The sequence below is a fragment of the Nocardia sp. NPDC041819 genome, assembly GCF_055590505.1.
Window position 1 is genome coordinate 1 of the sequence record NZ_JBVJAP010000017.1, and the last position, 57,671, is coordinate 57,671.

Annotated in this window: 19 protein-coding genes and 1 pseudogene (1 of these 20 running past the window's edge); 14 read left to right on the plus strand and 6 right to left on the minus strand. The window is 70.0% G+C overall.

Going from position 1 to position 57,671, the window contains the following annotated elements:
• The 4 genes from ACZ6DL_RS32295 to ACZ6DL_RS32310 form a co-directional block, all read right to left on the minus strand.
• Nucleotides 1-2,765 (minus strand): amino acid adenylation domain-containing protein (locus ACZ6DL_RS32295; protein ID WP_466056781.1); only part of this gene is annotated, 2,765 nt, incomplete at its 3' end.
• 455 nt (nucleotides 2,766-3,220) lie between these two features.
• Nucleotides 3,221-3,436: a hypothetical protein gene (locus ACZ6DL_RS32300; protein WP_466056783.1), complete on the minus strand. Its 216-nt coding sequence runs from the start codon at nucleotides 3,434-3,436 to the stop codon at nucleotides 3,221-3,223.
• Nucleotides 3,437-3,534: 98 nt separating this feature from the next.
• The gene (locus ACZ6DL_RS32305; RefSeq protein WP_466056784.1) at nucleotides 3,535-4,269 is read right to left on the minus strand and encodes a cache domain-containing protein; all 735 of its coding nucleotides are present in this window, start codon (nucleotides 4,267-4,269) and stop codon (nucleotides 3,535-3,537) included.
• Nucleotides 4,270-4,272: 3 nt separating this feature from the next.
• Nucleotides 4,273-5,019 (minus strand): FadR/GntR family transcriptional regulator, encoded by a 747-nt coding sequence (locus ACZ6DL_RS32310; RefSeq protein WP_466056786.1) that lies wholly within the window; start codon nucleotides 5,017-5,019, stop codon nucleotides 4,273-4,275.
• Nucleotides 5,020-5,405: 386 nt separating this feature from the next.
• Here ACZ6DL_RS32310 and ACZ6DL_RS32315 point away from each other — a divergent pair, with 386 nt between their 5' ends.
• Complete coding sequence (locus tag ACZ6DL_RS32315) at nucleotides 5,406-5,672, plus strand: hypothetical protein (RefSeq protein WP_466056788.1); 267 nt, start codon at nucleotides 5,406-5,408, stop codon at nucleotides 5,670-5,672.
• Between the two features lie 86 nt (nucleotides 5,673-5,758).
• Here the strand turns inward: ACZ6DL_RS32315 and ACZ6DL_RS32320 are convergent, their stop codons facing one another.
• Nucleotides 5,759-7,360 (minus strand): aldehyde dehydrogenase (NADP(+)), encoded by a 1,602-nt coding sequence (locus tag ACZ6DL_RS32320; protein WP_466056790.1) that lies wholly within the window; start codon nucleotides 7,358-7,360, stop codon nucleotides 5,759-5,761.
• Nucleotides 7,360-8,274 carry a 5-dehydro-4-deoxyglucarate dehydratase gene (gene kdgD / locus ACZ6DL_RS32325; protein WP_466056792.1) on the minus strand — a complete coding sequence of 305 codons (915 nt, stop codon included), beginning with the start codon at nucleotides 8,272-8,274 and terminating at the stop codon, nucleotides 7,360-7,362. The genes ACZ6DL_RS32320 and kdgD overlap by 1 nt, the downstream gene beginning before the upstream one ends.
• 103 nt (nucleotides 8,275-8,377) lie before the next feature.
• Between kdgD and ACZ6DL_RS32330 the strand changes: the two genes are divergently transcribed.
• The 13 genes and pseudogenes from ACZ6DL_RS32330 to ACZ6DL_RS32390 all read left to right on the plus strand — a co-directional run.
• The gene (locus tag ACZ6DL_RS32330) at nucleotides 8,378-9,301 is read left to right on the plus strand and encodes a LysR substrate-binding domain-containing protein (RefSeq protein ID WP_466056793.1); all 924 of its coding nucleotides are present in this window, start codon (nucleotides 8,378-8,380) and stop codon (nucleotides 9,299-9,301) included.
• 126 nt (nucleotides 9,302-9,427) lie between these two features.
• On the plus strand, nucleotides 9,428-10,831 hold the full coding sequence (locus ACZ6DL_RS32335) for an MFS transporter (protein WP_466056794.1): 1,404 nt from the start codon (nucleotides 9,428-9,430) through the stop codon (nucleotides 10,829-10,831).
• Nucleotides 10,828-12,174: a glucarate dehydratase gene (gene gudD, locus ACZ6DL_RS32340; protein WP_466056796.1), complete on the plus strand. Its 1,347-nt coding sequence runs from the start codon at nucleotides 10,828-10,830 to the stop codon at nucleotides 12,172-12,174. The genes ACZ6DL_RS32335 and gudD overlap by 4 nt, the downstream gene beginning before the upstream one ends.
• 146 nt (nucleotides 12,175-12,320) lie before the next feature.
• Nucleotides 12,321-12,881 carry a hypothetical protein gene (locus tag ACZ6DL_RS32345; protein ID WP_466056798.1) on the plus strand — a complete coding sequence of 187 codons (561 nt, stop codon included), beginning with the start codon at nucleotides 12,321-12,323 and terminating at the stop codon, nucleotides 12,879-12,881.
• Nucleotides 12,881-13,591 carry a hypothetical protein gene (locus tag ACZ6DL_RS32350; protein ID WP_466056799.1) on the plus strand — a complete coding sequence of 237 codons (711 nt, stop codon included), beginning with the start codon at nucleotides 12,881-12,883 and terminating at the stop codon, nucleotides 13,589-13,591. The genes ACZ6DL_RS32345 and ACZ6DL_RS32350 overlap by 1 nt, the downstream gene beginning before the upstream one ends.
• An 18-nt stretch (nucleotides 13,592-13,609) precedes the next feature.
• On the plus strand, nucleotides 13,610-14,485 hold the full coding sequence (locus tag ACZ6DL_RS32355) for a lysophospholipid acyltransferase family protein (protein WP_466056801.1): 876 nt from the start codon (nucleotides 13,610-13,612) through the stop codon (nucleotides 14,483-14,485).
• A 177-nt stretch (nucleotides 14,486-14,662) separates the two neighbouring features.
• Nucleotides 14,663-16,438 (plus strand): hypothetical protein, encoded by a 1,776-nt coding sequence (locus ACZ6DL_RS32360; RefSeq protein ID WP_466056890.1) that lies wholly within the window; start codon nucleotides 14,663-14,665, stop codon nucleotides 16,436-16,438.
• Nucleotides 16,435-16,623, plus strand: a complete 189-nt coding sequence (locus tag ACZ6DL_RS32365) for a hypothetical protein (protein ID WP_466056803.1) — start codon at nucleotides 16,435-16,437, stop codon at nucleotides 16,621-16,623. The genes ACZ6DL_RS32360 and ACZ6DL_RS32365 overlap by 4 nt, the downstream gene beginning before the upstream one ends.
• The gene (locus tag ACZ6DL_RS32370; protein ID WP_466056805.1) at nucleotides 16,623-17,009 is read left to right on the plus strand and encodes a hypothetical protein; all 387 of its coding nucleotides are present in this window, start codon (nucleotides 16,623-16,625) and stop codon (nucleotides 17,007-17,009) included. Before ACZ6DL_RS32365 ends, ACZ6DL_RS32370 begins: the two co-directional genes overlap by 1 nt.
• Entirely contained in the window at nucleotides 17,006-18,379 is a 1,374-nt protein-coding gene (locus ACZ6DL_RS32375; protein ID WP_466056807.1) for a hypothetical protein, read from the plus strand. The genes ACZ6DL_RS32370 and ACZ6DL_RS32375 overlap by 4 nt, the downstream gene beginning before the upstream one ends.
• Nucleotides 18,380-19,957: 1,578 nt before the next feature.
• Nucleotides 19,958-36,583: pseudogene (locus ACZ6DL_RS32380) on the plus strand (type I polyketide synthase); the annotation flags it as partial.
• Nucleotides 36,584-36,720: 137 nt separating this feature from the next.
• Nucleotides 36,721-53,178, plus strand: a complete 16,458-nt coding sequence (locus tag ACZ6DL_RS32385; RefSeq protein WP_466056808.1) for a type I polyketide synthase — start codon at nucleotides 36,721-36,723, stop codon at nucleotides 53,176-53,178.
• Nucleotides 53,179-53,202: 24 nt separating this feature from the next.
• A protein-coding gene (locus ACZ6DL_RS32390) for an SDR family NAD(P)-dependent oxidoreductase (RefSeq protein ID WP_466056810.1) crosses the window boundary here: on the plus strand, nucleotides 53,203-57,671 show its beginning. Its footprint extends 6,346 nt past the window's final position; the window shows 4,469 of its 10,815 coding nt (coding positions 1-4,469); its start codon is at nucleotides 53,203-53,205; its stop codon lies beyond the right edge, outside the window.

Here is a 57,671-nt window from a genome sequence, read left to right on the forward strand (position 1 = left end):
AGATCATCCAGCGCCGCCTCACCACGACCGGCCACCGGCGTACCGATCGCGATATCGCGCGTATTCGACAACCGCGCCAGCAACACCGCCAACGCGGCGTGCACCACCATGAACAACGTCGAGTTATGTTTCTGCGCGACCTGGTTCAACGCGGCGTGCACATCGGCATCGATTTCGAAACCGAGCGTGGCGCCGTGATGGGAAGCCACCGCCGGACGCGCCCGATCCGCGGGCAGTTCCAACTGGTCGGGTAGCCCCGCCAACGATTCCCGCCAGAACCCGATCTGTTGTGCGAGCACGGATTCCGGATCGTCCTCTTCGCCCAGGATCTCCCGCTGCCACAGTGTGAAATCGGCGTACTGCACTTCCAACGCCGACCACTCCGGTGCGCCACCACCCATCCGCTCGACGTAAGCGCTCATCAGATCCCGCGTCAACGGGCCCATCGAGAACCCGTCCCCCGCGATGTGATGCACCACGCACACCAGCACGTGCTCGGTCCGGCTCAACTCGATCAACCGCACCCGCACCGGCGGGGCCGCCGTCACGTCGAAACCCTCACCGACCGCCGCGGCCACCAGCGCGGGCACCTCGGACTCTTCGGCCCGCTCCACCACCAGCTCCGGCATTGCGCGCGCATCCCCCACCGGCAACACCAACTGGAAACCCTCACCATCCACATCCGGATACACCGTGCGCAGCACCTCGTGCCGCTCGGCCAGATCCCCCACCGCCGCCCGCAACGCCGCCACATCCAACCGTCCCGACAACCGCACAGCGACCGGGATATTGTTCACCCCGCTCGCGGGATCGAACCGGTTCAAAAACCACATCCGCTGCTGGGCATACGACAACGGCACCCGCTCCGGACGCGGCCACGCCCGCAACGCCTGCCCCGCCACCGACCCCGCATGCTGCTCGACCCGCGCCGCCAACCCCGCCACCGTCGTGGCCTCGAACAACAACTGCACCGGCACCCGCACATCCAGCGCGGAACCGATCCGCGCGGCCGCCTGCGCCGCCAGCAGCGAATTACCACCCAACTCGAAGAAATCGTCGTCCGCACCCACGCGCCCGTCCTCCTCGGGCACCAGCAACGCCGCGAACACCCCCGCGACGATCTCCTCCACCGGCGTCGAAGGCGCACGGAACGCCCGCGCGGCGAACACCGGCTCCGGCAACGCCGCCCGATCCAACTTCCCCACCGGCGTCAACGGAATCTCTTCCAACACCATGATCGACGCCGGAATCATGTAGGCGGGCAACGACTGAGAGATGAAGTCGACGAGTTCGGTGGTGTCGAAGTCGATCCCGATACCCGCCGCGTCGACCGTGGCCGCTTCGGGCAGCACGTAGGACACCAACATGGTGGTCCCGTTCGGTTGCCGTTTGCCCAAGGTCACCGCGAACTCGACATCCGGATGGCGGCTCAGCGCGTCATCGATCTCGCCCAGTTCGACGCGGAAGCCACGAACCTTCACCTGGAAGTCCGAACGCCCCAAGACCTCGATGCCACCCGAGCTCAGACGACGCGCCAGATCGCCGGTCAGGTACATGCGCGACCCAGGACTACCGGCCTCACCGCCGAACGGGTTGGCCACGAAGCGTGCCGCGGTGAGACCTCGCCGGTCCAGATAACCCTGCGCCAGCGCGGGACCCGACAGATACAGCTCGCCGATCACGCCGGCCGGAGCCGGGCGCAAGCGGGAATCCAGCACGAACAAGCCGAAGCCGGGTATCGCGCTGCCGATGGTGACCGTCTCACCCGGCACGAGCGGCGCGCTGCTGGTCGCGATGACGGTGGCCTCGGTGGGGCCGTAACCGTTGATCATCGCGCGGCCGTCACCGGCCCACCGGTTCACCAGGTGGGGGCCGAACCTGTCGCCGATGACCATGACGACGCGCAGGTCCGTCAGGCCCGCGGGGTCCACCGATTCCAGCGCACCGGGAGTGATGAGCATGTGCGTGACGCGTTCGCGCCGAAGCAGATCGGCGAGTTCGAACCCGCCGAACACCGTCGGCGGGGCGATGACCAGGGTTGATCCGGTGGCGAAGGCGAGCAGCAGTTCCAGCACCGACACGTCGAAGTTCGGCGAGCAGATGTGCATCACCCGCGAGCCTTCCGTGACGTCGTAGCGCTCGCGTTCGGACGCCACCATCGCGCCCAGTCCGGAATGGGTGACCACGACACCCTTGGGTCGGCCGGTCGAACCGGAGGTGAAGATGACATAGGCGGGGTGCTGCTCGGTGAGCAGCCGCACCCGATCGGTGTACGAGACCGGGTGCGCCGGCCACCGCCCGATCCGCTCCTGGTCTTGCGGATCGTCGAGTTCGATCCAGGGGAGGGAGGTGCCGAGCGCCTCGCGGTAGGCGGAAGTGGTCAGGCCGAGCGCTGCTCCGGAATCGGACACCATGTAGGCGATCCGGTCGGGCGGATAGGTGGGATCGATCGGCACATAGGCGGCGCCCGTCTTGGCGATCGCCCATACCGACAGCACCGACTCGAGCGAGCGCCGTATGCCGATGGCCACCACGTCGCCGGGGCCCAGTCCTCGGTCGATCAACTCCCGCGCCAGCCGAGACGACGATTCGTCGAGCTGCCGGTAGGTCAGCTGCACGGTGTCGGCGGGATCACCGGTCGGAGAGAACCGGATCGCCACCGTGTCAGCGGCGGATTCGACCGCGGCGGTGAGCAGTTGCCCGAAGAGGGGAGCGCCGGAGCGGCGACGGCGATTTCCACGCGCAGAACGGCGATCCATCTTCATTCCCGTACTCTCTCCTTCAGGCGGCGCCGGTTCTCACACCGAACACCCTCGATCCGACCCACAACCTCGCTACTTGCTCGCAATGGTGTCGCAGACACACTGGTAGCCCTCTCGCGAGAAGCCCAGAGTGCCTGCCCCCGCCCGGACAGTACACAGCCGGTGACCTGCCTACGGCACGGCATACGGCAGCGCCGGGCGAATTATGCTGCGTCTCACATCTTTCGCCGACCAGGCGCTCCAGTCCAGTGCCGCCGCACCCCCGCGGCCCTCGGCCTGCTTGCTCTCCAGCTCGCGAGGCCCGGTCTCGGCGGCGCGGGTCCGCCTAGCTTGCCATTCCGAGAAGGCAAGCGCAGCAAGCGATCTCAGTGACATCGATGGCGCATGGGCGGGTCGGCGGTCGTGTCAGGGACGCGGTGATCCCTCGGCTGTATCGAGAGCGGTTGCCGTCCGCGGCGTCAGGGGAATGTGCAAGCGGGACCGCCGCCGGAACTGTCGACGTACCCGGCGCGCAGCATGCGCAGCAATCGGCACAGCGCCTGGGTGGCGGATCCGGTGGACGCCGACCCGGTCTCCGCGATGGGCGCCTGCTGTTCGAGCGGCGCGGCGGACGCGGTCGACAGCGGAGCGAGGAGTGTGGCCGTCACGAGGAGGCTCGTGGTGATCGCCTTCATGGGCACGAGTATTCGGCGAACTCCTGCGCGTCGCACGACCCCATTCATCGGGGCGCACCACACGCCGTCCACGCGATCCCGCTGCGCGGGTGGCGCCGTTACCGCCGTCCCAGCGGATACAACGACCAGTCCGTCGCCTCGATCGGCACCGCCGCGGCGGGTCGGTCCATCCGGCTCGTCTTGGATCCTGTGGTGAATTCGGGATCGGTCCCCATGATGACGCGCCCTTCGTTGTTGACCAGCACCACCCGCCGGTCATATGCCCGGAAGCGTGGCAGCAGAATCTCCTCGATCGAGGCGACCGGGACGTCCGCACCGGCGATTCCGAGGAAAGTTCCCGAGGTGATCGTGACCGGTACCGCGAAGGTGCAGACGTACTGATCGGTGCACGCGTAATCGAGACACGGCCCATGCGCCCAGCGGCGGCCCTGCTCACGCGGTATCGCGAACCATTCCATTCCGGTGTAGTCGTAGAAGTATTCGCTGTGGGGATTCAATTCCAGCACCAGGCGTTGCGGCCTGCGCTGTGCGTCCAGCAACCACCACTCCAAGTACCGCGGGCGGTCGGAGAGAATGCCGTCGGCCATCACTACGCCCGCGCTTTCGAGCAGCTTCCCGCGCCGCTCGAGTTCGCCGACGATGGTCTCGCGCAGAAGTGCCAAGTCGGCCGATCGGGGGGCGAGCTGTCGCTCTCCGAGCAAGGCTTCCCACAGTGTGGCCAGCTCGGACCCGATGATTCCCAGCGACTGGTATATCTCCTCGGCCAGCTCCGTGACCGCCGAAGCGAGCGACTCGACGGTCACCGGGGCGGCATCTTCATCGGTGTCCCTCATGGATCAACTGAGCTCCAAGCGAAGGGCGACGAGGCGGCGGATACGTGATTCGGTCTGTGATTCTGCCAGTTCTCTCGCCCGGATATCGTCTTCTCTTTCGATCGCGTCCACCAAGTCGCGGTGAGCGGTGGCCTCGGCCGCCGGATCCAGTTCCAGCCCGGGCAGCCAGAGCAGTGCGGAGAGTTCGGCTTGCAGAGCGACCTGGGCACGCGTCAATCGGGTGGATTGTGCGCACACCGCCATTTCGATATGAAAGCGGCTGTCGGCCCGGCGCGCCGAAATGGGTTCGCTGCTGCCCTCCAGTCGGTCGGCCAAGGACCGGAGCCGGGCGATATCGGCCCGCAGTCCGCGGCGTGCCGCGAATACGGCGGCCGCGCCGGTGACGGCGAAGTGTTCGTCCCCCAGATCGCGCAATTCCTGGATGCTCATCTGCTGCAACTTCGCCAGGGACGTGCTCTCCAAGGCCTCCGCGGCGCCTTGGATGAAACTGCCACCGCCGCGTCCGCGCTTGGTGTGCACGATGCCGCGTTGCCGGAGAACGGCCAGCGCCTCCCGCAGGGTCATCGTCGACACGCCCAATTGGCTGGCCAGTTCGGTCTCACTCGGTAACTGCTGGCCGTCGACCATCAGGCCGAGGCCGATGGCGGCACACAGTCGCTGCACCACGGCCTCGGTTTTCGGACCGCCACCCTCGAGCGGTGACAGCACGGCGCCGAGAGCGGACAACCCGGCGCTCTCCCGCTTGGACAACGCGACTCCTCGATGGGATGTAGATCGATCCTAGTCAACGAACACTTGAAACATGAAGTCTGAGATTAGAGGTACCGGCCGCCGAATGCCCGGCTCGACACGGGAGCGGACGTACGCGAGCAGCGGCAGTTGCGCCCCGGCATTGAACTATGACCTCTAATGTCTTATGTTAATCGACAGTGGAACTGGCCGCAGAGGCGCCCGGACCCACGGGCGTCGCGATCGGAGTGGGATTTTCTTCATGTCGGAGAGCCGGAGCAGTCATAGCGAGCGACCACGGTGGCGTGTCCGCTGCCGTGGCGGGTCGGCGGCCGAGACGACGGTGTCACCGCTGGCAGACCATGCGGGCGAGCACCAACGCGGTGCGCGGCGTCAGGGTGTCGGCGATGGATGACGTGCGCCATACGGAAGTCGACGGTGTACGGGTGACCTGGCGTTTCGTGCGGCACCATCTGATCGCGATCGTCGCCGTGGACAACACCTGCGATGCTTCGCCCGTCGTCTCCTTCAGTCCCGAGAATTACCCCGACCTCGCGGGGGCACGAGAACTTCTCCCGGAGCTGGCGAGGCTGTGGGACGCGGTGCGCCGGGAGTTCTGGGCGAAACTCATCCCGCCGCTGCCCATGGCGACCGGGCAGCAGGCGTGGGCATGACGCCCGCCGAGCGGCCATGACCCGATGCGGCGGCACGCCCGGCGGTGTCGCCGGGCGTGCCGCTCGGTACCTACGCGGACCGGATCTCAGTCCCGCGTGATGGCCCCGTCCACGCGCCGCCAGATGCCGAGCGGGTTGTCCGCGCGGATCTCGTCGGCGAGAAGGTCATCGGGGACGTTCTGGTAGGCGACCGGGCGCAGGAAGCGTTCGATGGCGCGGCTGCCGACGGAGGTGGTCGCGGGCGCGCTGGTCGCGGGGAACGGGCCGCCGTGGACCACCGCGTGGCCGACCTCCACTCCGGTGGGCCAGCCGTCGAAGAGCACCCGGCCCGCGATCAGTTCGAGCTTGCCGAGCAGGGCTCCGGCGAGTTCGCGATCGGACGGCGCGGCGTGCACCGTCGCGGTGAGCTGGCCCTCTAGCCCGTCGACCAGGGCGGCGAACTGCTCCTCGCCGGTCACCCGGACGACGATCGAGGCGGGCCCGAACACTTCCTCTTGAAGGTCCCGGTCGGCCAGAAACCGCTCACCGGTGGTGACGAACAGCTGGGGCACGCCGGTGCACACGGCCCCGGCGTCGGTGCCCGTCGCGACCGTGCGTACGGCTTCGGTGGCGGCCAAGCGGCGTACCCCGGTGGCGAACGCGGACGCGATGCCCGGGTTCAGCATCGGTGCACCGGAGGCGGCGGTGACCGCCGCGCTCGCCACATCGACGAAGTCGTCGGCGCCGGGGCCATCGGCCAGGAAGACCAGGCCGGGGCTGGTGCACAGCTGCCCGACGCCGGTGGTGAGCGAGGCGACGAATTCGGCGCCCAGTCGCGCGCCGCGCTCGGCCAGGGCTCCTGGCAGCACGAACACCGGATTGACGCTCGACATCTCGGCGAAGACCGGGATGGGCACCGGCCGCGCCGCGGCGGCCGCGACGAGCGCGAGCCCGGCGCGCCGCGAGCCGGTGAAGCCGACCGCCCGGATCCGTGGGTCGCGCACCAGCGCCAAGCCGGCGTCCACGCCGCCGTGGATCAGCGAGAAGGTGCCCTCGGGTAGGTCGTGTGCGCGTACGGCCGCGCGCACCGCCCGGCCCACCAGTTCGGAGGTGCCCGGATGCGCGGGGTGCGCCTTGACCACCACGGGCGCGCCCGCCGCAAGGGCGGAGGCGGTGTCGCCACCGGCCACCGAGAAGGCGAGGGGAAAGTTGCTCGCCGCGAACACCGCGACCGGTCCGAGCGGGATCCGGCGTTGCCGCAGATCGGGTTTCGGCAGCGGACTGCGCCGCGGGTCGGGCCGGTCCCAGCGGGCGCCGGTCCAGCTGCCCTCGCGCACCACTTCGGCGAAGAGCCGCAACTGGCCGGTGGTGCGCCCGATCTCGGAGCGCACCCGGGTCTCGGGCAGCCCGGTCTCGGCGATCACCCGGTCGACGAGGACATCGCCCAGTGCCTCGATCTCCCGCGCGATGCTGTCCAGGAACGCCGCGCGCGGGCCGAAGCCGGTGTGCCGGTAGGACTCGAAGGCAGCCGCGGCCAGTCCGGCGGCACGGGCGACCGTCGCGTCGTCGGCTTCGCGGTACACCGGGCCGAGGTCGGCGCCGGTCGCCGGGTCGGTCGCGTGGAACGGCCCGGTGGCGCCCGGGACGTCCGTGGCGCCCACCAGGTTGGCGCCCGTCAAAGGCGCGGCATCGGTGCGTGCGGCGGTCATCAGCTCACCTTCTTCACGAGGTCGGCCAGCTCGGCGAGTTCGACGTCGTCGAGGTCGGTCAACGGGCTGCGCACCGGGCCTGCCGGACGCCCGATCACCTTCATGCCCGCTTTGATGATGCTGACCGCATAGCCCGGCTTGCGATTGCGCAGGTCACAATAGGGGATCACGAAGTCGTTGAGCGCGGTGCGCACGAACTCGGTGTCGCCGCCGCGCAGCGCCCGGTAGAAGGCGAGCGCGAATTCCGGCACGAAGTTGTAGATCGCCGAGGAGTAGGTCGTCACGCCGAGGGCCAGGTACGGCAGGGCGAACATCTCCGCGGTCGGCAGGCCGCCCACGTAGGTGAGCCGGTCGCCCAGGGCGGCGTAGATGCGGGTCATCTGCTCGATGTTCCCGATGCCGTCCTTGAATCCGATCAGGTTCGGGCACCGGTCGGCGAGTTCGGCGACGGCGCTCTCGGTGTAGGCGGCATTGGCCCGCGAGTAGATGATCACGCCGAGGTCGGTGGCCGCGCACACCTGCCGGACATGGGCGACCAGTCCTTCCTGGCTCGCCTCGGTGAGATAGGGCGGCAGCAGCAGGATTCCGTGCGCACCCGCCCGTTGCGCCGCCCGCGCCATCTCCACCGCGGTGGCGGTGCCGTACCCGGCGGGTGCGATGACCGGCAGTCCCTCCGGCGCTTCGGCTACCGCGGCGGAGACCACCTGCTCCACCTCGGCGGGGGTGAGCGAGAAGAACTCGCCGGTGCCGCCCGCGGCGAAGAGGCCGGACGCGTCGTAGCCGCCGAGCCAGGCGATGTTCTCCCGATAGGCGGCCTCGTCGAACGAGCCGTCGGCGCGCAGATGGGTGACCGGAAAGGACAACAGTCCGGAGCCGAGCTTCCGGGCGATGTCCTGCGGTGCGGCAGTGGTCATGGGGGCTCTCCTGTTCGATGGGCCGGCTGAGCCCACCCTAGGAACGATTTATGATTCACGTCCAACACTGTTTGCATATCTTTCAATACAAGGTCGGTATCGAATGTTCACCTTCGTGCAGCTCACCCACTTCGTGGCCGTCGCCGAGGAACTGCACTTCGGGCGCGCGGCGGAACGGCTCCGGATGACGCAGCCGCCGCTGAGCAGGCAGATCCAGCTGCTGGAGAAGGAGGTGGGCGCGGAACTCTTCGATCGTGCCAATCGCACCGTCCGCCTCACCCGCGCCGGTCAGGCCTTCCTGGTGGACGCACGCCGCCTGTTGCAGCAGGCCGAGCGCGCGGCGCTGGCGGTGCGCCGGGTGTCGGCGGGCACCGGCGGTGTGCTGCGGGTGGGTTTCACCGGCGCCAGCGTGCACTCCGGCCTGCCCCTGGTGCTGTCGACCGCGCGTTCGCTGCTGCCGGATGTCGATGTGGAACTGCGCGAGCTGGTGACGATGGACCAGGTGGAGGCGCTCTCGGAGGGATCGCTGGATCTGGGCATGGTGCGCCCGCCGATCACCCGGCCCGATCTGGCCACCCGCACCTTCGTGCGCGAGGGCTTGATCGCCGCGTTGCCCGGTGGTCATCCGCTCGCCGGCTCGGCCGAGCCCTTGCCGGTCACGGCATTGCACGGCGCGGACATGGTCATGCACGCCCCCGTCGAAGCACGCTACTTCCACCAACTGGTGACCAGCGTGCTGCACGCCGCGGCGGTGGTGCCGGTGGTGACCCAGTACATGACCCAGGTGCACAGCATCCTTGCCCTGGTCGACCTGGGTTGGGGCGTGGCGCTCGTGCCCGAGTCGGCGGCGGGCATGCGGTTCGACAATGTCCGGTATCGGCCACTGTCCGGCGTCGCCAAGGTGGTCGAGCTCGATCTCGTGTGGCCGCGGGACCACGAGAACCCGGCGCTGGCCCGCCTGCTCGCGGGGCTGGCGCAACAGCACGAGACGCCGTCCGATACCTTTCCTGTATCGATTCATCCGTAAATGGTGTTGGACGGGAATCGTGCCTGCTCTCTAAGTTCGGTGCTGTGAGGCGAGTCACTCGCCCCGATGATCTCTTTCCCACAGCACCGTGGAGCGCGGTGGTGGTTCGACCGAAAGGAGTGGACGATGTCGTTCACTCGGCAGCCGACTGCGGAACTGGATGCGGCCGTATCGAAATTCTTTCGACGCGTCGTCCCGCTGTTCATCGTCATGTTGATCTGCAACCAGATAAACCGATCCAATATCGGCTACGCCCGCGAGTATCTCGAAGCGGACGTCGGCATCGGCGCCGCCGCGTACGGGTTCGGCGCGGGCGTGTTCTTCATCGCCTACGCGCTGTTCGAATTGCCGAGCAACGTGATGATGGAAAAGTTCGGGGCGCGGATCTGGCTCACTCGGATCATGGTCAGCTGGGGGCTGATCTCCGCGGCGATGATGGTCGTGCAGAACGCCACGATGTTCTACGTCCTGCGCTTCCTGCTCGGTGCCGCGGAGGCGGGATTCTTCCCCGCGGTGATCTTCTACCTGGCCAAATGGCTGCCCAATAGCCACCGCGGCCGCGCCACCGCACTGTTCGTCGCCGGGTCGTCGATCGCGGCCGCGATCTCCGGGCCGCTGTCCGGTCCGCTGCTCTCGCTCGACGGCGGCGCGGGCCTGCACGGCTGGCAATGGATGTTCGGCCTCGAGGGAATGGTCTCGGTGATCGTCGGCTGTATCGCCTTCTTCTTTCTCGATTCCCGGATCGAAGACGCGAAATGGCTGACCGCGGGGGAGCGGAAAGCGCTGAGCGAAACCATCGCCGACGAGGAGATCGACAAGGCGGTCAATTCGGGTGTCGCGCACAAAGCGTCGCGCTGGCGCATGCTGGCCGATCCGAAGCTGCTGCTCTTCTGCTGGATCTACTTCGCCATCCAGCTCTCCATTTACGCCAACACCTTCTGGCTGCCCTCGATCGTCCGCCGCATCGACGGCGTGAACGACATCACCGTCGGCCTGCTCGCCTCCCTGCCGTGGATCTGCGCCGTGGTCGCCATGTACGTCTCGGCCCGGATCGGTGACCGCACCGGCAACCGGCGGCCGCTGCTGATCATCGCGCTGCTCACCGCGGCGGTCGGCACCTATCTGGCCGCGATCACCTCGCCGTGGCTCGCCCTGGTGTTCCTGTGCGTGGCGGCGATGGGCTTCAAGAGCGCGAGCCCGCTGTTCTGGTCCATCCCGCAGTCGGGACTGCACCCGCTGGTCCTGGCGCCGGCCATCGCCATCATCAACTCCCTGGGAAACCTCGGCGGGTTCGTCGCGCCCTACGGCTTCGGTCTGGTGAAGTCGGCCACCGGCGAGGTGACCTGGGGTCTGTACGCGCTGGCCGCCGCCTCCGTGCTCGCCGCGGCCTCGGTGCTGCTGTTGCGTGGTGCGCGCCCCACCGCCGACGACGCCGGTTCCCCCGCCGATACCACCGGCGACGCCGCCGATCGCGCACCGGTCGCCTTCCCGAACGCCCTCGCCGCTACCATCTCGGAGAATCGGTCATGACATCCTCGCCGCGTACTCCGCGCGTCACCGGCATGCGCGTCGTGCCGATCGCGGGCCACGACAGCATGCTGCTCAATCTCAGCGGCGCGCACGCGCCCTACTTCACCCGCAACCTGGTGATCCTCACCGATTCCGAGGGGCGCACCGGGGTGGGCGAGGTGCCCGGCGGTGAACGCATCCGCGCCACACTGACCGACGCCAGGGAATTGGTGCTCGGCCGCTCCGTCGGCGACTACCACGCGGTGCTCGGCGACATCCGCCGCACCTTCGCCGGTCGCGACGCGGGTGGGCGCGGCGGTCAGACGTTCGATTTGCGGGTCACCGTGCACGCCGTCACCGCCGTGGAATCCGCGCTGCTGGACCTGCTCGGACAGCACCTGGAGGTGCCGGTGGCCGCGCTGCTCGGCGACGGCGTGCAGCGCACCGCGGTGCCGGTGCTCGGTTACCTGTTCTTCGTCGGCGACCGCACCCGCACCGACCTGCCCTATCGATCCGGCGCCGACGAGCCCGCCGACGCCGATACCTGGCAGCGGCTGCGGCACGAGGCGGCGCTCACTCCGGACGCGGTGGTCGCGCTCGCCCGCGCCGCCCGCGAGCGTTACGGCTTCCGGGACTTCAAACTCAAGGGCGGGGTGCTGGCCGGGCGGGAGGAAGCCGCCGCCGTCCGCGCGCTCGCCGAGGAGTTCCCGGACGCGCGGATCACCCTGGACCCCAATGGCGGGTGGCTGCTGAGCGAGGCCGTGGAACTGTGCCGCGGACTCACCGATGTTCTCGCCTACGCCGAAGACCCGGTGGGCCCGGAGGGCTCCTACTCCGGTCGGGAGGTGATGGCGGAATTCAAGCGGGCGACCGGTCTGCCCACCGCCACCAACATGATCGCCACCGACTGGCGCGAACTCGGCCACACCGTGCGCGCGGGCGCGGTCGACATCCCGCTCGCCGACCCGCATTTCTGGACCATGGCGGGCTCGGTCCGCGTCGCCCAGTTGTGCGACGCGTGGGGGCTGACCTGGGGCTCGCACTCCAACAACCACTTCGATGTCTCCCTGGCGATGTTCACTCAGGTCGCCGCGGCCGCCCCCGGCGCCATCACCGCCATCGACACCCATTGGATCTGGCAGGACGGCCAGCGCATCACCCGCGACCCCTACCGCATCGCCGACGGCATGCTCACCTTGCCCGCGCGCCCGGGACTCGGCGTCGACCTCGATGACGAGCGGATCGACGCCGCCAACGAGCTCTACCACCGGGCCGGTCTCGGCGATCGCGACGACGCCGCGACCATGCAGTACCTCGTGCCGGGCTGGCGCTTCGACAGCAAGCGACCGGCGCTGGTGCGCTGAATTCGTCGCAGGGCCGCTCGGACACCGGATGTGAGGGGGTGTCCGAGCGGCCCTGCCGCGTCCGTCGAATTCCCTTGACGAACATGTGTTTCAAACCACGGCGAGGAGGCATTACCCCAGCGGACAAGCTCGACAAGGAGGTTCGGATGTCGGCTGGAGTATGGGCGATCATTGTCGTCATCGCCATTGTCGTCGTCGTGGCCATCATCGCCTTGCTGGTGTGGCCCGCGCTGCGCAGGCAGCGACTACGGCGCCGGTTCGGCCCGGAATACGACCGGACGGTCCAGGAACTCGAGGACCGCAAGACCGCCGAGCGGGAACTCGCCGAGCGCGAGCGCAGGCACTCGCAGTTGCGGTTACGCGATCTCTCGGACGACGAGAAACGGGTCTATTCCACCCGCTGGGTAGAGGTGCAGGAACGATTCATCGACGACCCCGCCGGGGCGCTGACCGAAGCCGACCGCCTCGTCACCACGATCATGTCAGAGCGCGGCTACCCCACGGAGAACTACGAGCAGCAGCTGGCGGATCTCTCCGTGGAGCACGCCGAGCCGCTGGGCCATTATCGCTCCGCGCACGATATCGCGACTCGGCCCGCGGGCGCCGCGGTGTCCACCGAGGATCGTCGCACGGCCATCGTGCACTACCGGGAACTGTTCGAAGACCTGGTCGGAGTGACCGATCAGGGGAAGAAGGACGTGAAATGATGAGTACCGAGTCCGAACGGCGGCCGTACAGCGTTGAGGCGGAAGGGGAGTCGGCGACGGCAGGGGAGACCCGCGACGAGTCGCAGTACGACAGGTCCGGCGAGGCCGAGCGTCGTCACGAAGCAGGCGCGGCGGGCGAATCCGCGGCAACGCGCCAGGATACCGGGCAGGCGGCGAACCCTGATCTGATCGACGAGGCCGGACGCGCACGGACCACCGACGCCGCGTCCGAGCCGAATCGGCCCGGTCCCGTGGCCCAGGAAGCGGAGTCGGCCCGCGGGAACGCTCCGGCAGGACAGCACGCCACCCGCGCCGAACACACCGAACTCGGCGACGATGCCGAGCGCGGCGGCATCGGGACGGCCGAACAAACCGCTTCACACGACTCGGGTACCGGCTCGGGCGTCACGCCGACCGCTGCCCCCGCGGCCGAAGAGCAGCCCGCGCCGCTGTTCGCCGACACCGACCTGGATCGCCTGCGCACCCAGTGGCGGGAGGCTCAGGTGACCTTCGTCGACGATCCGAGCGACGCCGTCGCCCGTGCGGACACACTGCTCAGCGACATCATCGACCAGATCACCGCCACCTACCAGCAGCGCAAACGCGAACTGGACGAGCGGCGCGGCGACACGTCCGACACCGAGGGGCTGCGGCAGGCGCTGCGCGGGTACCGGGCGTTCTTCGACCAGCTGCTCTCGATCGGCGGCTAGTCACGGAAGTCGTTGCCCATGAGTGTCTTCCGACTGGCCGGCGGAACGGTCGATCACGCGACGAACTGGGTCGCCCGGCAAGTGAAAGCGCGGGTTCCCACCGCGGACCCCTCCGATCGTGACCCGAAGTTCATCGCGGACACCATGGGCCTCGGCTGGCTCTTGGTGCGCCTCTACTTCCGGGCGGAGGTGCGCGGCCTGGAGCGGATTCCCGAGCAGGGGCCGGTGTTGCTGGTGAGCAACCACTCGGGCGGGAACGTCTCCCCGGAGGTGCTGGTGACGACCCTGGCCTTCGTCCGGCGTTTCGGCCCGCACCGGCCCTTCTTCCAGCTCGCCCATGACATGGTGATGGCCTACCCGGTGATCGGCTCGTTGCTGCGCCGCTTCGGCACTGTGAACGCCGACCCGGGCAACGCCGAACAGGCGCTGCGCGACGGCGCCGCCGTGCTGGTCTACCCAGGGGGCGACTGGGAGGTGCACCGCCCGACCTGGGAGGAGGACCGCGTCGACTTCGCCGGTCGCACCGGTTTTCTCCGCCTGGCCTGGAACGAGCGGGTTCCGATCGTGCCGGTGGTCAACATCGGTGCGCAGCAGACCCAGCTGGTGCTCACCCGCGGGGACCGGATCGCGCGCCTGTTGCGGCTGGACCGCATGCTGCGGCTGAAGGTGTTCCCCATTTCGATCGCTCTTCCGTGGGGGCTCGACGTCGGTGACCTCGCCGGGCATCTGCCGTTGCCCAGCAAGATCACCGTCGAGTTCCTGGACCCGATCGATCTGCGGGCGGTGTCGGGTCCCGAGCTCGATCCGAAGGCGGCCTACCAGCACGTCACCGGGATCATGCAAGAGGCGCTGACCAGGCTGGACGAGGAACGCAACTTGCCGATCGTCGGCTGAACGGATCCGTCCGCGCTATTCGCGGCCCCCGGCGATGCCTTTTATGATACCGTTCGTAACATATATTCCTGCGTGTGATGGAGGTCTCCCGTGCGCGACATCGCGCATGAACAGGTCGGATGGTTCGCCGCACCCGGCGCCGAGGGCGGCGGAGCGGCGCTCGACCAGGTAGCGATCATGACCGGCGCCGCCGGAGTGGTGGCCCTCGTCCTGCTGTGGGTCGGGTACCTGCACCGCACCCGCCGGATCAGTTGGCTGCAGCGGGTCGCCGATCGTCTCGGCCGACTGTTCAATCGCCCCGGATGGGTCGCCCTTCCGCTCGCGATGTTCCTCGCGACGATTCTGACCGCCTTGCTGGGGTTCATCTGGGATGTCAGCTTGCACGTGGGCAACGGCCGCGACAGCGGACCGCTGGCGAATCCGGCGCACTACTTCATCCTGGCGGGGTTGTTCTTCCTGTTCACCGCCGGGATGTCGGCGATCGTGCTGCCCCTCGACGAGAAGCCCGGCGCCGCGGCGGTACGAATCACCCGCACCTGGTACGCGCCCGTCGGCGGCATCCTCCTCGCGGGCGCCGGTCTCTACGCCTTGATCGGCTTCCCCCTCGACGACATCTGGCACCGGATCTTCGGGCAGGACGTCACGCTGTGGGGGCCGACGCATCTGATGCTCATCGGCGGCGCCGGTTTGTCGCTGGTCGGTGTGTTGCTGCTCGAATTCGAGGGCAGGCACAGCAGGCCCGAACCCGACCGAGCCGACGGCCGGTTGATGTGGCTGCTGCGGTCGTTCGCCTTCGGTGGCCTGCTCATCGGGCTCTCGGTGTTCCAGGTGGAATTCGACTTCGGCGTGCAGCAATTCCGGCTCGTGCTGCAACCGATGCTCATCGCCGCCGCGGCGGCCATCTCCCTGGTCGCCGCGCGCGCGAGCCTGGGGCCGTTCAGCACGCTGGTGGTGGTCGGCTTCGCCGCTCTGGTGCGGACCGTGGTGGCCGTGCTGGTCGGCGGTCCGATCATCGACGCGCCACGCAATGTCTTCCCGCTCTATCTGGGCTGTGCGGTCGTCGTGGAACTGCTCGCGCTGCTGCCGCTCACCCGGCGGCCGATCTGGTGGGGCGCGCTCTGCGGTCTGGGGATCGCGACCGTCGGGCTGTGGCTCGAATCGCTGTGGGTCGGTGCGATGTTCGTCAACCCCTGGCCGACCGCCATGTGGCCGGAACTGCTGGTGATGGCAGTGCCCACCGGCATCGCGGGCGGTGTCGTCGGCGCGCTGCTGGCGATGACGTTGCGGGGCGAGCCGCTGCCACGCCCGCCGGTGCGCCGCGGGTTGATGGTCGCCGCGGTGCTGATCGTGGCGGCCGCGACCGCCAATGGGTTGCTGATCGACGTACCGGAACAGGCCACCGCCACGGTCACCCTGCGCGACGCCGGATCGGACACGGACGGGAGGATGGTGCTCGCGGACGTCCGCGTCACGCCCGGTGATCTCGTCGGTTCCGATCCCGAATGGATGCAGATCCTCGCCTGGCAGGGCGGGATCGGCTCGGACAGTCCCGGCCGTGGGCTGGTCGTCGACCACCTGCAGCGAGTGGAAGCCGGGCACTACGTCTCCACCGAACCCGTTCCGGCTCACGGGTCGTGGAAGACCGTCCTGCGCATGCAGGACGGGCGCGTGTTGACCGCGGCGCCGATCTTCATGGCCGCCGACCCCGGCATCGGCGTCGAGGAGGTGCCCGCGCTCGGCTCGTTCACCCGGCCGTTCATCGGCGAGATCTCCGTGCTTCAGCGGGAGCGGTCGTTCGACTACCCCTCCTGGCTGTTCGCCGCGGCGTCGCTCGTCGTGCTGGCGTGCAGCCTCATCCTCGTCGGGGCGCTGTCCTGGGGCGCGGCGCGCATCAACGACCGGTATCCGCGCACGAGCCGAACGGCCGTGCCGGAACCAGTGGTTTCGCGATGACTCGTGGCTCCGGCAGCGTGGACGTGCTGGCCGATCATTCGATCCTGCTCGCGATACCCGCCTTCTTGCCCGCCCTGCTCGTCGTCGCCGTCGTAGTCTTCGTCGCTGTGCGAGATCGTCGCGCCGAAGAGCGCGATCGAGCGTCCGGTTCGCCGTCCGGGCACGGCGGGGAGAAGGAGGAGTGATGGCATTCGCGCGGCATTGGGGCGCGCTCGTCCTCGTGGGTGGTCTGCTCGTGGCAGGCTGCGCCTCATCGGATCCCGCCGCCACCGCGCCGACGGCAACCGAAGCCGGGGAGTCGGACAATCTCGTCGTCGCCGTGCGGATCGCCTCCGGCTCGGTGAGCCCGGCCGACGTCCGCCTGGAAACCAGGGTGGGACGACCGATCGAGATCGTGGTCGACAGCGACACCGCCGACGAACTGCACGTCCATGCCACGCCCGAGCGCACCTTCGCGATCGCCCCTGGTGCCGGTCAGCGGTTCCGCTTCACCGTGGACGTGCCAGGGCGGGTGGAGATCGAACTGCATCACGCCCGGCGCACGGTGGCGACGCTGCTCGTGCGCGGATGACAGTTCTCGCCCACGGCATCGGCGGCGCCACCGACCTGCCGATCCCGTTGTCGTACGCGCTCATCGGAGCCGCCTGGGCCTTGACCTTCTCGTTCGCTGTGCTGGTGCTCGCCTGGCGCGAACCCCGGCTCGATTCCCGGTCGCCGGGGGTCGCGCTGCCGTCGGTAGCGCGAGCTGTCGTGGACTCGCGGGCGGTCCGGGTCGCGATCTCGACGGTGAGCGTGGCCGTCACCATCGCCGTCGTCGCGATCGGCCTGTTCGGGCCTTCCGACCCGGCACGCAACCCCGTCCCCGGTGTCGTCTACGTCTTCCTGTGGGTCGGTGTCATGGTCGCCTCGCTGGTCGCCGGACCCGTGTGGAAGGTCTTGTCGCCCGTGCGTGCGTTGCATCGCGCCATCTGCTTGGTGTGGAAGCGTCGGCCCGCCGACGGTCTGGCGCGTTATCCCGATTCCTGGGGACAGTGGCCCGCGGTGCTGGGTTTGTTCTCCTTCGTGTGGCTCGAACTGGCCTACCCGGAACCCGGTGCGGTGAGCGCCGTGACCACGTGGTTCGTGGCCTACCTCGTGGTGAGCACGACGGGACTGATCGTGTGCGGCACCGCATGGGCCGACCAGGCCGATCCGCTGGAGGTGTACAGCAGTCTGGTGGGCAGGCTGAGCCCGGTCGGCCGCCGCGAGACCGGTGCACTCGTCCTGCGATCGCCGTTGGACAACCTGGCGGGCACCCCGGTGCGGATCGGCGGGGTGGCCGTAGCCGCCACTTTGCTCGGCTCGACGGCGTTCGACAGCTTCACCACCTTTCCTTCCTGGCGCGGGCTGCTGGCCCGCGCCGGTGACGGCGGATCCGATGTCCTGCCGACCCTCTTGAAGACGGCGGGGCTGCTGGGCTTCATCCTCGTCGTCGCCGTCGTGTTCCGGACCGCGTCCCGCGCCACCGGCGGCCTCTCCGCAGCCGAGCGGACATTGCTTCCGGTTCGCCTCGCCCACAGCCTGACCCCGATCGTCGCGGGCTATCTGGTGGCCCACTACCTCACGTTCCTGGTCGAGAAGGGCCAGTCGACGGTGCTTCTGTTCGCGGATCCGTTCGGACGAGGATGGAACCTCGCCGGCCTCGCCGACCGCGACGTCGCCTACCTCCTGTCCACCCACTCCGCGGTGCTCGGCACGATCAAGGTGCTGGCCGTGGTGATCGGCCACATCCTCGGCGTAGCCGCCGCGCACGACCGTTGCCTGCGGCTGCTGCCGCCGGCCCACCGGCTCACCGGTCAACTGGCTCTGATGCTGGTCATGGTGGGTTTCACCTTCACCGGTCTCTACCTTCTCTTGGAGCACCCTTTCGGCAGCGAATTCGCCACGAAAGCGGGTTCATAGCGCGTTGGCCTACCGGGGTCCGGCGTCATGCTTCGCCGCTCGGTCGTGGAGCGGTCGTTCGGCTGGCTGGCTGAACACCGCCGTGTGGTCCGCGACTACAAACCGGACGTGGTAGCTGGACGCATGCCGGACCGTGGCTCGGTCGCCGGTGCTGCCGAAGCCGACCAGGTGACCGCTCGGCCCGGCTCAGGCGCCGCGGCATGGCCATGGACACTGACGACCACACCGGCGGCGGGCAGCCGCGGCGCTGCCGCGGTAACAGTCCGCCGATGACAGGAACGATCGCCTGCGGGCAGGGTGCGCCGACCCGACCAGTGCCGCGCGGTCACCGCAAGGTCGTCCTTCAGTCGCCGGATTCCACTGTCGCCGCCGTTCGCCCTTCGGGCGAACATTCCCACACGAGATTCCGGACTTTTGTTCACGCAACGCTGAACAGAATTCCGACGCCTGGTAAGTGTGCCGCGAAGCGGTAAGCGCCTTGCGTAACCTGGCATTTCTTCGGGCGTGGCCGCGGAGGCGTCTTCGCCGCGCCGAAACGATTCCTACCTCGACCGTGCATTTTGTTCACCGATGGTTTTCGCTGGCGGTGTACACGGCTTGCCGTGCTGTCGCGCCGGTTTTCGGTGGGAAGTGATTCGGTGGGCCGAGCATGAATCCTTTCGCCGAAAAGGGCGGTCTACGTCGATTATCAGCAACGTCGTTGTTACGCCGCTGAACGGCGCGGTTCGGGGGTCGGCCTCGTGCGCTCCGGGCGGTTGCGGCGCGGGGTGGGAGCGGGATCCGCAGTGTCACCGCTGGTCTCGGGCGACGATTGCTGATCGGATCGATCAGCATACTTAAGTATGCGTTAGCGCATGACATCGCCGGAAAGTCGTTCGGTGCCGAGCGTTCGCACCGTTCGTTCCGCACTGCGATACCGGGTCGATTCCCCCTCCGGTGGCCGACGGAGTCGCCTCGAATCTGCCGAACAAGGAACGATCCACGTATCACTTGCGGGAAGTCGGAACGACTGGCAGGCTAACCCTCAGCACGCGACTGGACGATCGTCCTGTAGCTTTGCTCGCGGAAGAAAGAATGCACATGGGCTTTGAGTTGATATTCTCAGCAATGGGAAACTGTACGCTCGCCACTGATAAAAGCTTGTGGTATGTCGAGCGCTTCGATGTGTCGGCTTTTCCGTCAGTGAAGGTAGCGTCGAGATGTCCGTCTCGATAGCCTCCGCGAAACATTCTCCTGTGGAATTACACGGTCGGATCGCTGTCCACCGGGGCGGCTGCGGTCCGAGATCACCGTATGCGAGCGACCTCGTACACCTGGTCTCCGGCAGCGCCGGATCGCAGGTCGCGTCGTCCGATGCGGGCTTCTTCCGAGCCGATGCAAGGGCCCCCGGCCCTGGCGTGTGTGGGATCGAGCTGCACGCCTGCGCCCCGAGCGGGCACTTCCTCACTGATATCTGACCGAACGACTCGGTAGTTCTCGCCAACCCGCGCCGCCGTTCGCGCGCCGGGTTTCTTTGTCGACCCTGCGATACCCGGGATGTGAAACGTGGACTCAAGCGCCGGCGACTCGTCCGACCGCATGTTGGAGTACTTGAAGAAGGTCACCGTCGAGCTCATGACGACTCGTGACGACCTGACCCGGTTGCGGGAGAAGGTCGACGAGCCGATCGCGATCGTCGGGATGAGCTGCCGTTATCCGGGCGGTGTCGAGTCGCCGGAGCAGTTGTGGGATCTGGTCGCGGCGGGAGTGGACGCCGTCGGCGAGTTCCCGGCGGACCGTGGCTGGGACCTCGAGGGGCTGTTCGACCCGGACCCGGACCGGTTCGGAAAGGTGTACACGCGAGCGGGCGGCTTCCTGCGTAACGCCGGGGATTTCGACGCGGGTTTCTTCGGCATCGGACCTCGGGAGGCGGCGGCGACGGACCCGCAGCAGCGGCTGCTGCTCGAAGCTTCCTGGGAGGCCCTGGAGAACGCCGGTATCGCCCCCACCTCGCTGCGCGGCAGCGATACCGGCGTGTTCGCCGGCGTGATGTACGAGGACTACGAGCACACCGCCAGGGCAGCCGGACCGATCGCGGAGGGCTATGCGGGTATCGGTTCGACGGGCAGCGTGGTGTCCGGGCGGGTGGCCTACACGCTGGGGCTGGAAGGCCCCGCCGTGTCGGTGGACACGGCGTGCTCGTCGTCGCTGGTGGCCATCCACCTGGCTTGCCAGGCATTGCGTCGTGGTGAGACGTCGCTCGTGCTGGCCGGCGGTGTCACGGTGATGTCGACGCCGTTCCTGTTCATCGAGTTCTCCCGCCAGCGGGGGTTGTCGCGGGACGGCCGGTGTAAGGCGTTCGCGGCGTCGGCCGACGGGGTGGGGTGGGCCGAGGGCGTTGGTGTGCTGGTGCTGGAGCGTTTGTCGGATGCGCGGCGTTCGGGGCACGAGGTGCTGGCGGTGATCCGGGGATCGGCACTGAATCAGGATGGGGCGAGCAATGGTTTGACCGCCCCGAACGGTCCATCGCAGGAACGCGTGATCGCGGCGGCGCTGGCGGCCGCGGGGTTGGCCGCGGCGGATGTGGACGTGGTCGAGGCACACGGGACGGGGACGTCGCTGGGAGATCCCATCGAGGCACAGGCACTCATCGCCGCTTACGGACAGCAGCGGGAGGAACCCCTGCGGATCGGTTCCCTGAAATCGAACATCGGCCATTCACAGGCAGCGGCGGGTGTGGGCGGTGTGATCAAGATGGTGCAGGCGTTGCGGCATGAGATGTTGCCGAAGACGTTGCATGTGGATGCTCCGTCGCCGCATGTGGATTGGTCGGCGGGGTCGGTGCGGTTGTTGACCGAGGCGCAGCGCTGGCCCGCGGGGGAGCGGGTGCGTCGGGCGGGTGTGTCGTCGTTCGGGATCAGTGGGACGAACGCGCATGTCATCGTCGAGGAAGCACCCGGCCCGGCGGTATCCGACGACGGCACGGCGGACAGTGATGCCGGTCCGGCCTGCACCGCGACCGTCGTGCCGTTACTGGTGTCGGCGAAGACCGAGGAGGCGCTTCGTGCCCAGGCGCAGCGGTTGCGCGGGTGGCTGCTCGAGCATCCGGAGCCCGACCCGTGGAGCGTGGCGGCCGCGCTGATCGAGACGAGGGCGCAATGGAACCGGCGCGCCGTCGTCGTCGGCCGCGATCGCGAGCAGTTGCTGGCGGGGTTGGCGGACCTGGCGGCCGGTGCCTCCGGCGGTGTGCTCGAAGGTGTGGCCGGATCGGGGAAGACGGCGTTCTTGTTCACCGGTCAGGGGGCGCAGCGTGCCGGTATGGGGGCGGGGTTGTATGCCGCGTTCCCTGTGTTCGCGGCGGCGTTCGACGAACTGTGTGCCGAGTTCGATCGCGCGCTCGGGTCCGGGGTTTCGTTGAAGGACGTTGTTTTCGGGGTGGCGGGTGAGGATCTGCTGCACCGCACCGAGTACACCCAGCCTGGGCTGTTCGCCTACGAGGTGGCGCTGTTTCGGCTCATGGAGTCGTTCGGGGTCGTCCCGGATGCGCTGATCGGCCATTCGATCGGTGAGCTGGTCGCGGCGTATGTGGCGGGCGTGTGGTCGACGGCTGACGCGTGTGCGTTGGTGGCGGCTCGGGGGCGGCTGATGGGGGCGCTGCCCGAAGGTGGCGCCATGCTCGCCGCGGCGGTGACCGAACAGCGGGCCGTGGAGATCACGGCTGACTTCGGGGACCGGGTGTCGTTGGCGGCCGTGAACGGCCCGATGTCGATGGTGTTCTCCGGCGACGAGGACGCCGTCGGGCAGGTCGAGCGCCTCCTGTCCGACGAGGGGGTCAAGACGTCGCGGCTGCGCGTCAGCCATGCGTTCCATTCCGCGCGGATGGATCCGATGCTGGCCGAATTCCGCGCGATCGCGCAGCGGTTGACGTACCGGACGCCCACGGTGGCGGTGGTGTCCAATGTCTCCGGCGGTTTCGCGGAAGGCGAGTTCCTCGACCCGGGCTACTGGGTCGAGCAACTGCGCGGTTGCGTGCGGTTCGCGCCGGGTGTGGACGCCCTGGTGGCCGCCGGGGTCCGCCGCTTCATCGAGGTCGGGCCCGACGCGGTGCTGGCGGCGACGACACGGCGTTGCCTTGCCGAACACCCCGACGCCGAGGCCGATTCGATCGTGGTCGCCGCGTCCCGTCGTTCGGCCGACGAGGTGGCGCAGTACGTCACCACGCTCGCGCAAGCCCACATCGCCGGTGTGGAGGTCAACTGGCGCCCGCTGTTCGCCGGTCGGACACCGGCCCGCGTGTCGTTGCCGACGTACGCGTTCCAACGCCGGCGGTACTGGTTGGAACCACTCGGTATCGAGGCATCGCTGCGGTCATCGGATCATCCGATGCTCACCGGCGCCGTGCCGTTGGCGGGGCGGGACGAATGGCTGTTCACCGGCCGACTGTCGTTGCGGACGCACCCATGGCTGGCTGACCACGTCGCCTTCGGGTCGGTGCTGCTACCGGGTACCGCCTTCGTGGAAATGGCGCTGACCGCGGGCGCCCGGCTCGGCACCGAAGTCGTCGACGAACTGTTGCTGGCAGCGCCGCTGCCGTTCACCGACGACGCCGCGATCGACATCCAGCTGACCGCCGGACCCGCCGACGAGGCGGGCGCGCGCCGGTTCGTGATCTATTCACGCGCGGTCGGGAACGCAGATGCGGATACGGGGGAGTGGGTGCCGCATGCCAACGGAATCCTCGCCCCCGCCGCGGAGCGTGTGCCCGCGTGGTTCGAATCGGCATGGCAGATCTCGGCGGAAGGTGCGCAATGGCCGCCGACCGAGGCCGAACCGGTGCCGGTCGACAGCCTGTACGACCATTTGGCACACCTGGGATTCGACTATGGCCCGATGTTCCAGGGCGTGACGTCGGCTTGGCGCGACGGCGACGACGTGTTCGCCGAAGTGGCGCTCGGAACCGGATCCGACGAGCACGCACCGGCTTTCGGGATCCATCCCGCCCTGCTGGACGCCTCCTTCCATGCCGCGATCGCCGAGCTCGCGCAGGATATGCCCGCGGGCAGGCTGCCGCTGCCGTTCTCGTTCGCCGGGGTGCGGCTGTATCGCGGCGGGGTGGCCGCCGTACGGGTGCGTCTGGAACGGTCCGGAGCCGGACGCATCCGGGTGGCCGCCCTCGACGACACCGGTGCGCCCGTGCTCAGCATCGAAGCGCTCACCGCTCGCCCGGTGGATGCCAAGGCGCTCGACCGTGGAACGCATCGCCGTGCGTCCCTGTCGGATCTCGAATGGGTACAGGTGCCCGCGGTCGCGGGCGGGGTGGCCGCGACCGTCGCGCTGCTCGGCGAGGCGGGTGTCGCGGGCGCAGCTCGCCGAGTTGCGGAACCCGCCGATCTCCTCGGCGACCAGGCGACGCCGGAGATCGTCGTCTGGTCGCCGAGCGGGGAGGGTCGGGTCCTCGGCGATACGACTGCACGAACACACCTCTGGGTGCGGTCGGCGCTGGAGTTGTTGCAGGCGTGGCAGGCCGAGGAACGCCTGCGCGATACCCGGCTGGTGATCCTGACCAGAGATTCCATCGAATTCCCGGGTGAGACTCCGGACGTGGCGGGCGCCGCGGTGGGCGGGCTGGTCCGCAGTGCCCAGGCCGAATATCCGGGCCGGTTCGTGCTCCTCGACGCTGCCGCAGGACAGGATCCGACGATCGAGGCCATCACGGCGGCGGCGCGCTCGGACGAGCCGCGGCTGGCCTGGCGCGCCGGTGCGCTGCGGGTCCCGCGGCTGCGCAGACAGCACGCGGCGGCGACGGTCGAGAGCGAGGTGTTCGGGGCGGGCGCGGTCCTGATCACCGGTGGCACAAGCGGTCTGGGGGCCGAGGTCGCCCGCCACGTCGTCACGGCGCACGGTGCGCGACGCCTGGTGCTGGTGTCACGCCGGGGTGAGGGCGCAGGAGGGGCGGCTGCCCTGGCCGGCGAGCTCACCGATGCGGGGGCACGGGTGCGGGTGGCGGCCTGCGATGTCAGCGACCGTGCCGCGCTGGAGGCGCTGCTCGCCGAACTTCCCGACGACTTCGCACCGAGTGCGGTGATCCATTCCGCGGGCGTTCTGGACGACGCCACCATCGAGAACATGTCCGCCGACCAGCTCGGCCGGGTACTGGCGGCGAAGGCGGACGCCGCATGGCATCTGCACGAGCTGACCCGTGATCGGGAACTGTCCGCCTTCGTCCTCTTCTCGTCGGTCGCCGGTGTGGTGGGCGCGCCCGGCCAGGGCAACTACGCCGCGGCGAACGCGTTCCTGGACGCGCTGGCGTCCGGTCGTCGGGCCGCGGGCCTGCCCGCGGTATCGATCGCGTGGGGATCGTGGAACCAGAGCAGCGGCATGACCAGCGGCCTGGAGGACGCCGCGATGGCACGGATGGGCCGACTGGGCGTGCGGCCGCTGGAGACGGCCGACGGTTTGGCGCTGTTCGACAGCGCGGTTGCCGCGCCGTCGCCCGTCGTCATCGCGACCGAGTTCGACACCGAGGCCCTGTCGGTCCAAGCGCGCGAAGGCGACCTGCCGCGACTACTGCACTCGGTGGTCGCGGTGCCGGTCCGGCGGACCGCCGACACGAGCGGGACATTGGCGCGCCGGCTGGCCGCGGCCCCGGAGCAGGAGCGTGGGGCGATTGTGCTGGACGTCGTGCGTGAGCAGATCGCAGGCGTGCTGGGGCATATCTCCGGCGATGCCATCGATCCCACCGCGCCGTTCAGCGAGATCGGGTTCGACTCGCTGGCGGGAGTCGAGTTCCGCAACCGGCTGGCCAAAACCACCGGCGTCCAACTGCCCTCGACGCTGGTCTTCGATCACCCGACCGCCGTGGCGGTGGCGGCATTCGTGCGCTCACAGGTGGGCGAGGCGACGGAGACCGAGGCCGGGCGGCCCGCGCGGGTGGCGCGCCGGATCCGAACCGATGAGCCGATCGCGATCGTCGGGATGAGCTGCCGGTATCCGGGCGGCATCGTGTCGCCGGATGGCCTGTGGGAGCTCGTGGCTTCCGGCGCGGACGCGATCGGCGAGTTCCCCGCCGATCGCGGCTGGGATCTGGATCGGTTGTTCGATCCCGACCCCGACCATCCGGGAACGTCCTATCTCGACCGAGGTGGGTTCCTCTCCGGCATGGCGGATTTCGACGCGGGCTTCTTCGGGATCGGTCCGCGCGAGGCGGCGGCGATGGATCCCCAGCAGCGGTTGCTGCTGGAAGCTTCGTGGGAAGCGCTCGAGCACGCCGGCATCGATCCATCGTCACTGCGGGGCAGTGACACCGGCGTGTTCACCGGCGTCTCCTATCAGGACTACGAGGAGATCGCCAAGGCCGCGGGTGCGGTGGCCGAAGGCTATATCGGCACCGGGTCGACGAGTAGCGTGCTCTCCGGTCGCGTGGCCTATACCTTCGGATTCGAGGGCCCGGCCGTCACGGTCGACACCGCCTGCTCCTCCTCACTGGTGGCTATCCATCTGGCTTGTCAGGCGCTGCGCCAAGGGGAGAGTTCGCTGGTCCTGGCCAGTGGTGCCCAGGTGATGTCGACACCGTTCATGTTCGTCGAGTTCTCGCGGCAGCGCGGTCTCTCGCGGGACGGGCGGTGCAAGGCCTTCTCGGCTTCCGCCGATGGTGTCGGCTGGGCCGAAGGCGTTGGTGTGCTGGTGCTGGAGCGGCTGTCGGACGCGCGTCGGCTGGGTCACGACGTGCTCGCGGTGATCCGGGGCTCGGCGGTGAATCAGGACGGGGCGTCGAACGGGCTGACCGCGCCGAACGGTCCGTCGCAGGAACGGGTGATCGCGGCGGCGCTGGCCGGCGCCGGGCTGGCTCCCGAGGACGTGGATGCGGTGGAGGCTCACGGCACAGGCACTCCGCTGGGCGACCCGATCGAAGCGCAGGCGCTGATGGCCACCTACGGGCAGGGCCGGACCGAGCCGCTGTGGGTGGGGTCGTTGAAGTCGAATATCGGGCATGCCCAGGCCGCCGCGGGTATCGGTGGCGTGATCAAGATGGTGCAGGCGTTGCGGCATGAGATGCTGCCGAAGACATTGCATGTGGACGCTCCGTCGCCGCACGTGGACTGGTCGGCGGGGGCAGTGCGGTTGCTGACCGAACAGCGGCCCTGGTCGGCCTCGGTCGAGCGAGTGCGCCGGGCCGGCGTGTCCGCGTTCGGGATCAGCGGCACGAATGCCCATGTCCTCGTGGAGGAAGCGCCTGTGGCCCCGCAGGGCGCGCCGGCGCGGAAATCGGTCGGCACGCCGCCTGCGGCACCGGGGATGCCACTGCTGATTTCGGCGAAAACCGAGGCGGGCCTGCGGGCACAGGCGGCTCGATTGCACGAGTGGATCGAGGCCAGGCCCGACGCCGACCCGGTGGACGTGGCCCATTCGCTACTGACGACGCGGGCCCGATTCGAGCAGCGCGCGGCGGTGATCGCGGGTGACCGCGAGGCGATGCTGGCCGGGCTGGCGGATCTGGCGATCGGTGCGGCGTCGCCGGCAGTGGCCGAGGGCCGCCCCGTCGGCGGGAGGATCGCGTTCTTGTTCACCGGACAGGGGGCGCAGCGCGTCGGTATGGGCGCCGGGCTGTACGCGGCGTTTCCGGTTTTCGCGGCGGCGTTCGACGAACTGTGCGCCGAGTTCGACGGTCTGCTGGAATTCCCGGCGCCCGGAATGTCGCTGAAGGACATCGTCTTCGGTGTCGCGGGCGCGGATCTCCTGCACCGCACGGAGTACACCCAGCCCGCCTTGTTCGCCTATGAGGCGGCGATGGTGCGGTTGGTCGAGTCCTTCGGCATCACCCCGGACATGCTCATCGGGCACTCGATCGGGGAACTGGTCGCCGCGTACGTGGCGGGGATGTGGTCGGCCGCCGACGCGTGCGCTGTGGTGGCCGCGCGCGGCCGGCTGATGGGCGCGCTCCCGGCCGGGGGCGCGATGCTGGCTGCCGCGATCACCGAGGAGCGGGCCGCCGCCGCCATCGCCGGACATCGCGGCCGACTGTCGATCGCGGCGGTGAACGGGCCGTCCGCGATCGTGATCTCCGGTACCGAAGCGGCCGTCGCCGAGGTGGAGTCAGCGTTGGCCGCCGAGGGGATCAAGACCTCGCGGTTGCGGGTCAGCCACGCGTTCCACTCGGCGTTGATGGAACCGATGCTGCCGGAATTCGAGGCCCTGGCCGCCGGTCTGGAGTACGGGAGTCCGCTGTTGCCGGTGGTGTCGAACGTGTTCGGGGTCGTCGGAGGCGAGGCGCTCGCCGACTCCCTGTACTGGGCCGGTCACGTCCGCGACACCGTCCGCTACGCGCCGGGCGTCGACACACTGGTGGATCTGGGTGTCCGGAAGTTCTTCGAGGTGGGCCCCGACGCGGTGCTGACAGCGATGACCCGGCAGTGCCTGCCCGAGGAGGTCGGATCCCGGTCCGTCGTGGCGGCGGCGAGCCGGCGCGGTGTCGACGAGGTCACCCAGTTTCTGGGTTTCCTCGGTCATGCCTACAACGCCGGTGTCGAGGTGAGCTGGGAATCCCTGCTGGAGGGCCGGCCCCCGGTGCGTATTCCTCTGCCCACCTACGCCTTTCAGCGTCAGCGCTATTGGCTGGACGTGGTTCGGCCGACAGCGGCGGGCACCATCGACCATCCCATCCTGCTGGACGCGGTGCCGGTGGCAGGCAAGGACGAATGGCTGTTCACCGGGCAGCTGTCGGATGCCCGGCATGCGTGGATCGCCGACCATGTGGTGTTCGGCACGCCGGTGGTACCGGCAACGACATACCTGGAAATGATGTCGGCGATCGGCATGCGGCTCGGGCTGCGCTCGGTCGAGCAGATGCAACTGGACATCCCGCTCGCCCTCGGTGAGCGCGCCGTCGACGTGCAGGTGTCGGTCGGTGCGGCCGACGCGGACGGGCGGCGGCGCTTCACCCTCTACTCCCGGACCGCGGACCTCGACGACGCCGAGGCGTGGGTCCCCCACGCCGGTGGTGTGCTGGCCGCCGACGCCGACCTCCCATTCGCCACCGATTGGGATCGGGTATGGCCGCCCGCCGGTGCAGAACAGCTCGACGAAGAGGCGATATACCGCCGGATCGCGCGCCTGGGAATGGAATACGGTCCCGCCTTCCGTGGGATGCGGGCGGCGTGGCGGCGCGGCGACGAGGTGTTCGCCGAGGTATCGCTGGACGACGTCACGGCCACGCGGGCGTCGGGCTACGGCATCCACCCGGCATTGTTCGACGCCTGTCTGCACCCGGCGCTCGACTTCGTCATGGACGACCTGCCCGCCGGGCGGGTTCCGCTGCCGATCACGATCGGCGGGCTGCGGCTGGCCCGGTCCGGCTCCGGTCCGGTCCGGGTCCGCGCGGTTCTGTCGGGCGGGTACCGGATTCGGATGGAAGCGGTGGGCGAGTCCGGCGCACCGGTGCTGACCGCGGAATCCGTGGTGGTGCATCCGGTCGAGCGGCGCACGGTGGAGCGGGTCCGGTCGAATACGGCGCCGGTGCCCCTGCACGGTCTGGAGTGGGTGCCGGTGGCCACCGGCAACGCCGAGCCGGCGGGATCGATGGCGGTGCTCGGTGCAGGCAGCGTGGCAGGAGTCGACCTGCGTGTCACCGCCGCGCGCGAACCGGTGGACGCCGAGCAGGACGCGGCGACGATCATCTGGGTGGCGGAGACCGCCGCAGCGGCGGGCGCCGACCCGGCGCAAGCGGGCAGGCAGTGGGTCACCCGGACACTGGACCTGGCGCGGTCGTGGCTGGCCGACACGCGGCACGGCCGGGCGCGGCTGGTCGTGGTCACCCGCAACGCACTCGGGTTGCCGGGTGAGTCGCCCGACCCGGCGGCCGCGGCCGTCGCGGGCCTGCTGCGCAGCGTGCAGGCGGAACATCCGGGCCGGATCGTGCTCCTCGATCGTGACGGCGATATCGACGCCGCGACCGTGTCGGCGGTGCTTGCCGCGGACGAACCGCAGGTCGCGGTGCGCGACGGCCGCTTGTCGGTGCCGCGGGTCCGCCGCATCGCGGCCGCACCGGAAGCGGGGGCGATATCGTTCGGGAACGGCACGGTGCTGGTGACCGGTGGCACCAGCGGGTTGGGCGCGTTGGTCGCGCGACATCTGGTGACCGAGCACGGGGTTCGGCGGCTCTTGCTGGTCTCGCGACGCGGCCGTGACGCCGCAGGGGTCCCGGAACTCCTCGCGGAGTTGTCGGCGCTGGGCGCCGACGTGGACGTGCGGGCGTGTGATGTCGCCGATCGCGGCGACGTCACCGCTGTACTGGCGGCGGTGCCGGAGCGGTTCCCGTTGTCCGGCATCGTGCATGCCGCGGGTGTGGTGGACGACGGGACGGTCGAAAGCCTGACCGTCGCGCAAGTGGACCGGGTGCTGCGCCCGAAGGTGGACGGCACATGGCTGCTGCACGAAGCCACGCGGGAGGCGGATCTCTCGGCGTTCGTGGTGTTCTCGTCGGTCGCCGGACTGGCCGGTTCCCCGGGGCAGGGCAACTACGCGTCGGCGAACTCGTTCGCCGACGCGGTGGTCCGGCTGCGCCATACCGCGGGCCTGCCCGCGGTGTCGGTGGCCTGGGGCCCGTGGAACGCGGGCACCGGGATGACCGGCGACCTCGGTGCACCGGGGTTGGAACGTTTGCGGCGCTTGGGTTTCCGCCCGATCGGCGAGACCACGGGGCTGTCTCTGTTCGACGCGTCGCTCACCGCAGGCTCGGCGCTGGTGGTCGGCGCGGAATTCGATCGATCGGGACTGGCGGAGCAGGCGGCGGCGGGAACACTGCCGAAACAGCTGAGTGCGCTGGTGCCCTCGTCCGTTCGGTCGGCCGGCGGCGGGGAGCCGGTCGGTCGGCTGGCCTCGGCCAGCGCCACCGACCGCGCCGAGGTGGCTCTGGCCGTGACCCGGGAGCAGGCGGCCGCGGTACTGGGGCATGCCACCGCGGAGGCGATCGGCCCCGATACGGCGTTCACGGAGTTGGGATTCGACTCGCTGGCCGGTGTGGAATTCCGCAACCGGCTCGCCAAGGCCACCGGGCTGTCGCTGCCTTCCACCCTGGTCTTCGACCACCCGAGCTCTCGTGCGGTGGCGGAGTTCCTCGTCTCCAGGATCGGGGACGCTCCGGCCGGGCGAGCACGCCCGGCGCGGGTGACGCCGCGGACCCGCGTGGACGAGCCGATCGCCATCGTCGGAATGAGCTGCCGTTACCCCGGCGGCGTCGGCTCCGCGGAGCAGCTGTGGCAGCTATTGGTCTCCGGTACGGACGCGATCACGCCGTTTCCCGCGGATCGAGGCTGGGACCTCGATCGGCTCTACCATCCCGATCCGGACCGACCCGGCACCACCTACGTGCGCGAGGGCGGATTCCTCACCGACGCGGGCGCGTTCGACGCCGCCTTCTTCGGAATCGGCCCTCGTGAGGCGACGGCCATGGATCCGCAGCAGCGGCTGATGCTCGAAGCCGCCTGGGAGGCCTTGGAAGACGCGGGTATCGATCCGACAGCACTGCGCGGCAGCGATACCGGAGTGTTCGTCGGCGCGACCCCGTCCGGCTACTCCGAGCGGGTGGTCGGCGCGTACGAGGGTTTCCGGATGACCGGGAATTCCGACAGTGTGACCTCGGGGCGGGTGGCCTATGTCCTGGGTCTGCAGGGTCCGGCCATGACGGTGGATACCGCGTGCTCATCATCGCTGGTGGCGCTGCACCTGGCCTGCCAGGCGCTGCGGAACGGGGAGACGTCGCTGGCGCTGGCCGGCGGCGTCACGGTGTCGGGAAGCCCGGAGTTGTACGTGGATTTCGCGCGACAGCGGGGACTGGCGCCCGACGGGCGGTGTAAATCGTTCGCCGCCGCCGCGGACGGGGTCGGTTGGTCGGAAGGGGTCGGCGTGCTGGCCCTCCAACGGCTCTCGGACGCACGGCGGTCCGGCCACGAGGTGCTGGCGGTGATCCGGGGTTCGGCGGTCAATCAGGACGGCGCGTCGAACGGGCTGACCGCTCCGAACGGTCCCTCGCAGGAACGGGTGATCGCGGCGGCGCTGTCGGCCGCGGGCTTGGAACCGGCCGACGTCGACGCGGTGGAGGCACACGGCACGGGGACCCCGCTGGGAGATCCCATCGAAGCGCAGGCATTGATCGCGACCTACGGGCAGGGGCGGCGCGAACCCGTGCGGATCGGCTCGTTGAAGTCGAATATCGGTCATTCGGTCGCCGCATCGGGTGTGGGCGGTGTGATCAAGATGGTGCAGGCGTTGCGGCATGAGATGTTGCCTAAGACGTTGCATGTGGATGCTCCGTCGCCGCATGTGGATTGGTCGGCGGGGTCGGTGCGGTTGTTGACCGAGGCGGAGCCCTGGCCTGCGGGGGAGCGGGTGCGTCGGGCGGGTGTGTCGTCGTTCGGGATCAGTGGGACGAACGCGCATGTCGTCATCGAGGAAGCGCCCGCACGCGACGAACGGCCTGCCGTGCGCGACCACCCATCCGACCCGGACGGTGTGATCGCGTGGGCGGTGTCGGCGAAATCGGAAGCCGGACTGCGGGCGCAGGCGGAGCGGCTGCGCGCGTGGGCGGCCGAGCATTCGGACATCGATTCCCGTTCTATCGGACGCGCGCTGGTGCAGACCCGCGCGCAGCTGGAGTGGCGTGGGGTCGTGGTCGGCCGCGATCGGGCGGAATTGCTCTCCGGTCTGGTGGAACTGGCGGCAGGTTCGGGGCCCGGCGTGCTCGAGGGGACGGCCGGATCGGGTAGGACCGCGTTCCTGTTCACCGGCCAGGGCGCACAGCGGGTGGGCATGGGCTCCGAGCTGTACGCGGCCTACCCCGTATTCGCCGACGCGCTCGACGAAGTGTGCGCCGAATTCGACCGGCTGCTGGAGAACTCGCCCGGTGACGCGCATTCGCCGTCGGGCGGCGACCGGGCACTGTCGTTGCGGGAGGTGATGTTCGCCGATCCGTCGGGTGTGCTGGATCGAACCGAGTGGACGCAGCCGGCGTTGTTCGCGTTCGAGGTGGCGTTGTTCCGGCTGGTGGAGTCGTTCGGTGTGGTGCCGGATGTGTTGATCGGGCACTCGATCGGTGAGTTGGTGGCGGCGTTCGTGGCCGGGGTGTGGTCGCTGCCGGACGCGTGCGCACTGGTGGCGGCGCGGGGACGGTTGATGGGTGCGCTGCCAAGGGGCGGGGCCATGCTCGCGGTATCGCTCTCCGAATCGGATGCGGCTGGACTGCTCGCCGGCTTCGGCGGCCGAGCGTCGATCGCGGCGGTGAACGCACCGGACGCGGTGGTGCTCTCCGGCGACGCGGAGGTGGTCGACGAACTGGAGCAGACGCTCGCGGCACAGGGACACAAGACGACCCGGCTGCAGGTGAGTCACGCATTCCACTCCGCTCGGATGGAACCAGCGCTGGCCGACTTCCGCGCTGTCGCCGAAAAACTGACCTATCGGGAACCGATGGTGCCGATCGTGTCGAACGTGACCGCGGCGGTGGGGGAGGCCTTCACCGACCCGGAGTACTGGGTCGGGCAGATCCGCGCCACCGTTCGGTTCGCGCCCGGCATCCGGGCGCTCGCCGACACCGGCGTGCGCCAGTTCCTGGAAATCGGTCCCGATGCCGTGCTCACGGCCATGGCGCGCAGATGCATCGGGGACGATCCCGCGGGCGGATGGCTGACGGCCGCGGCATCCCGCCGCACGGGAGCGGAACCACGGCAGTTCGTGACCTTCCTGGCGCGCGCGCACGTCGCCGGAGTCGGTGTCGATTGGCGGCCGCTGTGGGAGTCCGGCTCGACACGCCGGATCGCGCTGCCGACGTACGCGTTCCGGCATCAGCGGTATTGGCTGGCCGCCACCGAACGCACGGGCGACATTCGGTCCTCCGGTCTGGACGATGTCGACCATCCCCTGCTCGGCGCCGCGGTCTGGCTGCCCGATTCGCACGGTGTGGTGTCCACCGGCCGGTTGTCGCTGTCGAGTCATCCGTGGCTCGCCGATCACATGATCGGCGGGACGGTGCTGTTGCCGGGTACGGCCTTCGCCGAGCTGGCGTTGCACATCGGCGCGATGACCGGCAATCCGCGCCTGGCCGAGCTCGTGGTGACAGCGCCGCTGGCGGTGCCGGCCGACGGCTCGGTGGAATTGCGCGTGCTGGCGGACGGACCCGACGACACCGGCGCGCGGGCGGTGTCGGTGTATTCGCGTCCACATCGTGGCGGCGCGCCGGAACAGGCGGAATGGATCCGGCACGCCACCGGAACCCTTGTCGCGCAGGCGCTGTCGGCGCAGGCCGAGGCCAGCCCGATGACGGGGACCTGGCCACCGGCCGGGGCGCTGCCGGTGGAAATCGGCGATATGTACACCGAGCTGGCCGAACGCGGCTACGGGCACGGGCCGCTGTTCCAGGGATTGACCGCGCTGTGGCGGCGCGGCGACGAGGTCTTCGCCGAGGTGCGTCTGCCGGAACAGGACCATTCGGCAGCCGACCGGTTCGGGCTGCATCCGGCGTTGCTGGACGCGGCACTGCACGCGATCCGGTTCACCGGGCTCACCGGGGAGCCTGCTCCGGATGAGATCTATGTGCCCTACTCGTGGGAGAACGTAGAGCTGCACGCCGTGGGCGCGAGCGCGGCCCGGGTGCGGTTGGCCGCGGCCGACCCCGGATCCGGTGATCGCGACAACCAGCCGATCGCGGTGACGCTCACCGATCCGAACGGGGAGCAGATCTTCCGGATCTCGGCGTTGACCATGCGCCCGATTCCGATCGACACGCTGCGTTCCGCCGGCGCCGTCCGGGGACACGACCCGTATCGGCTCGGGTGGGTGCCGGTGCCGGCCGCAGAGCGCGCCGACATCGTCGACTGGTCGAGCGGCGGCGAGGACGAGACCGTGCGCCTCGACGGAGGATCCGTCGCCGTGATCCGGGTCGAGGGCACACCGGCGGGCAGCGATGTGCCCGATGTGTTGCGCAGCAGGCTCGCCGATACGGCGGCACGGGTCACCGGACTCCTGACCCACCACGACCGTGTCGTCGTCGTCACCCACGGGGCGGTCGCCGTGACGCCTACCGCACCGGTGGACCTCGCCGGCGCGGCGGTGTGGGGACTGCTGCGCAGCGGGCAGCACGAGAATCCGGGCCGGATCGTCCTCGTCGATGTGGCGGACCCGGCAGAGTATCGCCGTTCCGTCGCGACCGTGCTGGCCATGGCGGACGAACCTCAGGTGGCTGTGCGCGACGGTGCGGTGTACGTGCCGCGGTTGAGCGGGGGCGGGGCGGAGGCGGATAGAACACGCGCGCCGCGACCGCGCCCCGACGGCACGGTGCTGATCACCGGTGGTACCGGGAGCCTCGGGGCGCTCACGGCCCGGCACCTGGTCGTCGAGCACGGTGTGCGAAGGGTGCTGGTGGCGAGCAGGCGCGGTCCGGACGCGCCGGGCGCCGCGGAATTGGCGGCCGAACTGACCGCACTGGGCGCACATGTGCAGCTGCGGCACTGTGACGTGAGCGACCGGGCGGCCGTCGGCCGGCTGCTGTCGACCATATCGCCGGAACATCCGCTGACCGCGGTGGTCCACACCGCGGGTGCTCTCGCCGACGGACTCTTGGCCGACCTCACCGCAGCGCAACTCGAGACGGTGCTGCGGCCGAAGGCCGACGCGGCCTGGTATCTGCACGAAGCCACCGCTGATCTCGAGCTGTCGATGTTCGTGCTGTTCTCCTCGTTCGCGGGGACGATCGGCAGCCCGGGCCAGGCGAACTACGCGGCGGCGAACGCCTTCCTCGACGCGCTCGCCCAGCACCGGCACCACCGCGGATTGCCCGCCACGTCCATCGCGTGGGGACCGTGGCGCGGTGAGAGCGGGATGACGAGCACCCTCACCGAGACCGACATCGCGCGGATGCGCCGCGAGGGCCTGATACCGCTGGAGGACCGGTACGGAATGGCGTTGTTGGACAGCGCCGTGGCAGCGGGCGCGCCGACCGGTGTGGGCGTCCGTCTCGAGCCCACGGTGCTGAGCGCCCGGGCTGCCGCGGGGGCCTTGCCCAGGATGCTCAGTTCCCTGGTCACCGCCGCGCCGCGACGAGCGGGCGGGGCGCGATCGCTGGCACAGCAGGTGGCCGCGACCGCCGAAGCGGAGCGCGCCGCGGTCGTACTCGCCGCTGTTCGCGAGCACGTCGCCGCGAGTCTCGGCCACACCTCCGGCGACGCGATCGATCCGCGGGCTCCGTTCACCGAACTGGGTTTCGACTCGTTGGCGGGCATCGAATTCCGCAATCGCCTGGCCAAGGCCACCGGGCTGTCGCTGCCGTCGACACTCGTCTTCGACCATCCCACCGGCGAGGCCCTGGCGTCGTACCTGGCTTCCCGGATCTCGGAGATGGTGCCCGCGGAGGTGGACGCACCCGCGGCCGCGGTGCACGTGGAAACCGGGACCAGGGGTGCGCTCACCGAGTTGGTATCGGCCGCGCACAAGCGCGGCCGGGTCGGCGCCGCGATACCTATGCTGCTGGAAAGCGCCGAACTCGCCGAGACCTTCACCGGGGCAACCGGTCAGGGCGATCCGAGGCCGATTCCACTGAGCAGGGGGACCGGACAGGCGACACTGCTGTGTGTTCCGTCGTTCGTGGTCGGTACCGGACCACACCAGTTCGCCCGGCTGGCCCGGGAACTCGGCGCCGACCGGTCGATCGCGGCACTGCGTCTGCCCGGTACGCAGCCCGGCGAAGCGCTGCCCGAATCGTGGGATGTACTGCTGGATCATCTGGCAGCGGCGGTACACAACCGTGGTGACGACGGGCCGGTCGTACTCCTCGGCTATTCGGCGGGCGGTGCGATCGCGCATGCGCTGGCGCATCGGCTCGAGCAGAACGGGCGCGGCCCGGCGGCGGTGATCCTGCTCGACATGTATTCACCCGACGACCCGGAACAGAACCGTCAGGTGCTGCTGAGCGCGATCGGTTCCGTGCTCGACCTCGGACACGAGGTCACCGAGATCGGTGATCACGGTCTGGTCGCCATGGCGAAATACGCGCGGCTGTTCGACGAACGCCGGCCATTGTCGATCACCGCGCCGACGTTCGACCTCCGTGCCGCGATACCGCTGCCGGGGCTGGACATCGCCGAGCCGGTGCCGGCCTGGCTGCACACCGGTGAGACGGTCGAGCTCGACGCCGACCACTTCTCGATCATCGGGGCGGCCACTTCGGCCGTCGCGGCCGAGATACGACGCTGGCTGGGCGAACTCGACGAAAAGGAGCCGACGCTCGTGCGATCGGCGACCGGCGGTGATGGTGCTCCGCGATGACCGCCGAGCGGGCGTGACACGTGGCATCGAAGAGGCGAGACAGAGGAAATCCCATGGTGGAAGCAGCGAATGACATCGCTATCGTCGGAATGTCGTGCCGGATGCCGGGCGCTTCCGACCTGGAGAAGTTCTGGCGATTGCTGTGCGAGGGTCGCGATGCCATCGGGCTGGCGCCCGCCGACCGGCCCGGTATCGAGGAGACAGCGGGATTCCTCGACTCGGCCACGGAATTCGATGCCGGATTCTTCGGTGTCCCACCGAACGAGGCGAACGCCCTCGACCCTCAGCAGCTGCTCGGGCTCGAGCTCAGCTGGGAGGCATGGGAGGACGCCGGTCTCGGTGATGTGACCGGGGCGCGGGCCGGAGTCTTCCTGGGTTGCACCGGAACCGATTTCGCCGAAATCGTGGCCGCCCAGGGCAGAAACGGCATCGGCAGGCATTCGCTGTGGGCGGTGGGCCGAGGGGTGACCGCCAACCGGATCTCGAACTACTACGGGTTCACCGGGCCGAGCTTGGTCGTCGACAGCGGACAGTCCTCGTCCTTGGTCGCGGTGCACCTGGCCTGCGAGTCGATCCGCGGCGGCGATTGCGATGTGGCCGTGGCGGGAGGCTTGAACCTCATCCTGTCTCCGTTGAGTGGCGAAAGATACGAACAGTTCGGCGCGCACTCGGCGACGGGGAAATGCCACACCTTCGACGACCGGGCCGACGGCACCGTCCGAGGCGAAGGCGGCGGCATGATCGTGCTCGAGCCGGTGGCGCGCGCGATCGCGGCGGGACACCGGATCTACGCCGTGATCCGCGGCAGCGCCGTCAACAACGGCAACGAGCGGCAGGTGTTGAGCGCACCCAGCGCCGCTACTCAGGCCGCCGTCATCCGGGCCGCACTGACGGCGGCCCGGATCGACGGCTCATCGGTGCAGTACGTGGAGCTGCACGGCACCGGTACGCCCGCGGGCGACCCGGTGGAAGCGGCAGCTCTGGGCGAGACGTACGGGGCGGGCCGTCCGGCGGAGGAGCCGCTGGCCGTGGGGTCGGTCAAAACCAATATCGGGCATCTGGAAGGCGCCGCCGGAATCGCGGGGCTGATCAAGACCGCACTGTGCCTGCGGCACGGGCGGCTGGCGCCCAGCTTGAACTTCCGCAATCCCAATCCCCGCATCCCACTGGACGACCTGGGGCTGCGGGTGCAGACCAGCACGCAGCCGTGGGCAGGCGATGAGCTTCGCCGGGCCGGGGTGTCGTCGTTCGGGATGGGCGGAACGAACGCGCACGTGATCCTCGAGCAGGCGCCTGCCACGGCTGCCGTCGAGGTGACCGGCGCGAGCGGTGAGTCACGGCCCGCGGTGTGGGTTCTGTCGGCGCGCAGCCGGGAAGCTCTGCGGGAGCAGGCTGTTCGTTTGCGGGAATGGCTGGCCGACAGCCCGCGGGCTGGTGCCGCCGAGGTGGCGTACTCGCTCGCCCATACCCGGACTCCGTTGGAATGGCGGGCAGCGGTCGTGGGGTCCGGCGCCGATCGGATGAGCGCAGGGCTGGCCGCCCTGGCCGAGCCGGCGCCGGACACTGCCGCAGGCGATCCCACCGTGGTGTCCGGCCGGGCCGCGGCGCGGCGAGTGGTGTTCGTGTTCCCGGGCCAGGGCAGCCAATGGGTGGGAATGGGCGCCGGACTGCTGGCGTCGGACGAGGTCTTCGCGGCGTCGATCGCGGAATGCGAGGCGGCGCTGACGCCGTTCGTGGACTGGTCGTTGACCGAGGTGCTGCGGGGGACGCCGGGCGCCGCCTCGCTGGATCGCGTGGATGTGGTGCAGCCGGTCCTGTTCGCGATGCTGGTATCGCTGGCACGGCGGTGGCAGGCCGCCGGGGTGCGACCGTCGGCGGTGGTGGGGCATTCCCAGGGCGAGATCGCCGCCGCGGTGGTGGCCGGTGGATTGTCGCTCGAGGACGGGGCGCGCGTGGTGGCCCTGCGGTCGCGCGCGGTCGCGGAACTGCTCGCGGGATCGGGCGGTATGGCGTCGGTCGGCTTGCCGGGCGACGCGGTCGCGGACCGGCTGGCGGCCTTCGGCGGCCGGCTGTCGGTGGCGGCGGTGAACGCCCCCGGCCAGACGGTGGTGTCCGGGGCGGCCGACGCGATCGAGCAGTTCCTCGCGGATTGCGCGGCCGAGGGAATCTGGGCGAAACGCATCCCGGTGGACTACGCGTCGCATTCGGCGGCGGTGGAACGAATTCGCGACCGGGTGCTGGCCGACCTGGCGCCGATCCGGCCGAAGACCGGTGACATTCCGTTCTTCTCGACGGTGACGGCCGAGTTCGTGGATACGGCTGGGCTGGACGCGGCGTACTGGTATCGCGGGTTGCGCGAGCAGGTGCGCTTCGCCGAGGCGATCGAGGCGTTGCTGGCTGCGGAGATGACGGCGTTCGTGGAGACGAGTCCGCATCCGGTGGTCGCCTCGGCGATCGAACTGGTGGCCGCGGCACTGGGCGCGGCCGACCGGGTGGCGGTGTGCGGCACCCTGCGACGTGGTCACGGTGGACCCGAGGAGTTCGCCGCGGCGGCGGCCCGGGCCTACTGTGCGGGTATCGACGCGCTGGCGGTGGAGTTGGGCCCACCCGCCGCGCGAGTGGACCTGCCGGTCTACGCGTTTCAGCGCCGCCGGTGCTGGACACCGGAGGTCGGCGGCTGGGCGGGTGCGGCGGATATGCGCCGCGCCGGACTGATCGCGCCGGACCATCCGATTCTGGGCGCCGCGGTGGAGGTGGCGGAGCGCGACGAATGGCTGTTCACCGGGCTCCTCGCCCCCGACGCCCACCGCTGGCTGGCGGATCACGTCGTCTCCGGGGCGCCCGCGGTCCCCGCGACGGTCTGGCTCGAGGCCGCGTTGAGCGTGGGCGTCCGGGTGGGCGCCGGGGATGTCGAGGAACTGCGGGTCGAGACGCCGCTGCCCGCGAACCTGCCGTGGACGATCCAGATGCGCGTCGCGGCGGCCGACGAGAGCGGGCGGCGGGCGTTCTCCGTCCACGCCCGCCCGGCCACCGAGGCCGCTGGGGAATGGTCTCGGTGCGCGCAAGGGGTGCTGGCCGGAAGCCGTGACGCGATCCCCGTCCGGCCGGGCGTCGAGTGGCCGCCCACCGGGGCCGAGCCGTTGGCCGCCGAAGAACTCTACGACCGGCTGGCCGGTCGTGGGCTCGGTTACGGCGTCGCGTTCCAGGGAGTCACGGCGTCCTGGCTGCGAGGCCGCGAGGTGTTCGCCGAGGTGTCGCTGGACGAGTCGGTGGGCGATCAGGGCCGGTTCGGCATCCATCCCGCGCTGCTCGACGCCATGGCGCACCCCGCGGCGGACCTGCTCGCCGACGACTCGCCCACCCGGACCCCGATGCCGTTGTCGTTCAGCGGCGTTCGGCTGTACCGCGACGGGGTCGCCGCCGCCCGGGTGCGGATCGAGCGAGTCGGCGCGGACACCATGCGTGTGACCGCCGTCTCCGAGGACGGCGACCCAGTTCTCGTGATCGGATCGCTGCGGCTGCGCACCGTCGACCGGGCAGTGGACGAGACCCAGCCGGGGGTGGCCGCGTCTGCGCAGGCCATTGCTCCCGCCCGCCGCAGGCGTGCCGCGGTGGAGGGTCCGCTGGCGCCGAGGCTGTTCGCCGTTCCGGAACAGGAGCGGGACGCGCTGGTGTCGAAGGTCGTCGCCGAGCAGGCCGCGGCGGTACTCGGCTACGAGTCGGCCGAGGCCGTTCCCTCCGATCTGCCGTTCACGGCGTTCGGATTCGACTCGCTGAGCGGAGTCCAGTTGCGTGACCGGCTGGCCGGCGCCACCGGGCTGGCGCTGCCCGCGACGCTGATGTTCGACTATCCGACGCCCACCGCGGTGGCGCGGCTGGTGCGCGCTCGGCTCGAAGGGGTGGATCTCGCCGGGCCGCGCACCGTGCGCCGCGCTCGATCCGACGAGCCGATCGCCATCGTCGGGATCGGCTGCCGCTTTCCCGGCGGTGTCGGATCGGCCGAGGACATGTGGCGCCTCGTCGCATCCGGAAGCGACGCGATCACGCCGTTTCCCGAGGACCGCGGGTGGGACCTGGAGCGGCTGTTGCATCCCGATCCGGATGAGCCCGGCACGGTCTATATCCAGGAAGGCGGATTCCTGGCCGCTGCGGCGGATTTCGACGCCGGATTCTTCGGTATCGGGCCGCGTGAGGCGGCGGCGATGGATCCACAGCAGCGGCTGATGCTGGAGGTCGCCTGGGAGGCATTGGAAGACGCGGGCCTCGACCCCACCGCGCTACGCGGTACGGACACCGGCGTGTACGTCGGCGCCTGCGCCTCGGGCTACGCGGAGGGTGTGACCGGGGAGTACGAAGGTTTCCGGCTGACCGGGACGTCGCACAGCGTGATCTCCGGCCGCGTGGCCTACGCTTTCGGCCTGGAAGGCCCCGCGGTCACGGTCGACACCGCCTGCTCCTCCTCGCTGGTGGCCATCCATCTGGCCTGTCAGGCACTCCGTCAGGGCGAGACCTCCCTGGCGCTGGCCGGTGGCGTCAGTATCTCGGCGAGTCCGGCGCTGTATGTCGATTTCGCGCGCCAGCGTGGCTTGGCGGCGGATGCGCGGTGCAAGCCGTTCTCCGCCGCGGCCGACGGCGTGACCTGGTCCGAAGGTGTCGGCGTGCTCGTCGTCGAACGGCTTTCCGACGCCCGTCGCCTCGGGCATCCGGTCCTGGCGGTCGTGCGCGGTAGCGCGATCAACCAGGACGGTGCGAGCAATGGCTTGACCGCGCCGAACGGTCCATCGCAGGAACGGGTGATCGCGGCGGCGCTGGCAGACGCGGGGTTGACGCCGACGGATGTGGACGCGGTCGAGGCGCACGGAACCGGCACCGCGCTCGGGGATCCGATCGAAGCGCAGGCGCTCATCGCCGCCTACGGCGCCGAGCGGACGGAACCGCTGCGCATCGGGTCGGTGAAATCGAATATCGGTCACGCCGTCGCGGCCGCGGGTGTCGGCGGTGTGATCAAGATGGTGCAGGCGTTGCGGCACGAAACGCTGCCGAAGTCGTTGCATCTCGACGCGCCGAGCCCGCATGTCGACTGGTCGGCGGGGTCGGTGCGGCTGCTGAGCGAGCCGGAGTCCTGGCCGGCCGGTGACCGGGTGCGTCGTGCCGGGGTGTCGTCGTTCGGGATGAGCGGGACGAACGCGCACCTGATCCTGGAGGAGGCGCCGACGGTTCCGGCGGAAAGACTCCGCGCCACGGCTGAGCCGGATGATCGTGATCGGGATGTCCGGACGTGGACCGTGTCCGCGCGCACCCCGGAAGCGCTGCGCGCGCAGGCCGTTCGGCTCACCGAATGGCTGACCGCGCAGGACGACGTGAACGTGGCGGATGTCGCGTACACATTGCTGCGGCACCGCGCGCAGCTGGAATATCGCGCCGCGATCGTCGGGCACGAACTCGATGATCTGCTGTCCGGGCTCGCCGGTCTGGCCGGATCGGCGACCGCCGAGAGCGATTCCGTGGTCACCGGCCGGGCCGCGGCGCGGCGGGTGGCGTTCGTGTTCCCGGGTCAGGGCAGCCAGTGGCCTGCCATGGGCGCCGAACTGCTCGCCGCGAACCAGGTGTTCGCGGAGTCGATCGCGGACTGCGAGGTGGCGCTGGCGCCGTTCGTGAACTGGTCGTTGACCTCGGTGCTGCGGGAAGAACCGGGCGCGCCGTCATTGGACCGGGTGGATGTGGTGCAGCCCGCGCTTTTCGCGGTGCTGGTGTCGCTGGCGCGAGTGTGGCGGGCGAACGGGGTGGAGCCCGCGGCGGTAGTGGGGCATTCGCAGGGTGAGATCGCGGCGGCCGTGGTCGCGGGCGGGCTTTCGCTCGCCGACGGTGCGCGTGTGGTCGCCGTCCGGTCCCGGATCGTGGCCGAGGAACTGGCGGGAGCCGGTGGCATGGTGTCGGTCGGTGCGGCGGCGCACGTGGTCGCGGATCGGCTGACCCGGTTCGGGGACCGATTGTCCGTGGCGGCGGTGAACGGGCCGGGCCAGACCGTGGTGTCGGGGGAGGCCGCGGCCGTGGAGGAATTCCTGGCGGCCTGTGCGGCCGACGGCGTGTGGGCGAAACGGATTCCGGTGGACTACGCGTCGCATTCGGCCGCCGTGGAGACCATCCGCGATCGGGTACTGGCGGAGCTGGCTCCGGTCGCGCCGGTACCCGGTTCGGTGCCCTTCTTCTCGACCGTGTCCGCGGACTATGTCGACACCACGACGCTGGACGCCGCCTATTGGTATCGCGGCCTGCGCGAGCCCGTCCGGTTCGCCGAAGCGATCGAAACGCTGCAACGCGCGGGTGTGAACGCCTTCATCGAGGTCAGCCCGCACCCGGTGCTGACGGTCGGGATCGAGTTGACGGCGGACGCCCTGGACACGTCCGGCCGTGTGGCCGTCCTGGGCACCTTGAAACGCGGACACGGAGGGCCACAACAGATCTCGCTGGCGCTGGCGCGCGCTCATTGTGCCGGTATCGACGTCGCCGCGCCGGCACCGGCGCCCGTCGCCACCCGAGTGGACCTGCCGCGGTACGCGTTCGAGCACAAGCGGCACTGGCTGGTGCCTGGCGGTGTGCCCGACATTCGGCAGTCGGGACTGGACGAGGTGGGGCATCCGCTGCTGGCGGCGATGGTGCGGATGCCGGAAACCGACGAGGCGGTGTTCACCGGCAGGCTGTCGCGAGCGGCATATCCATGGCTGTCCGATCACGCGGTCGCGGGTGTGGCCTTGCTGCCCGGCGCCGCCTTCGTGGAACTCGTCCTGCATGTCGGCGCGGTGGTCGACTGCCTGTGGTTGTCGGAACTGGTGCTCGAGGCGCCACTGGTGGTGCCGTCGTCGGGGACTGTCGAGCTACGGGTGGTGGCCGGCGCCCCGGACGAGTCGGGCACCCGCAGGGTGTCGGTGTACTCCCGATCGGATGAGGCCGCATCTCGCGCCGAACACGGTCCGGCCGAGCGGATCTCGGACGGGAACCCACCGCGGTGGATCCGGCACGCCGCCGCCACCATCACCGCCGAAACGGATGCGGCCGTGACCACGGCCGTGGCCGTGCGCCCGCCGGCCGGTACGGCCGTGGTCGATATCGCCGGCGTTTACGCGGAATTGGCCGAGCGTGGCTACGAATACGGTCCCGCGTTTCAGGGGCTGACCGCCCTGTGGCGCGGTGACGGCGAAGTCTTCGCCGAAGTGACTCTGCCGGAGCCGGGCCGCGCCGGGGTCGCCGGATTCGGGCTACATCCGGCGCTGCTGGACGCGGCGCTGCATTCGGTTCTGCTCGGTGGGCTCGTATCAGACGCGCCGGAGGGGACGGTCGCGGTGCCGTTCTCCTGGGAGAACGTCAAGTTGTCTGCGACGGGGGCGACCACGCTGCGGGTCCACGCGGCCGTGTCCGGGTCCACGGTCGCAGGACCTCGGATCGCGGTGACCCTCAGCGATACATCCGGCATGCCGGTGGCCGAGGTGGGCGCGTTGACCATGCGCCCGATCCCGCTCGAGGCACTGGGACGATCCCGGCCGCGCAGCGAGGGACTCGGCTACCGGGTGGAATGGGACGTGTTGTCCGCGCAGGAAGCCGTGGACAAGGCGGTCTGGGGTGAAGCCGCGGACGGCGAGACCGTCACGATCGCGGGCCGGGCGGCGACGGTGATCCGGCTCGGCGAGGCCGCCGACCGCCCGGTGCCAGAGTCGGCACGTCATGTGGTGACGGCGGTGACCACGCGGACGCAGCGGCTGCTGGATGGGAAGAACCCGATCGTCGTGGTCACCCGGCGGGCCGTGGCGGTGCACCCCGGCGAGCCGGTGGATCTGTCCACGGGTGCGGCATGGGGGTTGCTGCGCACCGCCCAGAGCGAGCACCCCGAACGGATCCTCCTCGTCGACGTCGATGACTGGGCTGATTACCGGCACGGTGTCGCCCTCGCGATGACGACGAACGCCGAATCCCAGTTCGCCGTCCGTCGCGGTGTCCCGCACGTGCCGCGCCTGCGCCGGGCAGCCGACGACATCGGGAATGCGGGTGTGGCGGTGCGGGCTCCGGCCTGGGCACTTGCCCACCATGGCAAGGGCACGTTGACCGGCGACAACCTGACGCTGACCGAGACGCCGGAGGCATTGCGGGCCCTGGCCCCCGGCGAGGTCCGGGTGGCGCTGCGGGCGGCCGGTCTCAACTTCCGCGATGCCCTGATCGCCTTGGGCATGTATCCGCAGCCCGACGCTGTGCTGGGTGTGGAGGGTGCCGGTGTGGTGGTGGAGGTCGGTGCGGGTGTGTCGGGGTTGGTGCCTGGTGATCGGGTTTTCGGGTTTGTGACCGGTGTGGGGTCGGTGGTGGTGGCCGATCACCGGTTGTTGGTGGTGATGCCGCAGGGGTGGTCGTTCGCGCGGGCGGCGGCGGTGCCCGCGGTGTTCGCGACGGCGCTCTACGGGTTGGTGGATGTGGCCGGGGCGCGGGCGGGGGAGACGGTGCTGGTGCACGCGGCCACGGGTGGGGTGGGGATGGCCGCGGTGCAGGTGGGCCGCTGGCTGGGGTTGCGGATGCTGGTGACGGCGAGTCGGCCGAAGTGGGATGTGCTGCGGGGGTTGGGGTTCGGTGCGGAGGAGATCGGTGATTCCCGGTCGCTGGAATTCGAGGAGAAGTTCCGTGCGGTGACCGGTGGCGCTGGCGTGGACGTGGTGCTGGATTCGCTGGCAGGCGAATTCGTGGATGCCTCGTTGCGGTTGCTGGCACCCGGTGGACGGTTCGTGGAGATGGGGTTGCTCGATCGCCGCGACCCCCAGCAGGTAGCCGCTGTCCATCCGGGGGTGCGGTACCAGAGTTTCGTCCTGCTGGATGTGGCGGCGGATCGGCTGCGGGAGATCCTCACATCGGTCGTAGAGCTGTTCGAGGCCGGGATCTTGACGCAGTCCCCGCTGACCGCATGGGATTTGCGGCAGGCGCCGGAGGCGCTGCGGTTGATGAGCCAGGCTCGGCATATCGGGAAGAACGTGCTCACCGTGCCGAGGCCGCTGCCGCCCGAGGGCACGGTGTTGATCACCGGTGGTACCGGGGGATTGGGTGCGTTGGCGGCTCGGCATCTGGTCACCGAGTACGGGGTGCGCAGACTGGTATTGGCCAGCAGGCGCGGACCGGATACCCCCGGTGTGGGGAAACTGCGTGACGAGCTCGTCGGCTTGGGCGCGCACGTGGACGTGGTCGTCTGTGACGCGGCGGACAGGAACGCCCTCGAGACGACGCTCGCGGCGATCCCGTCCGAGCATCCCCTGACCGGCGTCGTCCACGCTGCGGGGGTGCTGGCCGATGGCTTGTTCACCGATCTGACGGCGGAGCGGATCGAGCAGGTGTTGCGGCCGAAGGTGGACGCGGCGTGGAATCTGCACGAGGCGACGCGGCATCTGGATCTGTCGATGTTCGTGTTGTATTCCTCGATCGCGGGCGTGATCGGCAATGCGGGACAGGCCAATTACGCGGCGGCCAATACGTTCCTCGACGCGCTGGCACACCACCGGCACGTGAACGGTCTACCAGCGACCTCGATCGCCTGGGGGTTGTGGCAGCAGAGCACCGGCATGACCGGGGCGCTCGGCCGAGCCGATATCGCCCGGTTGCGGCGGGAAGGACTCCCGCCACTGGGCGAGCGGGAGGGTATGGCACTGTTCGACGCCGCACTCGCGGGTGGCGTATCGGAGTTCGTGGCTGTCCGCGTCGACCGCGACGCGCTGGCGGAAACGGCGCCCCGTGCCCTGATGCGCGGTTTGGTACGGCCGTCCCGGCGCCGGGTCGCCGGTGAGGTGGCGCAGCGTCCGGAACTGGCCGCGCAACTGGCGGGTCGTTCGGCTGCCGAGCAGGACCGCGTCGTCCTCGACCTCATCCGCGCCCAGGCCGCGGCGGTGCTGGGGCACACCGGCGTCGAGTCGATCCCGGCGGACAAACCGTTCCGCGATATCGGATTCGACTCACTCGGTGTCATGGAATTCCGCAACAGGCTGTCGGAAACCACCGGCCTCCAGCTGCCGTCGACACTGGTCTTCGACCACCCGACCGCCACCGCGATGGCGAAGCTGGTGCGCTCCCTGGCGGTGCCGGCCACCGCGGACGAATCCGCCGAGCAGGCTCCGCGCCCGGAGCGTGGAGTCGATGAACCGATCGCCATCGTGGGTATGAGCTGCCGCTTCCCCGGCGGAGTCACCTCACCGGAGAGTCTGTGGGAATTGCTGGCCTCCGGCACGGACGCGAGCACGGAATTTCCCACCGACCGCGGCTGGGATCTCGAGCGGCTGTTCGACGCGGACCCGGACAAACCAGGTACCTCCTACACCCGGCGCGGCGGATTCCTTTCCGGCGCGGCGGATTTCGATGCCGGATTCTTCGGCATCGGCCCCCGGGAGGCGTCCGCCATGGACCCCCAGCAGCGTCTGCTGCTGGAAGCGACCTGGGAGGCCCTGGAGGATGCCGGTATCGACCCGGTCGCGTTGCGTGGCAGCGATACCGGCGTCTTCGCCGGAGCGTGCTCATCCGGCTACGGCGAGCGGGTCACCGGAGAACTGGAGGGTTACCGTCTCACCGGCACCACGCACAGTGTGATCTCCGGCCGGGTGGCCTACGTTTTCGGCTTCGAAGGCCCGGCCGTCACCGTGGATACCGCGTGCTCGTCGTCGCTGGTCGCCCTGCATCAGGCCACCCGCGCGCTGCGCCAGGGAGAGACCTCGCTGGCACTGGCCAGCGGTGTGACGGTCGCGGCCAGTCCGTACCTCTACGTCGATTTCGCCCGGCAGCGCGGCCTGGCGACCGATGGCCGCTGCAAGTCGTTCTCCGCCGACGCCGACGGCGTCGGATTCGCCGAGGGCGTCGGGGTGCTCGTGCTCGAACGGCTCTCCGACGCCCAGCGCCTCGGGCACACCGTTCTGGCTCTCGTGCGCGGCAGCGCGATCAACCAGGACGGTGCGAGCAATGGCTTGACCGCGCCGAACGGTCCGTCACAGGAACGGGTGATCGCGGCGGCACTGGCCGACGCGGGGTTGACGCCGACGGATGTGGACGCGGTCGAGGCGCACGGTACCGGCACGACATTGGGCGATCCGATCGAGGCCCGGGCACTGATCAATGCCTACGGGCGCGACCGTGCCGGTCGCCCGCTGTTCATCGGGTCGGTCAAATCCAATCTCGGCCACACCATCGCCGCCGCGGGTGTCGGTGGGGTGATCAAGATGGTGCAGGCGTTGCGGCACGAAACCCTGCCGAGGACACTGCACGCGGACGAGCCGAGCCCCTATGTGGACTGGTCGGCGGGCAACGTTCGGCTGCTGACCGAAGCCAAGGCGTGGCCCGCCGGGGACCGCGTCCGGCGGGCCGGCGTGTCGTCGTTCGGTGTCAGCGGCACCAACGCCCACGCCATCCTGGAAGAGGCGCCCCCGGTTGCGGCGTCCCCGGTCGCGCCCGCTCCCGGGCGTCGTATCGAGACGGTCGTGCCCTGGCTGGTGTCGGCCGATTCCGAGTCGGGCCTGCGGGCGCAGGCCGAGCGGCTACGGGAGTGGGCGATCCACCATCCCGACGCCGGCCCCTGGGACACGGCTCACGCGCTGATCAGCTCCCGCGCACAGCTGCCGTGGCGTGGCGCTGTCGTCGGGCGTGACCGGGACGAACTACTGGCCGGGCTGGCCGAATTGGCCGCCGGTCACACGGGTGCGATCGCGGCGAGGTCGAATGTGGCCGGACGGACGGCGTTCCTGTTCACCGGTCAGGGCGCGCAACGTGCCGGGATGGGCGCCGGTCTGTACGCGGCTTTCGGTGTGTTCGCCACGGCCTTCGACGAGATGTGCACCCATATCGATCCGCTGCTCGGTCGTTCGCTGCGAGAGCTGGTCTTCGACCCGGACGGTGCTCGGCTGCTGGATCGGACCGAGTTCACCCAGCCAGCCTTGTTCGCGTTCGAGGTGGCGCTGTTCCGGCTGCTGGAATCGTTCGGCGTCGTTCCGGATGCGCTCATCGGACATTCGATCGGCGAGTTGACCGCCGCGTACCTCGCCGGAGTGTGGGCGCTACCGGATGCGTGCGCGCTGGTGGTGGCGCGCGGACGGTTGATGGGCGCACTACCGGGGGACGGCGCGATGCTGGCCGCGGCGATACCCGAGGAACGGGCGATGAACCTGCTCGACGAGTTCGGCGGCCGGGTGTCGATCGCCGCGGTGAACGGTCCGGGATCGGTGGTGTTGTCCGGTGCGGCCACCGCGATCGACGCGGTCGCCGATCGGCTGGCCACAGCGAATGTGCAGACCTCGCGGCTGCGGGTGAGCCATGCGTTCCATTCGGCATCGATGGAGCCGATGCTCGACGAGTTCCGCGCAGTGGCGCGAGGTTTGACCTACAACCGGCCGACCGTCCCGATCGTGTCGAATGTGTCCGGTGCCTTGGTCGACGCCGGCCTGACCGACCCGGACTACTGGGTTGCCCAGGTACGTGGGTGTGTCCGATTCGCACCGGGTATCGCCACCTTGGTCGAGGACGGCGTCCGGCGGTTCTTGGAGGTCGGCCCGGATGCCGTGCTGGCCGCCATGGTTCGGCAGTGTCTGGCTGAAACGCCGGCCGCGGAGGCGGGGTCGACCGTGGTGGCGGCCGCTCGACGCTCGACCGACGAGGCGGATCGGTTCGTGACCGCGTTGGCACAGGCCGGCGCGGGAGGGGTACCGGTGGACTGGACGCCGCTGTTCGCCGGCCGGGCGATCGAGCGAGTACCGCTGCCGACCTACGCGTTCGAGCGTCAGCGGTACTGGTTGCCCCCGGCCCGGGTGTCGGATGTGTCGCGCTCGGGCCTGGACGACGCGGGCCATCCGCTGCTGGGCGCTCTGGTGCGGTTGCCGGATTCGCCGGAGGTCGTGTTCACCGGGCGAATGTCCGGAGCGGAAATTCCGTGGCTGGCCGATCACGCGGTCGGCGGAGCGGTCGTGTTCCCCGGCGCCGCATTCGTCGAGCTCGTCCTGCACGTGGGTGCGGTCGTGGCATGTCCCGCGGTGTCGGAACTGGTGATCGAGACGCCCCTGCCCATGCCCGCTGCGGGTGCGGTCGAGTTGCGGGTGGTCGCCGGTGGCCCGGAGGAATCCGGTGCCCGGGCGGTCACGGTGTACTCGAGGTCGCGTGACGGCGAGGAGCCCGAGGCTGCGTGGATGCGTCACGTGACCGCGAGGGTGACCGCGCGGCCGGTTGGTCCGTCGACCGCCACGGCGGAGGCGAACTGGCCACCGACCGGTGCGACCGAGCGGGAACTCACCGGCGCCTACGCGGATCTGGATGAACTCGGCTACGAGTACGGCCCGGCTTTCCAGGGGCTGACGGCGCTGTGGCGCGGCGACGGTGAAGTCTTCGCCGAGGTCGTTCTGCCCGAGTCCGCTCGCACCCAGGCCGGCGGGTACGGCCTGCATCCGGCGCTGCTGGACGCGGCGCTGCACTCCGTCCTGGTCGGTGGGCTGGCGCCCGAGCCGGTGGCCGGTGCGGTGACTGTGCCGTTCGCGTGGGAGGGCGTCGAACTGCATGCCGCCGGAGCCACCGCGGTGCGAGTTCACGCCGTCCTGTCCGGTGCGGCGACGGAGGAAACCCTGATCGCGGTGACGCTCACCGATACCGCGGGGCGGCCGGTGGCCGAGATCGGTGCGTTGCGCCTGCGCAGTGTCGCGACCGGGGCGTTCGCCTCGGTGCGGCGCCGCGCCGTCGGCTACGGACTCGACTGGACAGCCCTGCCAGCGGTCGAGCCGAGCGCCGCCGGGGTATGGGATGTCACCGGTGATGTCCAGACCGTGCACGTCGCGGGTGGCGACGTGACGGTGGTGCGGCTCGAAACCGAGGTCGAGGGGAGTGACTTGCCCGCGACCGTGCGTGCGGTGGTGACCGCGACGACGACGCGCGTGCGGGAATCACTGGAACGGGACGGCCGCGTTGCCGTGGTGACCCGGCGGGCGGTGGCGGTCCACGCCGGAGAGTCCGTGGATCCGGCGGCCGCCGCGGCGTGGGGGTTGCTGCGCACCGCCCAGAGCGAACACCCGGACCGGCTTCTGCTCGTCGACATCGATGAGTGGGATCGCCTGCGGCAGAGCGTCGTATCCGCGCTGACGCTGGAGGCCGAACCGCAACTCGCCGTCCGCGGCGGCGTCCCGCACGCACCGCGACTGCACCGTGCCGGGCACGCCGGCCTGAGCGGCGCGGAGTTGTTGCGCACATGCGCTCCCGCCGACCACCGGGAATGGGGACTGGCGCCGCTCGGGAAAGGCACGCTCGGCGCGGACAACTTCGGGCTGCGTGAACTCCCCGACGCCTGGGCGCCACTGGCTCCGGGGCAGGTGCGGGTGCGCACGATGGCGGTCGGCCTGAACTTCCGGGACGTGCTCGTCGCGCTCGGCACGTACCCCGACGCGGGCGCTGTGTTGGGCGTGGAGGGTGCGGGTGTGGTGGTGGAGGTCGGTGCGGGTGTGCCGGGGTTCGTGCCGGGTGATCGGGTGTTCGGCTTTTTGTCGAGTGTGGGGTCGGTGGTGGTGGTTGATTGCCGTTTGGTGGTGAAAATGCCTGCGGGGTGGACATTCGCGCAGGCGGCGGCGGTGCCCGCGGTGTTCGCGACGGCGTTCTACGGGTTGGTGGATGTGGCGGGGGTGCGTGCTGGGGAGCGGGTGTTGGTGCATGCGGCGACGGGCGGGGTGGGTTTGGCGGCGGTGCAGGTGGGGCGGTGGCTGGGCGCGCGGTTGCTGGTGACGGCGAGTCGGCCGAAGTGGGGGGTGTTGCGGGGGTTGGGGTTCGGCGATGAGGAGATCGGTGATTCGCGGTCGCTGGAGTTCGAGGGGAAGTTCGGTGGGCCGGCGGGTGGTGTGGATGTGGTGCTGGATTCGCTGGCGGGTGAGTTCGTGGATGCGTCGTTGCGGTTGCTGGGGTCTGGTGGCCGGTTCGTGGAGATGGGGATGTTGGATCGGCGTGACCCCGCCCAGGTAGCCGCCGCGCACCCCGGGGTCACCTACAGCGGTTTCATGCTCATGGACGTGGACCCCGACCGGCTCCACGAGATCTTGACCCGCATAGTCGACCTCTTCGAGGCGGGTGTGTTCACCGCGTCTCCACTGACGGCATGGGACGCGCGGGATCTTCCCGAGGCGCTGCGGTTCATGAGCCAGGCTCGGCATATCGGCAAGAATGTGCTGACGGTGCCGAGGCCGTTGCGCCCGGAGGGCACGGTGTTGATCACCGGTGGTATCGGTGGTTTGGGTGCGTTGGCGGCTCGGCATCTGGTCTCCGAGTACGGGGTGCGCAGGTTGGTGCTGGCCGGTAGGCGCGGCCCGGACACTCCGGGTGCCACCGAACTCCGTGCCGAACTCGTGGCCGCGGGCGCGCAGGTGGACGTGGTCGCTTGTGATGCGGCGGATCGCGATGCGTTGGACGCGGTACTGGCGGCGATCCCGCCGGAGCATCCGTTGACCGGCGTCGTGCACGCGGCCGGGGTGCTGGCCGACGCGCTCTTGGAGAACATGACCGCGGAGCGGATCGCGGAGGTGTTGCGGCCGAAGGTGGACGCGGCGTGGAATCTGCATCTGGCGACGCGGGATCTGGATCTGTCGATGTTCGTGTTGTATTCGTCGGTCGCGGGTGTGATCGGCAATGCGGGACAGGCGAATTACGCGGCGGCGAACGTGTTCCTCGACGCCCTGGCACAGCACCGGCGCGTGCAGGGTCTGCCGGCGACCTCGATCGCCTGGGGCCCGTGGCAGGCGGACACCGGCATGACGCGGACGCTCGGTGACGCCGACTTCGCCCGGTTGCGGCGCGAGGGGTTCCCGCCGTTGGGCGAGGGGGAGGGTATGGCCATGTTCGACGCCGCGCTGTCCAGCGGGAGAGCGGCGTTCGTCGCGGCCCGGATCGCGCTCACGGAGACCGCCGATCACGATCCGCGCCCGATCCTGCGCGACCTGCTGGGAGCCACCCGCCGCCGAGCCGAGAACCCGGGGAACGGATCACCGCAACCGACGCATCGCCTGGCGGGCCTGCCGACCGCCGAACAGGACCACGTCGTTCTCGAGCTGGTTCGCGGCGAGGCCGCGGCGGTGCTCGGAACCGACATCGAGTCCATCGCGGCCGACAAACCCTTCACCGACATCGGATTCGACTCCCTCGGCGTCATGGAATTCCGCAACCGGTTGAAATCGGCCGCGGGCGTGCAGGTGCCCGCGACGGCGATGTTCGACTACCCGACTCCACGGGAACTGGCCGGTTACCTGCGTCAGGAGATCGCTCCGGTGGAGGATCCGGCGAAGCGGATCGCCGCCGAAGTCGAAGCGCTGGGCCGCAGCGTGGCCTCCGCCGAACTCTCGGCCGCCGACCGGTCGTCGCTGGCGACCACATTGTCCGCCCTGCTGCGTGAACTCGAAGGCAGGGACGCCGGTGTGGTCGACGTGGGCGGCGACACCGACCACCTCGACACCGCGGACGATCACGAACTCTTCGAGTTCATCGACAACCTCAGCTGAACTTGCACGATCAGGAGCCCACCAATGGCCGACACCGACGAGCTGCGCCGCTATCTGAAGAAGACCGCGAAAGAGCTCTACGAGACCAAACAGCACCTGCGCGACCTCACCGATCGGACGCGGGAGCCCATCGCGATCGTCGGGATGGCCTGCCGGTACCCCGGCGGCGTCCGGTCCGCCGAGGACCTGTGGCGCGTCGCCGCCGAGGGCGTGGACGCCGTCGGCGGGTATCCCTCCGACCGTGGCTGGGATCTGGAGCGGTTGTTCGATCCCGATCCGGACGTCCCGGGGACGGTCTACACGCGAGAGGGCGGCTTCCTCGACAACGTCGCGGATTTCGACGCAGGCTTCTTCGGCATCAGCCCGCGCGAGGCCGCCGCGATGGACCCACAGCAGCGCCTGATGCTCGAGGCGGCCTGGGAGGCCCTGGAAGACGCCGGCATCGACCCGCTGTCGCTGCGCGGTAGCGACACCGGCGTGTTCGCCGGGGTGGCCCACCAGAACTACGGGCCCCGGGTCGGCTCCCCGGATATCACGGCCGAGACGGAAGGCCATGCCTATCTGGGTGTGTCCAGTAGTGTGCTGTCGGGCCGGATCGCCTACACCCTCGGGCTGGAGGGACCGGCCGTCTCGATCGACACGGCATGCTCGTCCTCGCTGGTCGCCCTGCATCTCGCGTGCCGGGCGCTGCGCAACGGCGACGCCACCCTCGCCTTGGCGGGCGGTGTCACCGTGATGTCGGATCCGTCGCTGCTCATCGCGTTCGCGCGGCAGCGCGCCCTCTCACCCGACGGCCGGTGCCGGGCATTCGCGGCGGCGGCCGACGGGACCGGTTTCTCCGAGGGACTCGGCGTGCTGGTGCTCGAACGGCTCTCCGACGCGCGGCGGCTCGGGCACACCGTCCTGGCGGTCGTCCGCGGCAGCGCGATCAACCAGGACGGCGCGAGCAACGGGCTGACCGCGCCGAACGGCCGGTCGCAGGAAGCGGTGATCGGGCAGGCGCTGCGCGACGCGGGCCTGACGCCCGCCGACGTCGACGTGGTGGAAGCCCACGGTACGGGCACGATGCTGGGCGATCCGATCGAGGCCAGGGCCCTGATCGCCGCCTACGGCTCCCGGGAGCCCGAGGCGCCCTTGCGGCTGGGATCGCTGAAATCCAATATCGGTCACACCTCGGCCGCGGCGGGCGTCGGGGGCGTGATCAAGATGGTGCAGGCCATGCGGCACGAGATGCTGCCGAAGACCTTGCACATCGACGCGCCCACTCCCCACGTGGACTGGTCGGCGGGCACCGTGCGGCTGCTGCGGGACAGCGAACCGTGGCCCACCGGCGACAGGGTCCGGCGCGCGGGCGTGTCGTCGTTCGGTGCCAGCGGTACCAACGCCCACGTCGTCCTCGAGGAAGCACCCGCCGACCCGGCCGCCGCCGAAACGGCCTCCGAGCCGGCTCCCACCGCACCCGCCGGAGCGGAACATGCCTCGCCGCACGCGATTCCGTTGCTGTTGTCGGCGGGTTCCGGCGCCGCACTGCGGGCACAGGCCGACCGCTTGCGGCACTGGATGACCGACGCCCCGGAGGCGGATCCGCGGGATATCGCGCATTCGCTGCTCACCTCCCGTGCCCGGCTGGAGTGGCGCGGCGCGGTCGTCGGTCGCGACAGGGAGGACCTCCTGGCCGGTTTGGCGGCCCTCGCCGAGGGCCGTTCCACGCCGGGCGTGGTCGAGGGCCGCGCGCGCTCGGGACGCACGGCGTTCCTGTTCACCGGTCAGGGCGCGCAGCGCACCGGAATGGGGCGGGAACTGTGCGCGGCGTTCCCGGTATTCGCGGCGGAACTGGACCGGGTGTGCGCCGCATTCGATCCGCTGCTCGGACGTTCGCTGAAGGACCTGATCCATACCGAGGCGCCGGACGGCGACAGCGCGCCGGGACCGCTGGATCGGACCGAGTTCACCCAGCCCGCGCTGTTCGCCTTCGAGGTTGCGCTGTACCGGCTCGTCGAATCCTTCGGTCTGACACCGGATGTGCTGCTCGGCCATTCCATCGGTGAACTCGCGGCGGCTTATGTCGCCGGAGTGTGGTCGCTGTCGGACGCGTGTGCGCTGGTGGCGGCACGCGGCCGGCTGATGGGCGCACTGCCCGCGGGCGGCGCGATGCTGGCCGTGGCGGTGCCCGAAGCGGAGGCGTCGGCCGCGCTGGACGGATACCACGGCCGGGTCTCCGTGGCCGCGGTGAACGGGCCGTCGTCGGTGGTGCTGTCCGGTGACGCCGACGCTGTCGCCGAGGTCGAGCGGTTCTTCGGCGACCGAGGTCACCGGACGAACCGGCTGCGCGTCAGCCACGCCTTCCATTCAGCGCGGATGGAACCGATGCTGTCGGAGTTCCGGGCCGTGGCTTCCGGCGTCACCTACCGGCGGCCGACGATCCCGCTCGTCTCGAATGTCTCGGGCGCGCCGGCAGGCGACGAGCTGACCGACCCCGAGTACTGGGTCCGTCAGGTCCGGGCGGCGGTGCGGTTCGCGCCGGGAGTGCGGGCGCTGGCCGCGGGCGGGGTGGTGCGCTTCCTCGAGGTCGGTCCCGACGCGGTGCTGGCCGCCATGACCCGGGAATGTCTCGCCGGACAACCCGATATCGAGGCCCGCTGCACAGTGGTCGCCGCTGCGCGGCGTGGCGCGGACGAGGTCGGGCAGTTCACCACTTTCCTGGCCACAGCAGCCGCCGCGGGCGCCGAAGTGGATTGGCGCCCGCTGTTCACCGACCGCCAACAGCGCCGACTGGCGTTGCCCAGCTACGCCTTCCAGCGTCAGCGGTACTGGCTGCCGCCGACCGACGGGATCGGCGATGTGAGCCGTGCCGGTCTGACCGCGATGGACCACCCGTTGCTCGGCGCGGCGCTGGCCCTGGCCGGGACGGACGAGTGGCTGTTCACCGGCCGTCTGTCCACGGCGTCGCAGCCGTGGCTGGCCGACCACACGGTGTTCGGCACGGTGCTGTTGCCGGGCGCCGCGTTCGTGGAGTTCGCGTTGGCGGTCGGTGCGCGACTGGACGCCGTGACGGTCGAAGAACTTGTCCTGGAGGCGCCGCTGCGGCTGGACGAGGGCATCGACGTCGATCTCCAGATCAGTGTCGAATCACCCGACGACGGGGGGCGCAGGCGTTTCGTCATCGCCTCGCGGACGGTCGGTGACCGGACCGCCGGATCCACACACGCCCGCGGTGTGCTCGCGCCCGCCACGGGAGACGCGACGGCGTCCGGCGGTACGGACGGATCGGCCCCCGACGAGGACGCGACGACCGGAGACGCGCTGTACGCTCAACTGGCCGCACGCGGCCTCGACTACGGACCCGCGTTCCAGGGCGTGCGCCGGTTCTGGCGCCGCGACGACGCCGTCCTGGCCGAAGTGCGCCTCGGCGAATCGACTTCGGACGCCTCGCGTTTCGGTGTGCACCCCGCACTGCTGGATGCCGCACTGCACGCCGCTGTCGACGTTCTGGCCGCCGATTCGCCCGCGCACCACGCGCCGCTGCCGTTCTCCTTCACCGGCGTGCGGTTGTATCGCGGTGGCGTCAGCGGGGCGCGGGCGCTGATCCGGCCGGTGGGCGCGGACGGTGTGCGGATCGAGTTGCGCGACGATATGGACGCGTTGCTACTCACGATCGACGCGTTGCAGGCGCGGCCGGTCGACGGCGACGCGGTGCGCGACACACGCTCGGCCGCACCCCACGGTCTCTACGACGTGCAATGGGTCGCGGTGGCCTCCGGTGCGCCGTCTCGCGGGTTGCGACTGGCCGCGGTCGGTGGACCAGCGCAATCCGCTTACGACGAACACCACTCGGATATGGCCGCGCTGGCATCGGCCGCCGGGACCGACAAGGCGAACGCCCGGCATGCCGACGCGGTGGTGTGGTTCGCCGAGCCCGGCGCCGAGCACACCGATGGCGACGAGGCCGAGCAGGTGCGCCGCAGCGTGAACACCGCGCTGGCGACGGTGCAGTCCTGGTTGCGCCTGCCCGACTCCGGCGACACCCGGCTGGTCGTGGTGACCCGCAACGGCGCCGGACGACACGGCGAGGACCCGGACCTGGCGGCCGCGGCGACCTCGGGGCTGCTGCGCAGCGCCCAATCGGAGCATCCCGGCCGGATCGTCCTGGTGGACGCCGAGCGCGACGCGGTGATCGGGCCCGAGCTGATCGCGGCGGCCCTAGCAGCCGACGAGCCGCAGCTGGCGGCACGCGGGGGCGAACTGCTCGCGCCCCGGCTCACCCGGCGCGGCGAGGTGACCGCCGCGCCCGTCACCCTGGGCTCGGGCGCGGTGCTGATCACCGGCGGCACCGGCGGATTGGGCGCCCTGGTGGCCCGGTACCTGGCCGCGACGCATGGTGTGCGGGACCTGGTGTTGGTGTCACGCCGTGGCGAGCGGGCCGACGGTGTGGGCGAACTGGTGTCCGAACTGACCGGACTCGGTGCACGGCCGCGGGTGCTGGCCTGCGACGT

Coding starts and splice junctions, on each gene's coding strand:
- ACZ6DL_RS32345 (WP_466056798.1), top strand. CDS start 12,321: ATGTCGGCTGGAGTATGGGCGATCATTGTCGTCATCGCCATTGTCGTC.
- ACZ6DL_RS32300 (WP_466056783.1), bottom strand. CDS start 3,436: ATGAAGGCGATCACCACGAGCCTCCTCGTGACGGCCACACTCCTCGCT.
- ACZ6DL_RS32365 (WP_466056803.1), top strand. CDS start 16,435: ATGACTCGTGGCTCCGGCAGCGTGGACGTGCTGGCCGATCATTCGATC.
- ACZ6DL_RS32335 (WP_466056794.1), top strand. CDS start 9,428: ATGTCGTTCACTCGGCAGCCGACTGCGGAACTGGATGCGGCCGTATCG.
- ACZ6DL_RS32350 (WP_466056799.1), top strand. CDS start 12,881: ATGAGTACCGAGTCCGAACGGCGGCCGTACAGCGTTGAGGCGGAAGGG.
- ACZ6DL_RS32320 (WP_466056790.1), bottom strand. CDS start 7,360: ATGACCGCCGCACGCACCGATGCCGCGCCTTTGACGGGCGCCAACCTG.
- ACZ6DL_RS32315 (WP_466056788.1), top strand. CDS start 5,406: ATGGATGACGTGCGCCATACGGAAGTCGACGGTGTACGGGTGACCTGG.
- ACZ6DL_RS32330 (WP_466056793.1), top strand. CDS start 8,378: ATGTTCACCTTCGTGCAGCTCACCCACTTCGTGGCCGTCGCCGAGGAA.
- gudD (WP_466056796.1), top strand. CDS start 10,828: ATGACATCCTCGCCGCGTACTCCGCGCGTCACCGGCATGCGCGTCGTG.
- ACZ6DL_RS32385 (WP_466056808.1), top strand. CDS start 36,721: ATGGTGGAAGCAGCGAATGACATCGCTATCGTCGGAATGTCGTGCCGG.
- ACZ6DL_RS32355 (WP_466056801.1), top strand. CDS start 13,610: ATGAGTGTCTTCCGACTGGCCGGCGGAACGGTCGATCACGCGACGAAC.
- kdgD (WP_466056792.1), bottom strand. CDS start 8,274: ATGACCACTGCCGCACCGCAGGACATCGCCCGGAAGCTCGGCTCCGGA.
- ACZ6DL_RS32370 (WP_466056805.1), top strand. CDS start 16,623: ATGGCATTCGCGCGGCATTGGGGCGCGCTCGTCCTCGTGGGTGGTCTG.
- ACZ6DL_RS32360 (WP_466056890.1), top strand. CDS start 14,663: ATGACCGGCGCCGCCGGAGTGGTGGCCCTCGTCCTGCTGTGGGTCGGG.
- ACZ6DL_RS32375 (WP_466056807.1), top strand. CDS start 17,006: ATGACAGTTCTCGCCCACGGCATCGGCGGCGCCACCGACCTGCCGATC.
- ACZ6DL_RS32305 (WP_466056784.1), bottom strand. CDS start 4,269: ATGAGGGACACCGATGAAGATGCCGCCCCGGTGACCGTCGAGTCGCTC.